40 protein-coding genes and 1 riboswitch are annotated in these 42,749 nt (G+C 67.8%); of the genes, 12 read left to right on the top strand and 28 right to left on the bottom strand.

Annotated elements, in window-relative coordinates; genetic code table 11:
- Nucleotides 1–98 precede the first annotated feature (98 nt).
- Together ACY3GB_RS06875 and ACY3GB_RS06870 are read right to left on the bottom strand one after the other, a co-directional pair.
- Nucleotides 99–2,576, bottom strand: a complete 2,478-nt coding sequence (locus ACY3GB_RS06875) for a two-component system response regulator (RefSeq protein WP_463088096.1) — start codon at nt 2,574–2,576, stop codon at nt 99–101.
- Nucleotides 2,573–4,027: a sensor histidine kinase gene (locus tag ACY3GB_RS06870; protein WP_463088095.1), complete on the bottom strand. Its 1,455-nt coding sequence runs from the start codon at nt 4,025–4,027 to the stop codon at nt 2,573–2,575. Before ACY3GB_RS06870 ends, ACY3GB_RS06875 begins: the two co-directional genes overlap by 4 nt.
- Nucleotides 4,028–4,250: 223 nt before the next feature.
- On the opposite strand from ACY3GB_RS06870, the gene ACY3GB_RS06865 reads away from it, so the two are divergent.
- Both ACY3GB_RS06865 and ACY3GB_RS06860 read left to right on the top strand, forming a co-directional pair.
- On the top strand, nt 4,251–5,351 hold the full coding sequence (locus ACY3GB_RS06865; protein WP_463088094.1) for an agmatine deiminase family protein: 1,101 nt from the start codon (nt 4,251–4,253) through the stop codon (nt 5,349–5,351).
- Nucleotides 5,352–5,377: 26 nt separating this feature from the next.
- Nucleotides 5,378–6,337 (top strand): LysR family transcriptional regulator, encoded by a 960-nt coding sequence (locus ACY3GB_RS06860; protein ID WP_463088093.1) that lies wholly within the window; start codon nt 5,378–5,380, stop codon nt 6,335–6,337.
- Here the strand turns inward: ACY3GB_RS06860 and ACY3GB_RS06855 are convergent.
- From ACY3GB_RS06855 to ACY3GB_RS06840, 4 genes are all read right to left on the bottom strand, one after another.
- A complete protein-coding gene (locus ACY3GB_RS06855) occupies nt 6,288–7,043 on the bottom strand; it encodes a PAS domain-containing protein (protein WP_463088092.1) in 756 nt (251 codons plus the stop codon). The genes ACY3GB_RS06860 and ACY3GB_RS06855 overlap by 50 nt on opposite strands.
- A 169-nt stretch (nt 7,044–7,212) precedes the next feature.
- Nucleotides 7,213–9,450 (bottom strand): M9 family metallopeptidase, encoded by a 2,238-nt coding sequence (locus ACY3GB_RS06850; RefSeq protein WP_463088091.1) that lies wholly within the window; start codon nt 9,448–9,450, stop codon nt 7,213–7,215.
- Nucleotides 9,451–9,798: 348 nt separating this feature from the next.
- Nucleotides 9,799–11,520, bottom strand: coding sequence for a GGDEF domain-containing protein (locus ACY3GB_RS06845; protein WP_463088090.1), 1,722 nt, complete (start codon nt 11,518–11,520; stop codon nt 9,799–9,801).
- Nucleotides 11,521–11,628: 108 nt separating this feature from the next.
- Nucleotides 11,629–12,276 (bottom strand): helix-turn-helix transcriptional regulator, encoded by a 648-nt coding sequence (locus tag ACY3GB_RS06840; protein ID WP_463088089.1) that lies wholly within the window; start codon nt 12,274–12,276, stop codon nt 11,629–11,631.
- A 274-nt stretch (nt 12,277–12,550) separates the two neighbouring features.
- Between ACY3GB_RS06840 and ACY3GB_RS06835 the strand changes: the two genes are divergently transcribed.
- Together ACY3GB_RS06835 and ACY3GB_RS06830 are read left to right on the top strand one after the other, a co-directional pair.
- Nucleotides 12,551–13,516 (top strand): threonine/serine dehydratase, encoded by a 966-nt coding sequence (locus ACY3GB_RS06835; RefSeq protein ID WP_463088088.1) that lies wholly within the window; start codon nt 12,551–12,553, stop codon nt 13,514–13,516.
- Nucleotides 13,503–14,438, top strand: a complete 936-nt coding sequence (locus ACY3GB_RS06830; protein ID WP_463088087.1) for an ornithine cyclodeaminase family protein — start codon at nt 13,503–13,505, stop codon at nt 14,436–14,438. Before ACY3GB_RS06835 ends, ACY3GB_RS06830 begins: the two co-directional genes overlap by 14 nt.
- A 61-nt stretch (nt 14,439–14,499) precedes the next feature.
- On the opposite strand, the gene ACY3GB_RS06825 is transcribed toward ACY3GB_RS06830, so the two are convergent.
- Entirely contained in the window at nt 14,500–15,525 is a 1,026-nt protein-coding gene (locus ACY3GB_RS06825; protein ID WP_463088086.1) for a magnesium transporter, read from the bottom strand.
- A gap of 77 nt (nt 15,526–15,602) precedes the next feature.
- Nucleotides 15,603–15,767: riboswitch (M-box (ykoK) riboswitch) on the bottom strand.
- A 321-nt stretch (nt 15,768–16,088) separates the two neighbouring features.
- Between ACY3GB_RS06825 and ACY3GB_RS06820 the strand changes: the two genes are divergently transcribed.
- Nucleotides 16,089–16,868 (top strand): HAD-IIA family hydrolase, encoded by a 780-nt coding sequence (locus tag ACY3GB_RS06820; RefSeq protein ID WP_021476393.1) that lies wholly within the window; start codon nt 16,089–16,091, stop codon nt 16,866–16,868.
- Nucleotides 16,869–16,917: 49 nt separating this feature from the next.
- On the opposite strand, the gene ACY3GB_RS06815 is transcribed toward ACY3GB_RS06820, so the two are convergent.
- From ACY3GB_RS06815 to ACY3GB_RS06790, 6 genes are all read right to left on the bottom strand, one after another.
- Nucleotides 16,918–18,324: an MFS transporter gene (locus ACY3GB_RS06815; RefSeq protein ID WP_463088085.1), complete on the bottom strand. Its 1,407-nt coding sequence runs from the start codon at nt 18,322–18,324 to the stop codon at nt 16,918–16,920.
- Between the two features lie 72 nt (nt 18,325–18,396).
- On the bottom strand, nt 18,397–19,011 hold the full coding sequence (locus ACY3GB_RS06810; RefSeq protein WP_463088084.1) for a hypothetical protein: 615 nt from the start codon (nt 19,009–19,011) through the stop codon (nt 18,397–18,399).
- Between the two features lie 128 nt (nt 19,012–19,139).
- Nucleotides 19,140–19,607 carry an aminoacyl-tRNA deacylase gene (locus tag ACY3GB_RS06805; RefSeq protein ID WP_463088083.1) on the bottom strand — a complete coding sequence of 156 codons (468 nt, stop codon included), beginning with the start codon at nt 19,605–19,607 and terminating at the stop codon, nt 19,140–19,142.
- Between the two features lie 2 nt (nt 19,608–19,609).
- A complete protein-coding gene (locus ACY3GB_RS06800) occupies nt 19,610–20,233 on the bottom strand; it encodes a LysE family translocator (protein WP_463088082.1) in 624 nt (207 codons plus the stop codon).
- 82 nt (nt 20,234–20,315) lie between these two features.
- The gene (locus ACY3GB_RS06795) at nt 20,316–21,248 is read right to left on the bottom strand and encodes a LysR family transcriptional regulator (RefSeq protein WP_463088081.1); all 933 of its coding nucleotides are present in this window, start codon (nt 21,246–21,248) and stop codon (nt 20,316–20,318) included.
- A gap of 157 nt (nt 21,249–21,405) precedes the next feature.
- A complete protein-coding gene (locus tag ACY3GB_RS06790; RefSeq protein ID WP_463088080.1) occupies nt 21,406–22,650 on the bottom strand; it encodes an NADH:flavin oxidoreductase/NADH oxidase family protein in 1,245 nt (414 codons plus the stop codon).
- A 308-nt stretch (nt 22,651–22,958) separates the two neighbouring features.
- On the opposite strand from ACY3GB_RS06790, the gene ACY3GB_RS06785 reads away from it, so the two are divergent.
- Both ACY3GB_RS06785 and ACY3GB_RS06780 read left to right on the top strand, forming a co-directional pair.
- The gene (locus tag ACY3GB_RS06785; protein WP_463088079.1) at nt 22,959–23,720 is read left to right on the top strand and encodes a type 1 glutamine amidotransferase domain-containing protein; all 762 of its coding nucleotides are present in this window, start codon (nt 22,959–22,961) and stop codon (nt 23,718–23,720) included.
- A gap of 51 nt (nt 23,721–23,771) precedes the next feature.
- A complete protein-coding gene (locus ACY3GB_RS06780; RefSeq protein WP_463088078.1) occupies nt 23,772–24,185 on the top strand; it encodes a MerR family transcriptional regulator in 414 nt (137 codons plus the stop codon).
- A gap of 111 nt (nt 24,186–24,296) precedes the next feature.
- Here the strand turns inward: ACY3GB_RS06780 and ACY3GB_RS06775 are convergent, their stop codons facing one another.
- The 14 genes from ACY3GB_RS06775 to ACY3GB_RS06710 form a co-directional block, all read right to left on the bottom strand.
- Nucleotides 24,297–24,791 (bottom strand): BON domain-containing protein, encoded by a 495-nt coding sequence (locus tag ACY3GB_RS06775; RefSeq protein ID WP_463088077.1) that lies wholly within the window; start codon nt 24,789–24,791, stop codon nt 24,297–24,299.
- Nucleotides 24,792–24,988: 197 nt separating this feature from the next.
- Nucleotides 24,989–26,605 carry a chaperonin GroEL gene (gene groL, locus ACY3GB_RS06770; RefSeq protein ID WP_065202937.1) on the bottom strand — a complete coding sequence of 539 codons (1,617 nt, stop codon included), beginning with the start codon at nt 26,603–26,605 and terminating at the stop codon, nt 24,989–24,991.
- 29 nt (nt 26,606–26,634) lie between these two features.
- Complete coding sequence (locus tag ACY3GB_RS06765) at nt 26,635–26,952, bottom strand: co-chaperone GroES (protein ID WP_463088076.1); 318 nt, start codon at nt 26,950–26,952, stop codon at nt 26,635–26,637.
- Between the two features lie 168 nt (nt 26,953–27,120).
- Entirely contained in the window at nt 27,121–27,747 is a 627-nt protein-coding gene (locus ACY3GB_RS06760) for a diguanylate cyclase (RefSeq protein WP_463088075.1), read from the bottom strand.
- A 97-nt stretch (nt 27,748–27,844) separates the two neighbouring features.
- Complete coding sequence (locus ACY3GB_RS06755) at nt 27,845–28,072, bottom strand: TIGR02450 family Trp-rich protein (RefSeq protein WP_463088074.1); 228 nt, start codon at nt 28,070–28,072, stop codon at nt 27,845–27,847.
- A complete protein-coding gene (locus tag ACY3GB_RS06750) occupies nt 28,059–28,580 on the bottom strand; it encodes a lipocalin family protein (RefSeq protein WP_463088073.1) in 522 nt (173 codons plus the stop codon). Before ACY3GB_RS06750 ends, ACY3GB_RS06755 begins: the two co-directional genes overlap by 14 nt.
- A gap of 8 nt (nt 28,581–28,588) precedes the next feature.
- A complete protein-coding gene (locus ACY3GB_RS06745) occupies nt 28,589–30,118 on the bottom strand; it encodes a cryptochrome/photolyase family protein (RefSeq protein ID WP_463088072.1) in 1,530 nt (509 codons plus the stop codon).
- Nucleotides 30,115–30,204, bottom strand: coding sequence for a DUF2256 domain-containing protein (locus tag ACY3GB_RS06740; protein ID WP_463090920.1), 90 nt, complete (start codon nt 30,202–30,204; stop codon nt 30,115–30,117). The genes ACY3GB_RS06745 and ACY3GB_RS06740 overlap by 4 nt, the downstream gene beginning before the upstream one ends.
- 71 nt (nt 30,205–30,275) lie before the next feature.
- Entirely contained in the window at nt 30,276–30,710 is a 435-nt protein-coding gene (locus ACY3GB_RS06735; RefSeq protein ID WP_463088071.1) for a nuclear transport factor 2 family protein, read from the bottom strand.
- On the bottom strand, nt 30,707–31,486 hold the full coding sequence (locus ACY3GB_RS06730) for an SDR family NAD(P)-dependent oxidoreductase (RefSeq protein ID WP_463088070.1): 780 nt from the start codon (nt 31,484–31,486) through the stop codon (nt 30,707–30,709). Before ACY3GB_RS06730 ends, ACY3GB_RS06735 begins: the two co-directional genes overlap by 4 nt.
- Entirely contained in the window at nt 31,483–32,016 is a 534-nt protein-coding gene (locus ACY3GB_RS06725; RefSeq protein WP_221667416.1) for a DUF3833 domain-containing protein, read from the bottom strand. Before ACY3GB_RS06725 ends, ACY3GB_RS06730 begins: the two co-directional genes overlap by 4 nt.
- Nucleotides 32,016–33,221, bottom strand: a complete 1,206-nt coding sequence (locus ACY3GB_RS06720) for a class I SAM-dependent methyltransferase (RefSeq protein WP_463088069.1) — start codon at nt 33,219–33,221, stop codon at nt 32,016–32,018. The genes ACY3GB_RS06725 and ACY3GB_RS06720 overlap by 1 nt, the downstream gene beginning before the upstream one ends.
- A complete protein-coding gene (locus tag ACY3GB_RS06715; RefSeq protein WP_463088068.1) occupies nt 33,218–33,994 on the bottom strand; it encodes a DUF1365 domain-containing protein in 777 nt (258 codons plus the stop codon). The genes ACY3GB_RS06720 and ACY3GB_RS06715 overlap by 4 nt, the downstream gene beginning before the upstream one ends.
- Nucleotides 33,991–35,274, bottom strand: a complete 1,284-nt coding sequence (locus ACY3GB_RS06710) for an NAD(P)/FAD-dependent oxidoreductase (protein WP_463088067.1) — start codon at nt 35,272–35,274, stop codon at nt 33,991–33,993. Before ACY3GB_RS06710 ends, ACY3GB_RS06715 begins: the two co-directional genes overlap by 4 nt.
- A 118-nt stretch (nt 35,275–35,392) precedes the next feature.
- On the opposite strand from ACY3GB_RS06710, the gene ACY3GB_RS06705 reads away from it, so the two are divergent.
- Nucleotides 35,393–36,028: a TetR/AcrR family transcriptional regulator gene (locus ACY3GB_RS06705; protein WP_463088066.1), complete on the top strand. Its 636-nt coding sequence runs from the start codon at nt 35,393–35,395 to the stop codon at nt 36,026–36,028.
- A 9-nt stretch (nt 36,029–36,037) separates the two neighbouring features.
- Here the strand turns inward: ACY3GB_RS06705 and ACY3GB_RS06700 are convergent, their stop codons facing one another.
- Nucleotides 36,038–36,940: a LysR family transcriptional regulator gene (locus ACY3GB_RS06700; RefSeq protein WP_463088065.1), complete on the bottom strand. Its 903-nt coding sequence runs from the start codon at nt 36,938–36,940 to the stop codon at nt 36,038–36,040.
- Between the two features lie 95 nt (nt 36,941–37,035).
- Between ACY3GB_RS06700 and ACY3GB_RS06695 the strand changes: the two genes are divergently transcribed.
- From ACY3GB_RS06695 to ACY3GB_RS06680, 4 genes are read left to right on the top strand one after another with little or no spacing between them, the layout of a single operon-like run.
- Nucleotides 37,036–38,535 carry an NADH-quinone oxidoreductase subunit L gene (locus ACY3GB_RS06695; RefSeq protein WP_463088064.1) on the top strand — a complete coding sequence of 500 codons (1,500 nt, stop codon included), beginning with the start codon at nt 37,036–37,038 and terminating at the stop codon, nt 38,533–38,535.
- A complete protein-coding gene (locus tag ACY3GB_RS06690; RefSeq protein ID WP_463088063.1) occupies nt 38,528–40,903 on the top strand; it encodes a YbcC family protein in 2,376 nt (791 codons plus the stop codon). Before ACY3GB_RS06695 ends, ACY3GB_RS06690 begins: the two co-directional genes overlap by 8 nt.
- Complete coding sequence (locus ACY3GB_RS06685; protein ID WP_463088062.1) at nt 40,896–41,708, top strand: DUF6671 family protein; 813 nt, start codon at nt 40,896–40,898, stop codon at nt 41,706–41,708. The genes ACY3GB_RS06690 and ACY3GB_RS06685 overlap by 8 nt, the downstream gene beginning before the upstream one ends.
- Nucleotides 41,709–41,721: 13 nt before the next feature.
- Nucleotides 41,722–42,687, top strand: coding sequence for an L-threonylcarbamoyladenylate synthase (locus ACY3GB_RS06680; protein WP_463088061.1), 966 nt, complete (start codon nt 41,722–41,724; stop codon nt 42,685–42,687).
- The last annotated feature ends 62 nt before the right edge of the window (nt 42,688–42,749 follow it).

The raw sequence follows: 42,749 nt of genomic DNA, 5'->3' as shown, positions 1-42,749 counted from the left end.
GCAGCCGACAGGACTTCACAGAGCATTCAAGCCCAGCCGCTGTCGGGGGCGCAGCGAGGCGGGGTCGTCGCGGCGGAGATGGCCTCCCTGCCGGGCGGTCAAGCGGACAGCGCGCGCGGGGAGGGCGGGAAGTCGCCGGGAAGGCTGCCGCCGTGGCATCGCAGCAGCTCGACGAAGAGATCGGCCGGCAGCGGGCGCGAGTACAGAAAGCCCTGGGCATGTTCGCAGCGGCAGGTTTGCAGCATGGCGGCCTGGGCCGGCGTTTCCACGCCTTCCGCGATGACATTGAGGCCAAGCTTGTGGGCCATGACGATGATGGCTTCGCACAGCGCGTGGTCGCGCGGCTCGTCGGTGATCCGGCGCACGAAGGCCTGGTCTATCTTCAGGCAGTCCAGCCGGTAGCGTTGCAGGTAAGACAGCGCGGAGTAGCCGCTGCCGAAGTCGTCCAGCGCGATCCGGATGCCGGCCGCTCGGTAGATATCCAGCGCTTCCTCCACTTTGCGGTCGGCGTCGAGCAGCAGGGCTTCGGTGACTTCCAGCATCAGCGCCTGGCCCGGCACCCCGGCGCGCGCAAGCTTGTCCAGCCAGCGGGCCGGGTTCTGCAGATCGCGGAAATGCAGCGCCGACACATTGATCGCGATGCGCAGGTCGTCGCGCACCGTGTCGCGCCACTCGCGTATGACGGACAGGGCCTGGTCGTACACCCACTCGCAGATTTTGCCGCTGAGGCCGCACTCCTCGGCGATGGGGATGAACACGGCCGGATTGATGACGCCATGCTCGGGATGGTGCCAGCGCAGCAGCGCCTCGGCCTCGCGTATCCGGCCGCTGGCAAGGTCGATGATGGGCTGGAATTCGAGCCGGAACTGGCCTTGCTCCAGCGCCAGATGCAGGCCGTTGGATATCTGCAGCCGGACTTCCGCGGCCTTCTGCATCGCCGGCGCGTAGAAGCAGTAGCGGTTGCGGCCGGCATGCTTGGCGCCGTACATCGCCTGGTCGGCGTTGCGCAGCAGTTCGTCCACGCTCATGCCGTCGGCCGGGGCCATCGAGATGCCTATGCTGCCGGTCACGTAGCAGACCATCTGTTCCAGCCGCACCGGCTCGGCCAGCCGCTGCAGCAGTTTCTGCGCCATCAGGTCCACGTCGCCGGGCGATTCGATATCCCCCAGCACGATGCAGAATTCGTCTCCTCCCAGCCGCGCCACCGTGTCGCTGGCGCGCACGCTGCCCTGCAGCCGGGCGGCGACGGTGGAAAGCAGCTGGTCGCCGTGGCCATGGCCGAGCGAATCGTTGATGGTTTTGAAGTGATCGAGATCTATCAGCAGCACCGCCATCATTTTCTGGTGGCGCATGGTCTGGGCCAGGCCGTACTCCATCCGGTCCTGCAGCATGCGGCGGTTGCATAGATTGGTCAGCGGATCATGTTTGGCCAGGTAGGCCAGTTGTTCCTGAGCGGCCAGCACCGAGCTGATGTCGGAGAACACCAGCACGTAGTTGGCGACGCCGCCGTCCGGCCCCGGCACGACGCTGATGCTTTCCCAGATGTTGAGGATCTCGCCGTTCTTGTGCAGATAGTTGACGTTGCCCTGCCACAGCTTGCGCTCGCAGGGGGAGGCCGGCGGGCCGGCGCAGGCGAAGCTGGGCGGCGTCTGGTAGAGCGGGGCGATGTCCGGCCAGAGCATCGCCTCTTCCGCGCTGTAGCCGGTTTGCTGGCTGAAGGCCGGATTGACCGACACCACCTTGCGGCGCGCGTCCAATATCGCGATGCCCTCAGACGTGGAGTCGAACACGGTGGCGGCCTGGCGCAGCCTTTCCTCGGTTCGTCGCTGCCCGCTGATGTCCTGCAGCACGCCTATGATGCGCCGGCCGGCCTCGCCGTCGTCGAAGCAGCGCGCGCGGGCGTGCAGCCAGCGCTCGTCCTGATCGGGCCCGGTGCGGGCGCGGAACCGGATGTCCAGCGCGCAGCCCTGGTCGCGGGTGCGGGATACCGCCTCGCTCACCGCGGCGGCGTCGCGGTCGTCCACCTGCTCGATGAAGTGGCGGATCGACTCATTGGCCGTCAGCCCCTGCGCCGGCTGCGCGTTGCCGGCGAGGCTGAAGGTCTGCATCTGATCGGCCTCCACCCGCCATTCCCAGACATCGAGTCCGGCGGCCTGCATCGCCTTGCCCATCCGACCCAGCTGTTCATCGGCCCGGCGCTGTAGTCCGACGCGGACCATGGCCATCTGCAGGGTGGCGTGCAATTCGCGCGGGGACACCGGCTTGACCAGATAACCGTAGGGCATCGCGCTTTCCGCGCGCTGCAGCGTCGCGTTTTCTGCGTAGGCGCTGAGGAAGACGATGGGAATCTGCTGCCGCCGGTAGATTTCGCTGGCGGCGTCCACGCCGTCCATCTCGCCTTCCAGATGGATGTCCATCAGCACCAGATCGGGCTGCTCCCGTCCTGCGCGCGCTATCGCCAGGCTGCCGCTGGCCACCACGCCGCATACTTGGTAACCGAGCGCCTGCAATTGCTGTTGCAGATCCATCGCGATGATGCGCTCGTCCTCGACGATCAGGATGCGGATGTCTTTCAAGGGTTCTCTCCCGAGCCGAATGCCGGAAAGCTGACTTCCACGCGCACGCCGGGCTGGTTGTCCAGGATGTTCAGCCGGGCGCCCATCTGCTCGGCCAGCATCGGCATCAGTTGCAAGCCCAGAGACGCGGGCCGCGTCGCCGGGGCGGCGGCGGGCAGGCCCACGCCGCGGTCGGCCACGATCAGGAGGGCGTGCCGCTCGTCCTGGCGCGCCAGCCGCATCCAGATGGTGCCCCGGCCATCCGGATAGGCGTGCTTGAGCGCGTTGGTCAGCAGCTCGTTGATCAGCAGGCCGCAGGGCGTCGCCCGCTGCAGCTCGATGCAGACGAGCCCCGCCGGCGCGTCCAGCTCCACGCTCAGGCCGCCGGCCAACTGGCCGTAGCTGCTCAGCAGCAGCTGGTTGAAGCGTTGCAGGTATTCGCCCAGGTCCACCCGGGAGAAGTCGTGGCGCTCGTACAGCAGCTGGTGTATCAGCGCCATCGAGCGGACCCGGGCCTGGCTGTCCTGCAGAACGCTCCGGGCGCTGTCCTCGCGCACAAACTGGCTCTGCATGCTCAGCAGGCTGATGATCACCTGCAGATTGTTTTTCACCCGATGGTGAACTTCGTTCAGCAGCGTGGTTTTTTCCCGCAGCGCGGCCTCCAGCTGTCGCTGGGCCTGCTTGCGGGCGGTGATGTCGACGATGCCCGCCAGCACCATGGGACCGGTTTCGGTTTCTATCGGATTGAGGCCGATTTCGATCGGAAATTCGCCGCCGTCCTTGCGCAGGCCGTAGAGGTCGCGTCCCACGCCCATCGGCCTGGCTTCGGGCCGGCGCAGGAACCCCTGGCGCAGCTGGCCGTGGCGGCCGCGGAAGCGCTCCGGCATCAGTTGCTCTATCCGCATGCCCGAAAGCTCGTCGCCGGGATAGCCGAACATCGCCTCCGCCAGGCGGTTGAACAGGATGATGGAGCCGGCGCCGTTGATCATGATCATCGCATTCGGCGATTCCTGGACCAGCTGGCGGAAACGATCCTCCATGCGCTTGCGGTGGCTGAGGTCGCGGGTGATCTTGGCGTAGCCGCGCAAGGCGCCGTCATCGGCGCGCAGCGGAATCAACAGGATGTCAGCGAGGAAGCGGCTGCCGTCCCGGCGGACATGCCACAGCTCACCGGCATAGCGGCCGTCCCGCAGCGCCTGCGCCAACTGGCGCATCGTCTGCAAGCTGGAGTCGTCGGAAGGTGGCAGGAGGCAGCTGGAGTGGCGGCCCAGCGTTTCGGCGGCCGGGTGGCCGTGCATGCGTTCCGCTCCGGCGTTCCAGCTGCGGATCAGGCCGTCCGCGTCCAGCAGGATGATCGCGTGGTCTTCCACATGGCGGATCAGCAGGTCGAAACAGACATCGCTCTCCCGGATGCCGGGCAGGGGGAGCAGGTCTGGGGCGGGCGGCTTGGCTTCCCTGGCGCAGTTGAGCATGGAACGGTCCGTGGGGCTTGCGGTTCACTGGATGGAAAACCCAGTTCCGTTATAGGGTTAACGCTCTTTTTATGCCATTAGGCTAGTGTTTTTACGCATGGATTGAGACTGTGTTTAGTATCTATACATGATGGAAATTGATTGATTTATGGAAAATTAATCAATTTTTTAAATGTATTTGTTCCCGCACAATGCCAGCCATGAACTCAAGCAAGGAAGATCAATGATGAGCAGACGACGGTTTCTGGGCGGGAGCTTGCTGGCGGCGGGCGGATGGCTGGCGGGCCGTGCGATGGCCGCAGGCGGCGCGCCGAAGTCCGATGAGGGGTATCGGATGCCGGACGAAGGAGCGCGCCATGCCGCCACCTGGATGGCGTTCGGCCCCAGCCTGGCGGTGTGGGGCGGGCGGCTGCTGCCGGCGGCGCGCCGGGATCTGGCGCGGGTGGCGGCGACGATCGCCGCCTTCGAGCCGGTGCGCATGCTGGCGCGCGACGAGGAGCTCGACTTGGCCGCCAGGCTGTGCGGCCCCGGCGTGGAGCTGGTGGCGCAGCCGCTGGACGATCTGTGGATACGCGACAGCGGGCCGGTGTTCGTCAAGAGCGGCGCGGACAGGCTGGCGGCGGTGGATTTCAATTTCAACGGCTGGGGCGGCAAGCAGGCGCATGGCCGCGATGCCCGGGTGGCGGGCTTCGTCGCCGCCCAGGCCGGTTCGACGCCCCTGCGCGCGCGCTTGGTGCTGGAAGGCGGCGGCATCGAGGTGGACGGCGAAGGCACGGCCATCATCACCGAAAGCTGCGTGTTGAATCCCAACCGCAATCCCGGCTGGAGCAAGGCGCAATGCGAGATCGAGCTGCGCCGTGTGCTGGGCGTGGCGAAGGTGATCTGGCTGCCGGGCATCGCCGGACGCGACATCACCGACGGCCATACCGATTTCTACGCGCGCTTCGCCCGGCCCGGCGTGGTGGTGGCCGGCCTGGAGACCGACCCGGCTTCCTACGACTACCAGGTGACCCGCCGCCACCTGGCCATTCTGCGCCAGGCGCGCGACGCGCGCGGCCGCAAGCTGGAGGTGGTGGCGATTCCCGGGCCGTCCCGCGTTCGTCCTGAACATGAGAGCGACGACATGGCGGCCGGCTACATCAATTTCTATGTTTGCAACGGCGCGGTGATCTCGCCCGAGTTCGGCGATTCCAGGGCCGACCGCAACGCCTTGAGCGCGCTGCGCGAACTGTTCCCGGAGCGGGAGGTGGTGCAGCTGAACATAGACGCCATCGCGGCCGGCGGCGGCGGCATCCACTGCGCGACTCAGCAGCAGCCCGCCTGAGCGCGGTTCGAGCCAAGGGAGAAAGCATGCCGGAACATGATGGATTGAGGGCGGAGGGGGCTTCAGAGCAAGACGGCGCGTCGCGATTGCCGTCGCTGCGGCTGTTGGCAGGATTCGAGGCGGCGGCGCGGATCGGCAGTTTTTCCCGCGCGGCCGAGTCGCTGCACTTGTCGCAATCGGCGATCAGCCACCAGATCCAGCAATTGGAGGCGTTCGTCGGCCAGCCGCTGTTCCACCGGGTGGGGCGCGGCGTGGAGCTCACCTTCGCCGGCGAGATGCTGCAGCAGAGCGTGAGGCGCGCGCTGGAAACTTTGCGCCGCGGCCTGGACCGGATCGCCGTCTACACCGATCCCGGTGTGGTGGCGCTGGTGGGGCCGGCCTTTTTGCTGCAGGGCTGGCTGCAGCCCAGGCTGTCCGCATTGCGCGCCGCGCACCCGGACATCGTGCCCTTGCTGTCCATCGACGAAGAGCCGGGCCAGGCCGACGAGATAGATCTGGACCTGCTGATCTCGCCGCGGCCGCTGTCGCTGGATGGCTGGGAGGACGCGCGCTGGCTGCGCGACGAGTGGCTGTTCGTCTGCGCGCCGGCGCTGGCTGAAGAACTGGCTGGCTTGCCGTTCGAGCGCCACCATGAGCAGGCAAGGCTGCTGTGTCTGGAGAGGGCGCGGCTGCCGGACGCCGCCGACGCGGAAATGCAGCGGCTGCTGCGCCGCTTCGGCGTGGCGGCCATCTACGACGATGTCCAGCTGGCGCGCGACGCCGCGCTGCGCGGCCACGGCATCGCCTGCCTGTCGTCGCTGGCGGTGGATGAGGATCTGCGCGCCGGCCGGCTGCATGCGCTGGCCGGCTACCCGCGGCTGCCCGGCGCGCAATGGTGGCTGTCGCGGCCGGCGAACGCGTTGCGGACCGACGCGATGGAGCGGATGCACGCGTGGCTCAGCTCTGCCGCGCGGGAGGGGCCTGCCAGCGCAATTGGCGCGGACTGAGCCCCAGCAGCTGGCGGCACAGCCGGGTGAGGGCGCTCTGGTCGGAGAAGCCGCAGCCGGCGGCGATGTCAGCCAGCGAGCGGCGGCTGTGGCGTATCGCGTGGCAGGCCGCCTCCATCCGGGTGCGGCGGATGAAGTCGCCGGCGCACAGCTGGAACACCCGCTTCATCCGCCGGTCGAGCTGGCCGATGCTGAGGCCCGACAGTTCGCACAGCTCTTCCAGGTGCAGCGGGCGGTGGTAATGGGCCTGGATGTGGTCGACGCAGGCGGCGAAGCGCTCGTCCAGCAGCTTTTCGCGGGTGAGGTCGGCCAGGTCTTTGGAGATGCAGACCAGGCCCAGCAGTCGGCCGTCGGGATGGAGCAGCGGCTGTTTGTTGGTCAGGCACCAGCCGGGGGTGCCGTCCGGATAGACGGTCAGGTCCAGCCGGTTGCGCAGCGGCTGCTGGCTGGAAAACAGGATGCGGTCCTGTTCCCGGTAGCGGTTTGCCATCGCGCTGGGAAACAGCTCATGCGCGGTGCGGCCTTCGGCTTGGTCCCGGTTGCGCAGCGCGCAGCGCGGGACGCAGCCCTCGCTGAGGGTCAGATAGCGGCTGTCCAGGTCCTTCACGGCGAACACCATATCGGGCAGGTGGTCGAACAGCGCCGCCATCGCGCGCGCGGCGCTCAGGTCGCTGACGAGATGCGGCTGCTGCAGGGGCATGTTCATGACGGGGCGATCCTTGCGCGATTGCCGCGGCCTGGCGGCGCGATGGCGATGCCATCCGGTCTGCCGATTATTTATTTGGCATTTATTTAAAACAGCATCGCTCATCTGTATGCGTTTTGCAAGAATGCCGCGGCGGACGCCGAATGCCGCCGCGGCGGTGCCCGCCCCCTTACTCGTAGCTGGCGCTGACCACGACGTTGGCGAAAGGCTGCTTCGCCTGCAGCGTCAGGTAGTACCAGTGGCCGGCTTGCGGCGCGGCGATGGCCACCGATTCCTCGTTGCCGGCGCCGGCCGACGCGTAGTCGTAGCTGGCCGGCGTCGGATAGCGGTCTTTCGCCACGTAGAGGTCGACGTCGCCGCTGCCGCCGCTGGTCCACAGCCGGAGGTTGCGCGCGCCGGCCGGCACCCAGATGGTGGCGTAGGCGGCGCCGGACGAGGACAGGCCGGAAATCGAGCAGTTCTTGCCCAGCCGTTCCGGATAGCCTTCGTTGCAGGCCGGCAGGCCGGTGGACGGCGGCAGCGGCGGCTGGCCGGCGGTGGTGGCGCTCTGCGCCCAGGCGGCGAACTCGCTGTCGTAGCGGTTGCCGATCTGCCGCATCATGCCCATGTAGCCGCCCGCGTAGTCGCCCTTGCGGAACAGCGGCAGCATCGCGTCCACGTCGGCGCGGTGGCGCTCGAACATGAAGCGGGTGGCCATATAGCCCCAACGATAGGCGCGGGTGACGTAGTCCGGCATGTCGTAGGTGTTGCCGAAGATCTGGCTCAGCTTGTAGTTGCCGGTCTTGGCGACGTCGATGGCGGTCTGGTTGTCGTTGCGCAGCGACAGGTACTCGGCCAGGCCCTCTATCCACCACACCGTCGGCTGCTGGGTGGCGGCGGAGAAGTCGCCGTACATGTCGAAGCGGCCGTCCAGGTAATGGATGTATTCATGCTCCAGGTTCCACACCTTGAACACCGGGCGCAGCCACGAGGCCTCGTGGGCGATGAAGCGCGCCTGGTTGCCCGGATCGGCCGGGTTGCCTTCCAGATACATGCCGCCGTTGTCGGTGGAGATGCCGTAGATCACGCCGGCGTACTTGGAGTAATTGTTGTAGTCGTCGAACACCACCACCTCCAGCGAGGTGTTGTTGTCGTTGGCCACCGGCTGGTTATGCGTCTGCAGCATCTGGTGGAAGTACGACTCCTCCTTCTGCAGCAGCGCGCAGGAGGACTGCATCTGGTCGGTGGTCATTTCCTGGGCCCGGATATGGATGGTGGGGCTGCAGGTATAGCGGTTGACCAGGATGGCGTCGGCCAGTTTGGTCTCGAAGCCGCAGGTGCCGTATTCGGCGCAGCTGGCGTTGTCGTAATACTTCACGGCTTCCGCCGCCGCCAGCCATAGCTCGTTGTCGGCGCCGGTCATGCTGCTTCCCGCCAGGATGGCCTTGACCTGCGGCTTGATCGCCGGCTTCAGCGCCGGGTACTGCATGAAGCGCAGGCCTTCGCGGGTGGCGTCGCCCAGCTGGAACGCGGTTTCGGTGCCGAGCAGGCTGGCCTTGTCGGCCTGGACGAACTGGGTCAGCGCGGCCGAGTAGCTGCCGTCGCTCTGCAGCAGCGGCGCGGCGTTGGCGCGGCCGTGGGCGTAGAAGAACACGGTCAGCGCCCCGGTGAAGCCCTGGCTGGCCGTGGTTTCGCGCAAGGCCTGCGCGGCGTTGGGATTGGCCGCGGTGTTGGTGTAGCGCTGGACGACGGAACGGATGGACGGCAGGTAATAGGCCTCGTCCGCCATATTGGTGATCAGCGTCATCACTTCGTTGGCGGTGGTGGGCGCCTGGCTGTTGGCGGCGAACAGCGCCGTGCCGTCGACCAGTTGCTTGATGCCGGGGCGCAGCACAGCCTGCAGATTGGCGTCCAGCGCCGGCAGCGTGCCGGTGCTGGCCAGGTAGTAGCCGGCGCGCAGGTAGAGCGCGAGGTTGACCAGCGTCATCGACGACGCGTTGTAGGCCGCGGCCTCCTGGGCGAAGCGGCCGGCCACCGCGTTGAGGTTGGCCGCGCTGTAAAGGGTGGCGGCCAGGCTCTTGTCCAGCGCGAACAGGCCGTAGGCGCAGGTGTAGTCGGGCAGGGTGGACAGGTAGTTGGCGAGATCGGCGCCGCTGTGGCCGGCCATCGCGTTCATGTCCTGGCATTGCGGCGTGGCCGCGTGGCGGGCCAGCTTTTTCAGCGGCCGGCCGATCACGGTGCGGTTGTCCTGCAAATGGTAGCGGGACTGGAAGTCGGTCGGCGGGAGCTGCCGCCACAGTCTGGGCGGCGCCGGCTGCCTGGGCTTGGCCTGGTGCGGCATCTTGTTGGTTTTGGGCGCGGCGTGGGCCGGCGCCGACAACGCCGCGGCCAGGGCCAGGCACAGCGCGGCGAGGGGAAGGCTTCGCATATTCTGTCTCCGGAAAGTCAGGGCGTTTCCCTGACCCGAAGATCATGCCAAGTGTCCATGCGCATTTCTTGGCGAGTCTTTTCGCCGCCGCGCGCAGATTTGCCAAATGCGCTCAGGCGGACGGCGAGCTTGGCGACAGCCGTTTCCCCGCCATGCCGGCGAAGGCGCTCACCGTCCCCGGCAAAAGCTTGCGGCTGGGCCGCGCCCGCCAGCGCCTGGCGACGGGGCGGCAAGCAAAGAGGGTAGCGAGGGCGGGGCGAACTGGGCGCGCCTCGAATTCGGACAGCGCTGCGGGCGTCTTGGCGGCCCGAGCTTTTGCCGGTTTAGGCTGGCCGCCTTGAGGCGGCGCTAGTTCTCGGCCAGCATCACCCGGTTCCGCCCCTGCCGCTTCGCCGCGTACAGCGCGCGGTCGGCGGCCTGCAGCAGCAGCTCCAGCGTGGGCGCGGCTTCGCTCTGCGTGGCGACGCCGAAGCTGGCGGTGACCGCCAGCTTCTGTCCGGACGGCAGCACGCACGGCGATTCCGCGATGGCGGCGCGCAGCCGCTCGGCCAGCGCTTCGCCGGATGAGGCGTTGCCGTGGCAGGCCAGCACCACGAACTCTTCGCCGCCGTAACGGCCGGCCAGGTCGCCTTCCCGGCAGATGCGCTCGATGATGGCGGCGACATGGACCAGCACCGCGTCGCCGCTGTCGTGGCCGTGCAGATCATTGACCTGCTTGAAGTGATCGATGTCGAACAGGATCAGCGTCGCCGATTCTCCCGCCCGGCGGGCGCGCGCGATTTCGGCGTCGGCGGTTTGGGTGAACGCGCGCCGGTTGGCGATGCCGGTCAGAAAATCGATCCGCGACACTTCGGTCAGCTCGTCTATCAGCCGCTGCCGTTCCAGTTCCAGCACGCGTTTTTCCTGGTTGTTGCGCCGCAGGATGGCGATGGCGCGCAGCACGTCGCCGATTTCGTCTTTCCGCAGGGAGGCGGGGGGCTCGGCGTCCAGCCTGCCGTGGGCGATGTCGGACAGCAGTTTGGACGCGGCCAGCAGCGGTTTGGCGATCCGCCAGCGGATGTAGGCGAACAGCGCCAGTTGCGCGATCAGCGCGATCACCCCCAGGGCGGTGGCGCCGAGCAGATGCCGGAAGGCGGCCTGCCGCTGGGCGGCGGCCTCGTCGGCCGCGGTGGACAGCATGGTATCGCGCAGTTCGACGATGCTGTGCAGGCTGGGCATGTAGGCGGCGGTGAAGGCGGCCTGGGTGGCCGCATACGGCCGGCCCAGGCGGCTGGCCAGCAGAATGTCGTCCACCCGGGCAAATCCGTTGCGGAAATAGCGGCTTTCCATGTGCGACAAGGCCTGCCGCTGGACCGGTTGCGTCGACGGCACGCTCAGGCGCAGGCGGATGGTGCCGCGCAGTTGCTCGATGCGGCCGCGCAGAATGAACACCTCCCGGGACTCGGTTTCCGTCAGCGGCCGTTTTTCGGTCAGCGCGGGCACCAGGGTCGACCCCAGTCGGCCGGCGTATTCGCGCAGCTCGGTCGCCAGACGGGCGCCGCTGAGGGGATTGGACAGTTGGGGGTAGACGCTGGACGCCTGGAAGGATAGGGCGTTCACCGCCTCAAACACGGCGGGCACCACGTCGAACATCCGCTGGATCGGCGCCATGATTTCCGACGCGGTGGGCGCCGGCGCGGCGATGATCCGGTCCATGGCGTGCCGCGCCTCGCTCAGCCGCTGGCGGGCGACGCGGATGGCGGCCAAGGCTTGCCGGTGATAGGCGGAGCGGGAGGGTGACAGCGCGGTGACCAGGTCCTGCAGCGCGCGGTCGCTGGCCAGCCTGGCGGCGCGCAGCCTTTCCCGGCCGCCGTCATCGACGGTCGCGGCGATCAGCGCATTGGCGGGGCCGCGCTCGGCGGAGATCTTTTCCACCGCCACCATCGCGAGATGGGCGATCTGTATCGAGCTCAGTCCCTCGTCGGCCGCATGGTACGCCGCCCATTCGCCGTTGATGATCCAGGCCAGCGGCAGACAGGCGAGGATGAACAGAACGAAGGTGACGATGGTGAATATCTTGGACAGGCGCATCGGTCGTTCAGTGCAAGGAATGCTGCGATCAGCGCAGACGCTGTGCAAGATTGAGTATATGCGCGGCGGCGGCGCGGCAGGGAAATTTGCCGCGCCCGAGGCCGCGGCTTATCCGTCCGCGCCTTCGCGCAGCTCCTTGATCCGCTTGTAGATGGTAGCGCGGCCCATGCCCAGCACATTGGCCACGTAGTTGACCGCGCTCTTGCCGCCGAACGCGCCTTCCGCGTGCAGCGCGTCCACCAGCTCCCGTTTTTGCGTCCGTCCCAGCGTGTTGAGGCTGGCGCCGCGCTCGCGCAGCCAGTCGCGCAGGAAGAGGTTGATCCGCTCCTGCCAGTCGTCGCGGAACAATTCGGCCGGCTGCGGGCGAACGCCTGCGCCCTTGAGCAGGATGTCCAGCGCGCCGCGCATCTCGTCGAACACGGCGATATTGAAATTGAGGCACATCATGCCGGCGGGCCTGGCCTGGTCGTCGAACAGCACCGCGCTGACGCTGCGCATCCGGCGGCCGTCCCAGTTCAGCTTCTCATACGGGCCGACCACCCGCTCGCGCGCCGTTCCCGGTATCTCTTCCAGCGCGGAGTCGTCGCCCGGCTCGCGGCGCGACAGATTGTTGGCGATGTGGAGCACGGTCTGGTCGTGCAGGTCGTGGATCACCACTTCGACATAGGGGTGGAACAAGGCGGCAACGCCATCGGCGATATGGGCGTAGCGGTTGAGCAGCAGGTCTTTCACCGGGGAGGGCGTGGTTCGGCGCATGACGGCGGATGGATTGGAGAGATGATGGTTGCGATTATAGACAGTTTGTCTCGATATGGGGCGGTGTCCCTGCATGCCGCGCCCGGCATCCCGGACGCCATGCCTTTTTATGAGTTGGTCTTCGTGTCGGCTTGGGCAGGAAGGAAGCGATTTTTCAGAAATATTTTTGTACTAATTGTCTATTTTGTAATTTTTGTCTATATTTTCGAGATCCACATCAAGCCCGCTGCGGCCGCTCATGCCCGCCGCCAGGCAACTCATAGGACGCGACACCATGAAAGATCTGTACCCGCGCATAGCGGACGCCCATCAAGCCTTGCGGCCGCAGGTCGCCGTCACCCCGCTGAGCCGCAGCCCGGCGCTGTCGGCGCTGACCGGCTGCGAGGTGTATCTGAAATGCGAGCATCTGCAGCATACCGGCTCCTTCAAGTTCCGCGGCGCCAGCAACAAGATGCGGCTGCTGGACGCGGCGTCCCGCCGTCTGGGCGTGGCCACGGTGTCCAGCGGCAATCACGGCCTGGGCGTGGCGCTGGCCGGCAAGCTGGCGGGCGTGCCGGTGACGGTGTACGCGTCGGCGGCGGCCTCCGCGATGAAGCTGGACGCGATCCGCGCCCACGGCGCGAAGGTGGTCGCCATCGACGCGCCGATGCTGGAAGTGGAGCTGGAGGCGGCGCGGCGCGCCGCGCGGGAGGGACTGCCCTTCGTCCCGCCATACAACGACATCGACGTCATCGCCGGCCAGGGCACGATAGGCATGGAGCTGGCCGAGCAGCGTCCGGGCCTGGCGGCGGTGTTCGCGTCGGTGGGCGGCGGCGGCATGATTGCCGGCATCGGCGCCGCGCTGGAGGCGGTCAGCCCGCAGACTGAAATCGTCGGTTGCTGGCCGCGCCGCTCGCAGGCGCTGTACCGGAGCATGCTGGCGGGGGAGGTTGTCGAATGGGAGGAGCTGGACACCATTTCCGACGGCACCGCCGGCGGCGTGGAGCCGGGCGCCATCACGCTGCCCATCGCGCGGCGGGTGATAGATCGGACCGCGCTGGTGGACGAAGCCGAGATCAAGGCGGCGATGCGCAAGGTGGCCGAGACTGAGCGCTGGGTCGTCGAGGGCGCGGCCGGCGTCGCCGCGGCGGGGTTGATCCAGCTGGCCGAGCATTACCAGGGCCAGCCAGTGGCGGTGGTGCTGTGCGGGCGCAACATCAAGCTGGAGACGTTCCTGGAGGCCTGCCATGCTGCTGCTTGACCGCGAGGCCATCGCCGCGCGCTTCGACGCGGACCGGGCGCTGGCCGCGGTGGAGGCGGGTTTCATCGCCTATTCGCGCGGCCAGGTCCAGACGGCGCCGGCGCAGAATTTCCGCTTCGCCGACGCCAACGGCGACTGCTGCGTCAAATCCGCGCACATCGCCGGCGAGGAGGCGCTGGTGGTCAAGGTGTCCACCGGCTTCTACGACAATCCGTCTCGCGGGCTGCCCAGCAACGACGGCCTGATGCTGGCCTTGTCGGCTCGGGATGGCCGGGTGCTGGCCCTGCTGCAGGACCAGGGCTGGCTGACCACGATGCGCACCGCGCTGGCCGGGCGGCTGGCGGCCAAGCTGCTGGCGCCGTCGCGGGTTGCCGGCATCGGCATGCTGGGCGCGGGCGAGCAGGCGCGCGCGCAGCTGGAGCAGTTGCGGGCGGCGACCGACTGCCGCGAGGTGAGCGTGTGGAGCCGGCAGCCAGCCCAGGCCGCGGCGTTTTGCGATTTCGCCGCCACGCTGGGTTTTCGCGCGCGGCCGGCGGCCGATCCGCGCGAGGTAGCGGCGGAGGCGAATCTGATCGTCGCCGCCACGCCGTCGCGCGAGCCTTTGCTGTTGCGCGGCTGGATACGTCCGGGCACCCACATCACCGCGCTGGGCGCGGACGGCCCCGGCAAGCAGGAGCTTGACCCGGCCATCGCGGCCGAGGCCGCTGCGGTGCTCGCCGATTCGCGGGCGCAGTGCGCGGCCTTTGGCGAGCTGTCGCATGCGGTGCAGGCCGGCTTGCTGGACCCGGCCCGCATCGTCGAGTTGGGCGACGCGCTGGCGCGGGGCGAACGGCTGCGGCGCAGCGACGACGACATCACGCTGGCGGATCTGACCGGCGTCGCCGCGCAGGACGCGGCCATCGCCGCCAGCGTGCTGGGCTGACGCCGGCGGCGGGACCATGAGAAACGGCCCCGGAAACCGGGGCCGCGCGGAAGGGCGGGGATCAGGCCAGGTCGGTGATGATCAGCTTGGCGATGTTGAAGTAGATCACCAGGCCGGTGCCGTCGATGAAGGTGGCGATGAAGGGCGCCGACACCACGGCCGGGTCGATGCGCATCTTCTTCAGCACCATCGGGATGATGGACGACACGATGGCGCTCCACACCGTGATGGCCACCAGCGTCAGGCACACCACCAGCGCCACCTCGTTGCCCACGCCCAGCATCCAGGCGCGGAGCAGGCCCACCACGCCGATGGCCAGCGCGATCATAACCGAGGTGGTCACCTCCTTGCGCAGCACCGCGCCCAGGTTGCGCAGCCCCACCTCGCCGACCGCCATCGCCCGCACCAGGGTGGAGGTGATCTGGGTGCCGCTGTTGCCGCCGGTGCCGATCAGGAGCGGAATGAAGAAGGCCAGCGCGATCACCGCCTCCAGCTGCTCTTCGAACACTTTCAGGATGGTGCTGGTGTAGGCCTCGGCGGCGAACAGCAGCAGCAGCCAGGGCAGGCGTTTCTTCCACAGCGCCCAGGGGCTGCTTTCCAGGTAGGGCGTGTCCAGCGGCAGGCTGGCGCCCTGGCGCTGGGCGTCGTCGGTCTCCTCGTCGCGGATCAGCACCGCGATCTCGCGCTCGTACAGCGCGCCGGCCAGCTTGCCGCCGCTGACCACCGGCACGGTGTCCGGCGACTTTTCCTGCAGCTCCGGCGCCACGTCGCGGCGCAGCTGGCCGGGTTCGACCGAGTAATCGATGGACTGCATCAGCGCGGATACCGGGCGGGCGTCGTCCTTCTCGGTCAGCAGGGTTTTCAGCGACAGCCGGCCGTGCAGAAAGCCGCTGTCGTCGGTGACGAAGATCTGGGCCGGCACGTCGTCGTCGCGCAACTGGCCCAGCATGTGGGCGCGGGCGTCGCCGGCCTTCATGTCGCGCCTGAGCGTGATCAGGGACACGCTCATATAGGAAGCGACGGTTTCCTTGAGTTTGATTTCCGCCGCGTTGCCGGCGGCGAGGGTGTGGCTTGCTACGTAAGTCATGGTGAGAAACTCCCCGTTTAGCTGTTTAAACCGCAAACAGTTCTCAATGGGGGCGACAACCAGGAGGAGAGTGCAGAAAGCGATCTCCGCGTCTAGGTTTTGGCACTATGCAACGTATCCGGGGGAAGTCACTTTGGGCTAAACCTTAATCCGATAAAGCCTGTCCTAACCTTGGGCGTCTCTCGACGTCGTCAGATCAGTGACCTGTGTTTGCATAGGAGCCTCGCCGAACGAGACACTGCATCTTTATTTGAAGCGATGAACAAACGCCGGCACGCATGGCGGACCCCGGTTCCGATCTGGTCGGAAACCGAGCCGCTGGTGCGTGCCGGACAGACGGTCTGAATGTGAAAAGTTTTGTTTGTTCCATGGTTTTTTCGTTTTCAACGAATAAATATCGTTCGCATGGTTGTTTTCGCGCAATATCCTTTCGGTATGCCGATCATGGGGCGCCGGCGCAATCTGGCCGTCTTGCCGCCGTGCTATGCTGTTCCGGTCGCGGCGGCATGCCGCGGCCCGCGATCGTGCCCGCGCAACCGGCACTCGTGTTCTGGATACACCGTATGAGCAAAAGCATCATTTCCGACATGGATGGCGTGATCTACCGCGGCAAGCAGCTGATTCCCGGCGCGCGCGAATTCATCCAGCTTCTGATCGACACCAAAACGCCGTTCCTGTTTCTGACCAACAACGCCGAGCAGACGCCGCTGGACCTGCGGCTGAAACTGGAAAGCCTGGGCATAGGCGGGCTGACCGAGGACAACTTCATCACCAGCGCGATGGCGACGGCGATGTTCCTGAAGAGCCAGACCCGCAAGGCGATGCCCACCGCCTACGTGGTGGGCGGAGCCGGCCTGATCAACGAGCTGTACAACGTCGGCTTCTCGATCTCCGAATCCCACCCGGACTACGTGGTGGTGGCCAAGTCGCAGACGTTCAGCTTCGAGCAGATCAAGAAGGCGGTGCGCTTCATCGACCAGGGCGCCAAATTCATCGGCACCAATCCGGACATGATCGACCCGATCGAGGGCGGCGGCTACGAGCCGGCGGCCGGCACGCTGTTGGCGGCGATAGAGGCCGCCACCGGCAAGAAGCCCTACATCGTCGGCAAGCCCAATTCGCTGATGATGATGCTGGCCACCCGCAAGCTGGGCGTGCATCCGGAAGAGGCGGTGATGATAGGCGACCGCATGGACACCGACATCGTCGGCGGCCTGGAAGCCGGCATGTGCACCGCGCTGGTGTTGTCCGGCGTGTCCAGCCGCGAATCGATGGAGCAATTCCCTTACCAGCCGGATTACGTGTTCGGCAGCGTCGCCGACATCGACCCGCAGGCGCTGTGAGGCGGAGCGGGCGCGTTCTGCGCCCGTTTTTTCGGCGAACGGCCGGGTCTTAATGCTGATGCCGGACCGGCAGGTCCGTGCCGCCTGCCTGTCCGGCCGCGCCGCGCGGGAACGCCCGCGGGCTGACCCAGGTGCCGATCAGCGCCAGCAACGCCGACATCGCCAGGATGGGCAGCGCGTCCGGCGGCGCGGCCGGACGGGACAGCGCGTGGATCAACAAACCGGCGAGCGCCAGCGCGATGCTGGAGGACAGCGCGTCGCTCAGCTGCAGCGCGGAAGCGTTGCTGCCTTGCTCGTCCGGCCGGGACAATTTCATCGTCAGCACCGACAGCATCGGGAAGCTCAGGCCGATGCCCAGGCCGGTCACCGCCCAGCCGGCCACCACCCATCCCGCGGGCAGCGCCAGGGCCGCCGCGGCCAGCGCGGAGGACAGGCCGGCCGCCATCGCCGCGAAGCCTAGGGTCAGCCCGCGGCGGCGGGCGGCCTCGTCGTGCAGCCGCGCCTGGGTGGCGCTGCCCAGGCTCCACATCAGCGCGCTGGCGGTGAGCGCCAAGCCGGCCGAACCCAGGCTCCAGTGGTAGCGGGTGGTCAAAATCAAGGGAATGAAGGCTTCGCTGGCGAAGAAGGCGGCGGCGATCAAGCCGCGCATCGCCACCACCGAGGGCAGGCCTTCGGCGGCGCGCAGGCTGCCGGAAGGCAACAGGCGGCGCGCCGCGAAAAAGGCGAGGGCGAAACCGGCCGCCAGCGCCGGCAGCATGTGCTGCGTTTGCGGCAGATGGCTGCTGCCGTGCAGCGCCAGCGCGCCGCAGGCGGCCAGCAGGCTCCAGCCCAGGCGTCGCCAGCGCATCGGTTTGGCGGCGCCGGCCGGCGCCTCCTGCCGGCTCAGGGCGGGCAGCAGCAACGCGCCGGCGGCCGGCGCCAGCGCCGCCACCGCCAGGAACACCGCGCGCCAGCCGAAGATGTGGACCAGGCCGGCGGCGATGCCGGGGCCGATCAGCGCGGGCACCACCCAGGAGCCGGCGAACATCGCGAACAGCTTGGGATGCAGCGTGGGCGGGACCGCGCGCGACATGCCCACGTAGATGGCCACGCCCAGCAGGCCGGAGCCCAGGCCCTGCATCAGCCGTCCCAGCACCAGCATGGACATGTCGGAGGCCGCGCCCGCCGCCAGCAGGCCGGCGATGAAGGCGGCCAGGCCCAGCCAGGCGGAGCGGGCCGCGCCGTAGCGGTCGCAGATCTCGCCGCCCAGCGTCATGCCCGCCACCGAGGTGGCCAGCGTGCCGCCGAAGGCGATGGCGTAGAAATCCAGGCCGCCCAGCGCCGCGGCGACGGCGGGCATGGCCGCGGCGACGGCGATGGATTCGAAGGCCAGCAGCGAGATCAGCGCGATGCCGCCGATGCAGGCCGCGGTTCTGCCATGGCTGAAGAGACTTTCATTCTTGACGGATTGCTGCATGGGGAGACTCTTGTTGCGGTAAGAACTGTCATGATGAAAGTTGAAGTTAACTTCAAGTCAAGGGCGATGGTTTCAGGGGGCTCGCGCGCCGGGGCAGGCGTCGGGCACATCGTTCAGGCCCTGGCTGTCGCGGCGGAAGCGGGCGGCGGGCTTGCCCTTGCCGTAATCGATGTCGATCACGTACAGGCTGTCGAAATCGTCCTTGCCCCAGGCCGGCACCTGGCCGGCGCCGTCCTTGCCGCCGTAGCGGCGCATGATGTCGGCGGCCAGCGCCTGCAGCTGTTTGTGTTCCCAAGCGATGTAGACCGTCTTGCCATGCCGCAGCGGATTGACCAGCTGTTGCTGCAGGCCGTCTATCGCCAGCATGTCGAACGCGGTGTTCACCGGTAGGCCCTGGGCGATGGCGGTGGGTTCTATCGTCGCCAGCGGGCGGATGTAGTTGAAGGTGCCGGCCGGGTCGCGTTTCTGGCTGGCGGTGGACGGCGCGTAGATCTCATCCGCCTTGCCGAACTTGGCCGGCAGGGTCTTGATCAGCGCCAGCGAGCGGTTCAGCCCCTTGCAGCTGAGCTGGCCGTAGCCGCCGTCCGGTTTTTCGCCATGGCGCAGCATGACCAGGGTTTGGGTATCGGCGAAGGCGGGCGCGGCGGCGAGCAGTGAAAACAACAGACCGGGCAATCGGGCTTTCATTGATGGGCTCCGTTGGAAAAGAGCCGTCAATTTCGCGCCCGGGCCACGCCGAACGCAAGCGGAATTTCCTGAGCGCCCGCCGCCATGGCGCTTGCCGCCGGGAAAATCGGGCGGCGTTGATTGCCGTGTCATTCGTACCAGATCGACACCCGGTTCAGCTCGGCCAGCGCGCGGGGGGAGATCTTCAGCGTCCTGAGCGGATCGCCGGCGCCGCCGTAGACGAAGTCGTGGGCCAGCAGCAGGCGGTCCATCACGCAGGGCAGGTCCAGGCCCAGCAGCGGCACCGCGCCGGCGTCGCAGCCGGTGATCTCGCGGACGCGGCGGCGGTCGGCCAGCCGGGCCTGGCCGCGGCCCAGCGTTTGCGCCAGCCTGTTCCAGTCCACGCCGTCCCGTGCGCCGGACAGGATGCAGGCGAAGACGTCGCCGTCCGCCTCCACGATCAGCGTGGGGGCGGTCTGCGCCATCGCGATGCCGAAGTGGGCGGCGCCTTCCCGGGCCGAGCGCAGCGCTTTGTCGTGCGCCAGCACTTCGCCGCCGTGGCGCGACGCCAGTGCCAGGAACGCTTCCGGATTCCATGCCGTCTTTTTCTCCGGCATCGTCACACCACCAGGATGCGCAGGCCCAGCAGCAGCATCAGCGCGCCGCCGCAGCCGTCTATCCACCGGCTCTTGCGGTGCAGGCAGCTCAGGATGGACGGGTGGGAAATCAGCAGCGTCAGCAGCGCGTACCAGCCGAAGTCCAGCCCCATCGCGGTGGCGATCAGCAGCGCCTGGCCGCTGGCGGGCATGTCGGCGGTGACGAACTGGCTGAGCAGGGCGACGAACATCACCGCCAAGTGAGGGTTGGATAGCGACACGGCCAGGCCGGTGCGCGCGGCGCGCCAGGCCGAGGTCGGCGCGGCGGCGGCGGTTTCGCCGCGGGCGGCCCGCGCCGGGCGGGACGCCGCCCGCAGGCTCTGCACGCCCAGCCAGACCAGGTAGGCGGCGCCGAGGCTGGATATGATCTTGAACAGCAGCGGATGCGCCGCCATCACCATCGCCAGCCCCTGGGCGGCCGCCAGCGCGTACAGGCCCACGCCCAGCGCGTGCCCCATCGCGGCGGCCAGGCCGCCGCCGCGCCCGCCGCGGGCGGTCTGCTGCAATACCATCGCCAGGCTGGGGCCGGGCGACATCGCGCCCAGCATGCATACGCCGGCGAATTGCAGCCAGTGGGTCCAGGTCATAGCTTTCTCCTTGTTTGATGACAATTTGGACAAAGTTTATGGCGCGGACGCGGCCGGCAGAACCGCTATCGGCTGATAGCCGCTATGCGTCTCCCGCATAGTTGCTGACGCCGTGGATCGAGTGGTGCAGCACGTCGAACACGTGGCCGCGGAACCAGCGGTGCGCCGGGTCCTTGTCCGCCCGGCCATGCCACAGCAGCCAGTAGCGGTAGGTGTAGTCGATGAAGGGCATGGGCTTGGCGCGCACCGGAAACTGGCGCTGGAAGCGGACGGCAAGGTGCTCCGGCAGCGTCAGCAGCAACTGGCCGCGGGAGACGATGCTGAGCGCGGACACGAAGTAGGGCGTGGCGATGCGGACGCGGCGGGCCAGGCCGTCGCGGGCCAGCTGGACATCGACGAAGCCGTCCTTGTCGCTGGCGGAGCTGACGCGCGCGTGCGGCCAGGCCAGGTAGTCGTCCAGCTCCAGCGCGGGCTTGTTCCGCAACGGGTGGTTGTCGGCCATCACGCACATCGGTTGGTCCTGGCCCAGCGACTTGCCGTAGATGTTGTCCGGGATTTCGTCGGCGATGGTGGAGATCAGGTCCACGGCGCCGTCCGACAGCATGTCGAAACGTCCGGCCTGCCAGGGAATGAACTTCAGGCGCATGTCCGGCGCCTGCGGCAGCACCCGGTCCAGGATGTCCGGCAGCATGTACTCGGCCAGGTAGTCGGAGCCGGCGAAGGAAAACTCCCGTTCGCAGATGGACGGATCGAACTGCGGCGGCTGGTATAGCTGCTCCACTTGCTCCAGCACCGCCTTCAGTCCCAGGCGCAGCTCCTCCGCCCGCTCGGTCAGCACGAAGCGCTGCCCCTCGCGCAGCAGCAGCGGGTCCTGGAACTGCGCGCGCAGCTGCACCAGGTGGCGGCTCATCGCCGATTGGGTCAGGCCCAGCCTGGCGGCGGAGCGGGTGAGGTTGCGCGTTTCCAGCAGCGCCTCCAGCGAGCGCAGCAGGTTCAGGTTCAGGGGAAGAGACATGGGCATCCGTCATTCTTGGGCAAGGCCGCCGGCCGCAGTGCATGGCCGCGCCTGGCGCGGCGCGCCGGGTTGCTAGATCCGTCGATTGTGGAGCGGGCGCGGCGTTTAGGGAATAGCCGGGCGAACGTCGCAAGCGTTCAGCCCGGCTGGTTTGGCGCTAGCGCGATGCGGATGCGGCGTGCGCCTTGATCCAGCGGCGGTAGCGTCCGGTCCGGATCTTGGCGTCCCACTGCTGGCGCAGCAGCGCCAGGGCCGGGGCGACATCGGGCCGGGGGCGCTTGCCCAAGCTGAGGCGGCGCAACTGGTATTTCACCATCGCCATATAGCCGACCGAGGCCAGCACCTTGTTCTTCCACTGGATGGCGCGCAGTCGCGGCGCGGCCGACGCGTCGCAGCGCCAGGCATTCGGCAGCTGTGGGTCTATCGCCAGCGCGGTGGCCATGCCGGCGACGGCGACGCCGCTGTTCAACACCTGTTCGACCACCGGGTAGCGGCGGATGCCGCCGGTCACCATGATGGGCATCTGCGCGACCGAGGCGATGTCCTGGGCGAATTTCAGGAAATAGGCTTCGCGCGCCAGGGTGCGGCCGTCGCGGGTCTGGCCGTGCATGGCCGGCGCTTCGTAGCTGCCGCCGGACAGCTCGATCAGGTCCACGCCCAGCGGGTTCAGCATGGCCACCACCTGCTTGGCGTCGTCGGCGCTGAAGCCGCCGCGCTGGAAATCGGCCGAGTTGATTTTCACCGACACGGAGAAGCCGGCGCCCACTGCCTGGCGCGCTTCGCGGACGATGTCCAGCAACAGGCGGGCGCGGTTTTCCAGGCTGCCGCCCCAGCGGTCGGTACGCTGGTTGGCGATGGGGGACAGGAACTGGCTGATCAGGTAGCCATGCGCGGCGTGGATCTGCACGCCGGAAAAGCCGAACCGCTCCGCCAGCCGCGCGGTGTTGGCGAAGCGGGCTTTCACGTCGGCGATATCGGCTTCGGACATCGCGCGCGGCGCGGCGAACTGTTTGGAAAAATTGCCCAGGTCCATCGCCACCGCCGATGGCGCGATGGTCTCCTGTCCCAGTGCGGCGGGCATCTGGCGGCCCGGGTGGTTGATTTGCATCCAGACTTGCGCGCCTTGCGCGCGGGCGGCGGCGGACCACTGCTCAAAACGCTCGCCGAATCGCGCCGACTCCAGCACCACGCCGCCTGGGCCGGTCATCGCGCGCCGGTCCACCATGACGTTGCCGGTGATGATCAGCCCCGCGCCGCCTTCCGCCCAGGCGCGGTACAGGCGGATCAGTTCTTCGGACGGCGCGTGGTCGCGGTCGGCCATGCTTTCCTCCATGGCGGCTTTGGCCAGGCGGTTCGGCAGCAGGCTGCCATTGGGCAGGGCGAGGGAAGCGAAGGGATTCATCGTGGTCTCCGGGATAGCGATGAGCGCACGATAGGATTAAAGCCAACTTGAAGGTCAAGCCTGTCGGCGAAGAATTTTTCCTGACGCGCGGGAAAACTGTTTTCGGGATCAGATGCTTGCGCGCGTGAGGCGCTGGGCTGGGGGCAAGAGCTGGTTGACATTAAAGCTGGCTTTAAGCTTAGCATGGAGTCCGGCTCCCGCTTTCATGCCTTTGGTATTGGGCTGGCAGGAAAAACGGCACGATGCACTATTATCCAGAAGGCACTGCCCATGTCCATTTTCAAGAACCCTCTTTGGTAGCCATGTCCATGCCAATCATGCAATCCGCCACAGCAGACGCCGCGCCCTCGGCCCAGGAACCCTCCGCCGGCGCCGGCAAGATCCTGATGGTCATGACCAATCATGACCGCTATCCGAGCCGAGCCGAGCGCACCGGATTGTGGCTCGCCGAGCTGACGCATGTTTACGATGCGCTGACAGAAGCCGGCTACGCCATCGATTTCGCCAGCCCGAACGGCGGCGCCGTGCCGCTGGACCCTCGCAGCCTGGGTTGGCCCCATGCCGATGCCGCCGCCAAGGCCCGCCTGAACGACCCGTCCTTCATGGCGCGGCTGCAATCGACCCAGGCGGTGGCCGACCTGGACCCGACGGTTTACCGCGCCATCTTCTACACCGGCGGCCATGGCACGATATGGGACTTCCGCGGCAATGCCGATCTGAAGCGCGTCGCCGAAAGCATTTACCGCAGCGGCGGCATCGTCTCGGCGGTGTGCCATGGCGCGGCGGGCCTGCTCGATCTGCAGGCGGAGGATGGCAAGCCGCTGCTGGAAGGCCGCCGCGTGACCGGCTTCTCCAATTTCGAAGAGTCGCTGTCTGGGGTGAAGGACCAGGTGCCCTACCAGTTGCAGAGCGAGATGGAGGCCAGGGGCGCGCGCTATGAGAAGTCGCTCCTCCCCTTCGGCAGCTTCGCGCTGACGGACGGCCGCCTGATCACCGGCCAGAATCCACGCTCCAGCAAGGCGCTGGCCCAGGCTTTGCTGGCGGCGCTGCGTAGTGCGCAAGCGCGGTAGGCCGGCAGTGTAATCCGACGAGATTCAGGCAAGGGCCGGAGCAGGAGCAATATGAAAATCGGAGAACTGGCCAAACGGAGCGGCATGGCGGCCTCGGCCATCCGCTTCTATGAGTCCAAAGGCTTGTTGCAGTCGGCCAGCCGCCAGGCGAACGGCTATCGCGATTACCCGCCGGAGACGGCCGCGGTGCTGTCCATCATCCGCGACGCGCAGCAGTCCGGCTTCTCGCTGGACGAGATCAGGCAGATTCTGCCGGCGGGCGTTTCATCCTGGCGGCACGACGAGCTGTTGGCCACGCTCAGGCGCAAGGTGGCGGACATCGAGTCGCTGCAGGCGCGGCTGGCGCAGAACAAATCGCACATCCAGTCCCTGATCCAGCTGATCGAATCCAAGCCCGGGGACATGGACTGCGCCGACAATGCCGCCAGAGTGATGGCGGTCATGGGCATTGGCGGCGACAAATAAGGCCTTTTTAGGCTGGACGCGTCAACAGAAGCCTGTCCTGCTCCGCGCCGGAATAACCAGGCCATGGATGCCGCGGGGTCACCCGCTGAGCGAAGCTTTCTCCCTTCGCCGCTATCGTTCGGGCATGACGGCATAGTTCGGTTTGCCGGTGCCGACGATGATGTTGGCGATGACCAGCTGCACGTCCGGCGTCCGTTTGATGAAGGCTTCGATGCCAGAGGCGTCATTCCGGCTGCGGACGCAGCCTTCCACGTAAACGAAGCGGCGTTGCACGGTCAGCCACAGACTGGCGTTGGCGAAGCGACGGCTCTTGGCGAATCGGCGCCGCAGATCGGCGGCGATATCCGCGTCGTACATGTAGGCGTTGGGCTTGGCGCATTGTTTGGCCAGCCAGCAGCTGGTGCCGCGCTCGATGCGGGAATGCGCCTGCTGCTTCATTTCCGCCTCGGTGGCGAAGGGTCCCAACGGCGCCGGACAGGCGGCGATGCGGCCGCGCACCTGGATGAAGGGGTCGTTGAACCAGTTCTTGAGCGGCGGAGCGGCAAGCGCCGCGGCGCATGCCAGCATCAGGCAGCCGCCCAGGCTGCGGAGGACGAGAGCGCGCATGTATGGAGTGGCAGAGCCTGTGAAAAGGTTTGCCTTGCCCGGCAAGGCGGCTGGTTCTTCTCAGCATTGTTGAGAAGGATCGGGTCCGTCAAGGCGAGAGTCAGCATGGCTCGTGCCGCCATGGCGCAGAGGTTTCCGCCGCGAAAAAAAGCCCGCGCCTGAGCGCGGGCCAATGACGAAAGGGGGCAATCGGCGGATCAGTAATCCAGCTCCGCCGGAGCCTTGGCCTTGCTGTCCTGCGCCGCTTCGGCCACGGTGGCGTCGGTGGTCAGGATCAGGCTGGCGATGGACGCGGCGTTTTGCAGCGCGGTGCGCGTCACCTTGGTCGGGTCGATCACGCCCATTTCCACCAGGTCGCCGAACTGGCCGCTGGCGGCGTTATAGCCGTGGCTGCCCTTGCCTTCCAGCACCTTGTTGACGATGACCGACGGCTCGTCGCCGGCGTTGGCGGCGATGGCGCGCAGCGGCGCTTCCAGCGCGCGCAGCACGATCTGGATGCCGGCGTCCTGGTCGGCGTTGTCGCCCTTCAGCTCGCCGATGTGGGCGCGGGCGCGCAGCAGGGCCACCCCGCCGCCGGCCACGATGCCTTCTTCCACCGCGGCGCGGGTGGCGTGCAGCGCGTCGTCCACGCGGTCTTTCTTCTCTTTCATTTCCACTTCGGTGGCCGCGCCGATGCGGATCACCGCCACGCCGCCGGACAGCTTGGCCACCCGTTCCTGCAGCTTCTCGCGGTCATAGTCGCTGGTGGCGGCGTCGATCTGCGCCCGGATGGTTTGCACGCGGGCGTCGATCTTGGCCTTGTCGCCGGCGCCGTCGATGACGGTGGTGTTTTCCTTGCCGATTTCCACGCGCTTGGCGCTGCCCAGCTCGGCCAGGCCGGCTTTTTCCAGCGTCAGGCCGGTTTCCTCGGAAATGACGGTGCCGCCAGTCAGGATGGCGATGTCTTCCAGCATGGCCTTGCGGCGGTCGCCGAAGCCCGGCGCCTTGACCGCGGCCACCTTCAGGATGCCGCGCATGCTGTTCACCACCAGGGTGGCCAGCGCTTCGCCTTCCACGTCTTCGGCGACGATCAGCAACGGCTTGCCGGCCTTGGCCACTTGCTCCAGCACCGGCAAGAGGTCGCGGATATTGCTGATCTTCTTGTCGTAGAGCAGCACCAGCGGGTCTTCCAGCACGGCGGTCTGTTTTTCCGGATCGGTGATGAAGTAGGGCGACAGGTAGCCGCGGTCGAACTGCATCCCTTCGACAACAGCCAATTCGTTGTCCAAGGATTTGCCGTCCTCGACGGTGATCACGCCTTCCTTGCCCACCTTGTCCATGGCGTCGGCGATGATCTTGCCGATGGCCTCGTCGGAATTGGCCGACAGCGCCGCCACCTGGGCGGTTTCCTTGCTGTTGGTCACCGGCTTGGACAGGGTTTGCAGCTCTTTCACCACGGCATGGACGGCCTTGTCGATGCCGCGCTTCAGGTCCATCGGGTTCATGCCGGAGGCGACGTACTTCATGCCTTCCTGCACGATGGCCTGCGCCAGCACGGTGGCGGTGGTGGTGCCGTCGCCCGCCACGTCGGCGGTCTTGGACGCCACTTCCTTCACCATCTGCGCGCCCATGTTTTCGAACGGGTCTTTCAGTTCGATTTCCTTGGCGACCGACACGCCGTCCTTGGTGATGTGCGGCGCGCCGAAGCTGCGCGCCAGCAGCACGTTGCGGCCTTTCGGGCCCAGAGTGACTTTCACCGCGTTGGCCAGCACGTTGACGCCGTTGACGATGCGCTCACGGGCGTTGTCGTGGAAGCGGACTTCTTTCGCAGCCATGGTTTAACTCCTGTGATGAATGGGGGAAATCAAGCAGCCTTGCGACTGGGCTCGGATGCGCCTTCGATCACGCCGAAGACGTCCTCTTCGCGCAGCACCAGGTACTCCTGGTCGTCCAGTTTGACGGTCTGGCCGCCGTATTTGCCGAACAGCACCAGGTCGCCGACCTGTACTTGCATCGGCAGCAAGGTGCCGTCTGCCAAGCGTTTGCCGGGGCCGACCGCGAGGACCTCGCCTTGCTCGGGCTTTTCCGCGGCGCTATCGGGAATGACGATGCCGGAAGCAGTCTGGCGGACCTTTTCGACCCGCTTGACGATAATCCGGTCGTGCAGAGGACGGATTTGCATATCGATCTCCTGTGCGATTCAGATCATTGGAAACGGTAGGTAAGACCGGCTTGCCGCTGGCGCGACGATGCCCGCGCTTGCCGGTCAAACTCAGCCTGGGAGGCTGACGAATGACGAAGTAAGGGCGGGCCAAAAACTTTTCAAGAGGTTTTTTTCAGAAAAATGCGGCTAAAAAATGACGCGCTCGATGCGGCCGAAACGGTATTCGGTCCGGGCCGCCTTGCCGCCGCGGCAGACGCGCGGCGCGAGCGGGCAAGGGGGCTGGCGCAGTCCGGTCTCGCCCAGCGTGTCGTCTTCGGCCAGCTCGCGCCATAGTCCGCCATGCACCGGCCGGAACTGCCAGCAAACATAGCCGCGGCGGGCGGCCAGCCGCATCAGCTCCGGGCCGTCGGGCGCCTCGGCTACGACGCTTTCCTGGCCATCGATAGGCGGCAAGTCCCCGAAAGCCTGGCGGCAGACCAGCTCCTCGCCGGCGGCGGCGCCCATGGTGTTGCAGCCGCGCCGCTCGTCGCGCAGCAGGCTCCAGGCGCCCAGTTGCCAGGCCGCGTCCAGAATCTCCTCCTCCACCCGCGACAGCGCGCTCCATCTGCGCGTCAGCTGCAAGGCCGACGCCGGCACTTGCCGCAGCGAGGCTTGGCCAGCCGGCGCGCGGTCGGCGGCGGCTTTGCGGAAGCCATGCCAATGCAGCATCAGCAGCAGCGGGGTATCGGGGAAGGGAACGGCGCTTAGGCTGACCGCGAACAGCGGCAGACGCATATGGCGGATCTGGGCGGACAAGGTATCGAACAATTCCATGGCGACACTCCATGATGATGGATGCGAAGACATGCTTAAACGATAAAAACAATGCCGGCGCGAGGCAAGGGCATGCCTCGCCGCCATGGCCAGGCTTTCATTTCCACCCCTGCAGCCATTGGTCCGCGTTGCGCAGCGCCTGCCATGCCATGGTTTGCCGGCGCCGGGTATGGACCGCCTCCAGCGTCACCGTCTCCACCGCGGCGTCGGGCGCCGGACGGCCCAGCGCCACCACCAGAAAGTGTTTTTCCTTGTCGCGCGGCGCGGCGGCGGTCCATTTGCTGAGCAGCAATTTTTCCGGATTGAGCCGTCTAGTTGTCGCCACGATCCTGCCTCACCCAGATCAGCTTGTCCGCAGGCACGCCCAGTCCGGCCGCCACCGCCAGCAGCGCGGGCTTGGCGGCGGGCGCGGCTTGTTTATCGCGCGACAGCAGCCACAGATAATCCTTGTCCGGCCCCACCACCACCGCCCAGCGGTAGCCGGGGTCCAGCGCCGCCACGTGGTAGCCGCCGTAGAACGGTCCGAAGAACGACACTTTCAGCGAGGCGATGTCGGCAGGGCCGTTGAACCAGGCCTTGCCCACGGCTTGGCGCCAGCTGGCGGCGGCGGCGTCATAGCCGCGGTTGACCACGCGGATGCTGCCGTCGGCGTTGCGGCTGTAGTCGGCGCTCACCGCCTGCAGGCCGCGTTCGAAGCGGTGATCGAGGCGGGCGATTTCATACCAGCGGCCCTGGTAGCGTTCCAGCTGGAAACCCCGCACCGGCGCGATGCCGGGCGGGGGAGCGGTATTGCAGCCTGCCAATGGCAACAGCGCGAGCGGTTTTTTCAGCATGGTGGATCTCACAGTGCGTCTAGATCGGCTTGCAGCGCGGCGGCGCGCGCGGCGATGGCGGCGCGTTCGGTTTCCGGCAGCTTGTCCAGCTGGCGATAGACCAAGCTGAGTCGCGGATTGGCGGCCAGCCGCGCGCGGTGGCGCTGGAAAAAGTCCCAGTACAAGGCATTGAACGGGCAGGCGTCGGCGTCGACGCGCAGCTTGGGCCGGTAGCGGCAGCCGGCGCAGTAATCGCCCATGCGGCCGATATAGGCGGCGCTGCCGGCGTAAGGCTTGCTGCCCAGCAGCCCGCCGTCGGCGAACTGGCTCATGCCCAGCGTGTTGGGCAGCTCCACCCATTCGAAGGCGTCGATGTAGTCGCCCAGATACCATTCGTGCAGCGCTTGCGGCGACAGGCCGGCGATCAGGCCGAAATTGCCTATCACCATCAGCCGCTGGATGTGGTGGGCGTAGGCGTCTTCCAGCGATTGGCCGATGGCGTGGGAGAGGCAGCGCATGCCGGTGTCGCCGTCCCAGAACCAGCGCGGCAGCGGCAACTGGTGCGCCAGCGCGTTGCTGTCGAGGTAGCCGGGCATTTTGGCCCAATAGACGCCGCGCACGTATTCGCGCCAGCCCAGTATCTGCCGCGCGAAGCCTTCCGCCGCGGCCAGCGGCGCGCGGCCCAAGCGCCAGGCGGACACGGCGGCGTCCACTACCTCGCGCGGGTTCAGCATTTTCACATTGAGCGCGAAGGACAGCAGCGAATGGAACAGCCGCCGCGCGCGCGGGCTCATCGCGTCCTGGTAGGCGCCGAAATGGGGCAGCCCGTGTTCGACGAAGGCGCGCAGCTGCGCCAGCGCCTCGGCGCGGTTGAGCGGCCAGCGCAGCGCGTCCGCCTGCGGCTGGCCGAAGCTGCCCACCCCGGCGCCGACAATGGTTTGCCACAGCCGGCTGTGGTCATGCTCGGGACGCGCATCGTCTGGTTCGGGCGGGTCGCCGGGCCAGCGCTGACGGTTGTCGGCGTCGAAATTCCAGCGCCCGCCGGCGGGCTCGCCGTTCTCGTCCATCAAAATGCCGTGCTTGCGCCGCAGGTGACGATATAGGGTCTCCTGCCGCCATTGCCGCCGCGCGCCGAAAAACGCCGCCGCCTCGCCGCGCGCGGTGTAAAAGTGCTCGCTGTCCGCCATGCGGCAGGGCATGGGCAGGCCGGCCGCCCACTCCGCCAGCTGGCGGTGCAGCCGCCACTCGTCCGGGGCCTGGTATTCCACCGCCGCCGCGCGGTAATGGACGATCAGGGCGTCCAGATTGCCGGTCAGCGACTGGCGGTTGCTGGCATCGTCGATGGCCACGTATCGCACGCGGTGGCCTCGCGCTTTCAACTGGGCGGCGAAGTCGCGCATCGCCGCGAAGATGGCCAGGATTTTTTGCGCGTGGTGGCGCACGTAATCGGTTTCCTGGCGGATTTCCATCATCACATGCACCACGTTGGCGTCGGGCTCGGCGAACCAGCTGTGGCAGGGATTGAGCTGGTCGCCCAGGATCAGCCGCAAGGCGGTCATGCGGCTTTGCCTTTCTGGCGGCGGCAGCGCTCCGAGCAATACTGAACGGCGTCCCAGCTGGCGCGCCACTTCCTGCGCCAGCTCATGGTTCGGCCGCAGCCGGCGCAGGGCTTGGACGGCAGCGCCGCCTTGTTGCCCTTGAAGGTCCGCGCCGCCATCACACCACCTTGAGCTTCTTGCGCAGCCAGGCCACCGGCAGGCCCAGCACCGGTATCTTCTCGAACAGTTCTTCCGCCGCGTCCCAGTAGTCGCGGTGCAAGGTAATCTTGCCGTCGGCGTCGAACTGCAGATGGCTGCCGCCATGGATATTGACCCTGCGTCCGGCGTAGCCAAAGTCGAAATCCCAGGTGATGAAAGCCTGGCCGCCGTCGCGCAGCGCGTGGATGACGGTGAAGCGCGGTTGTTCCAGCGTCCTGAATATGTGGCGGAACACTGCCTGGATGTCGGCGATGCCGCGCGCGTCGTTGAACGGGTCCTTGAAGCGGGCCTCTTCGGCGTAGAAGCGGCCGATGTCCGGCAAGGTGTCCGGCGTCAACGTCTGGTACCAGTCAAGCAGGGCCTGCCAGTCGGTTTGGGAAGGGATGCGTTTCATGGTCGAGCCAGCCTCGCGAGCAAGGGCAGCCGCAGCCGGTAGGGCAGCAGCCGCAACAGTTTGAGCCATACGGTGAAGCGCAGCGGGAAGTGGATTTCAAACGCGCCGCGCTCTAGCCCGCGCATGATGTGCCGCGCCGCCTGGCGCGGCGTCAGCAGCGCCGGCATGGCGAAGTGGTTCTTGGCGGTGAGCGGGGTGGCGACGAAGCCGGGATTGATCAGGTAAACCGCCACCCCGCGCGGCCTGAGCTCGGTGTAGAGGATTTCCGCCAGATTGATCAGCGCCGCCTTGCCGGGGCCGTAGACCACGGCGCCGGGCAGGCCGGCGTAACCGGCCACGCTGGCGACCAGCGCCACGCCGCCGCGCCCTTGCCGCGCCAGCGCCGGCAACACCACTTCCAGCCCGTGGTAGACGCCCAGCAGATTGGTGTCGAGCAGGCGGCGGGTTTCCTCCGCGTACAGGTCCAGGCAGGTTTGCGGCCGGTAATCCGCCGCGCAGAACACCACGAAGTCGGGCAGCGCGCCCGCGGCCTCCAGATGCGACCAGGCGGCCTGCCAGGCTGCGGGGTCGGTCACGTCCAGCGTCTCCACCCGCGCGCCGGGGCAGCCGGCCGCCAGCATGCGCATCGGCTCGGCGCGGCGCGCCGACAGGATGACCTCGGCGCCGGCCAACAGCAGTTCGTCGGCCAGCGCGGCGCCGATGCCGCTGGACGCGCCTATCACCCATACCCGGCGCGCGCGCCAGTCCGGTATCGCCGGATTGAGGCGCAGCGTCATGGCTTGGGCTCCGGCTTGCGGAAAAACAGCGTGACTTCGCCCAGGCGGAAGCCGAACTTGCTCATCGTCGCCCGGTTGAGCAGGCTGCGCTCGTCCTGCAGGAACATCCAGTCGTCGAACTGCACCTGGTATTCCTTGCCGTCCACCGGCAGCTTCAGCGTGTAGCGCCAGCGCAGCGCGTTGCCGGCCGTCTCGCCGACGGCTTCGCCCGCCACATCGTCGGCCAGGCCGCGCCAGCGGCCGCCGCCCAGGGGCTTGAGCCGCCATACCCGCTGCTGACGGCTGTCGTCGCTGTAATGAAAGCGCTCGGTCAGCACCAGCTCGTCGCCCCGGCGTTCGCCGTCCATCTCCACGGTAAAACGCTTCAGCAGTCGGCCCTGCCTATCCTGGAACATGCCCCAGGCCTCGGTTTTGCCGAGGAAAAACCGGCCGGGGTCCAGCTCGGGACGGTTGGCGGCGTAATCGGCCACCGACGGTCCGGCGCAACCCGTCAGCAAGGCCAGCAAGGAGGCGAGGGCGGCGCGCGGCATCACGCATTCCTTTCCAGCAGAAATTGCGAAACGCCGATGCGGCCTTCGTCGAAACCGGCTTCGCAGTAGCACAGATACAGCCGCCATAGCCGGATGAAGGCCTCGTCGAAGCCTTGGGCGCGGATGGCGGCGAGGTTGGCCTCGAAAGCATCGCGCCAGCGGCGCAGGGTTTCCGCGTAGTCGGGGCCGAAATCCAGCCGGCCGCGGCATGCCAGGCCGCTTTGCCGCGCCGCGCGCAAGAAGCGTTCGCGGCTGGGCAGCATGCCGCCGGGAAAGATGAAGGTCTGGATGAAGTCGGCGTTGGCGCGGTATGCCTCGAAGCGCGACTCTTCTATGGTGATGCTTTGCGCCAGCGCCTGGCCGCCCGGCTTCAGGCAGCTGAGCAGGGTGTCGAAATAGCCGCGCCAGTAGCGCTCGCCCACCGCTTCGAACATTTCGATCGACACGATGGCGTCGTACTGGCCGGAGAGGTCGCGGTAGTCGCGGTGCTCCAGCCTGGCCAGCGGCTCGTTGGCCAGGCGGCGGCGCGCGAAGTCCAGCTGCGCGTCGGAGATGGTGATGCCGTGCACCGCCACGCCCAAGCGGGCGGCATGTTCGGCGAAGCCGCCCCAGCCGCAGCCGATTTCCAGCACCCGCATGCCGGGGCGCAGTTGCAATTGATCGCAGATGCGCTGGTATTTTCGCACCTGGGCATCGGCCAGGGACAAGCGGTAGTCGCCGTCGAACCAGGCGCTGGAGTAGGTCCAGCCGGGGTCCAGCCACAGCTGGTAAAAATCGTTGCCGATATCGTAATGGGCATGGATGTTGCGCCGGCTGCCACGGCGGCTGTTGACGCGCAAGAGGTGGCGCAGCCTGTGCCACGCGCGCGCGGCCCAGCGGCCCAATTCGCCCAGCTGCATCGCGTCTTCGTTGCGCAGCGCCAGCCGCAACAGCGCGGTCAGGTCGGGGCTGTCCAGCCAGCCGTCGCGGTAAGCCTCGGCAAAGCCTATGTCGTTGCCGGACAGCATGCGGCGGCAGGCGCGCCAATCGGCTAGCGTCAGCTCGGCGTCGGCCTGCGGCTTGAGCGGGCCGTACCACAGCTCTTCGCCATCCGGCGTGACGATTTTGAGGCTGCCGTGGCGCAGTTTCGACAACAAGGCCAGCAGCGCCCGCCCGGCGGCGGGAATGTCAGGGCGGGACAGGGCGATGGGTTGGCTTGCGCTCATGGTTTCAGCTCCTGGCCGCGGCTGAGCGCGGCGGCGGGGGGATGAGGTTTGCGGAAAAAGGGCACGCGTTTGAGCCACAGCCGCAGCGCCTGCCAGTGGATGCGGGCGATGACGCCCAGAGTCAGCAGCGGCTGGCGCAGCAGGGCGCGCGCGGCGGCCGCCGCCGTCAGCGGCGACAGGCGGCCAGAGATGGCGGTGTGCAGCAGCGGGCCGGCGTCGTTGTGGTAGTCGATGCGGACCAGCGCATGGTCTCCGCTTTGATGGAAGCGGAACCGGTAGTGGCCCTCGACGCGGCAAAACGGCGAGACATGCAGCAGTTTGCGGCATGAGAGCGGGCTGGCGGCGGAGATGGGGCCGCCGCCGGCCTGGCTCAACAGATAGCCATGCCTTTCGCCAAAGGTATTGTTCACCTCGGCCAGCACCGCGATCAGCTGGCCGGAGGCGTCGTGGCAATGCCAGAAACTGACCGGGTTGAACACATAGCCGAACACGCGCGGAAAGGTTTGCAGCCAGACCTCGCCGTCGGCGGGCAGGCCGGCCTCGGCCAGCCGCGCGCGTATCCACGGCAAGAGCGGCGAGCCGTCGCGCGGGCCGTAGTCGCGCGTGCGCAGCGACAGCGGCCGCCAGCGGTCCACGCCGAACCAGAAGCCGCGCAGGCTTTCTAGCTTGGCAAGATTCAAGCGCAGGCAGAAAACCGGATACACGAAGCGATTGGGCGCCGGCCGCAAGCGGCGGTGCATCACCTGTCCGGTCAACAGATAGGCGCCGCTCATTTTTCCATCCTCGCCCAGGCCGGGGCCAGGCCAAAATCCCGCGCCACCCGCAGCGCGGAGTTCAGCCCATCCTCGTGAAAGCCATAGCCGGTCCAGGCGCCGGCGAACCAGCAGCCGTGGCGGCCCTGCATGCCGGACAAAGCCTTTTGCGCGGCGATGGCGGCGGCGTCGAGCAGTGGATGCTCGTAATGGTAGCGGCCCAGCACCTTGGCCGGATCGGGGGGGCGCGGCGGGTTCAAGGTGACCGCCACCGGCGTGGCGACCGGCAGGGGCTGCAGTTGGTTGAGCAGATAGCTGACGCCTACCGCGCGGCTGTCGTCATCGTCGTCCGACAGGAAATTCCAGGCCGACCAGGCCGCTTCCCGGCGCGGCAGCAAAGAGGCGTCGGTATGCAGCACCGCCTCATTGGCCTGATAACGGACGGCCGACAGCATCTTGCGCTCCAAATCATCGGCATCGGCCAGCATGGCCAGCGTTTGCGGCGCATGGGTAGCGAAAACGACGCTGTCGAAGGTTTCTTCGCTGCAGGCGGTCAGCAGGCGCGCGCGGCCATCCACCCGGGTGACGCGCAGCACCGGCGTAGACAGCCGGACATCGGCCAGCCCGGCGGCGATTTTCTCGACATACTGCCGCGCGCCGCCCGGCACCGTGCGCCATTGCGGCCGGTCGCGCAGCTGCAGCAGGCCATGGTTCAGGCAGAAGCGCAGGAAAGTCTCGGCCGGGAAGGACAGGATGTCGCGGCAGGGGCTGGACCAGATCGCCGCCGCCATCGGCAGCAGATAATGGCGGCGAAAGCGCGCGCCGTATCCGTCCGCGTCCAGCAAGCGGCCCAGGCTTTGCGGGGCCTCGATCGCGCGGCGCAGATTGCGCTCCGCCTCGCGGTTGAAGCGCAGGATGTCGGACAGCATGCCCCAGAAGCCGGGCGACAGCAGATTGCGGCGCTGCACGAACACGCTGTCCAGATCGCGGCCCGCCCACTCCAGCCGGCCCTGGCCCAGGGAGACGCTGAACGACATGTCGCTGGGATGGCTGGGGATGCCCAGTTCCTGGAACAAGGCGATGAGGTTGGGATAGGTGCGGTCGTTGAATACCAGGAAGCCGGTATCGACGGCGAAGTCGCGGCCGTCGACCGTGACGTCGACGGTGTGGGTATGGCCGCCCAGGTAGTCGGCGGCTTCGAACAGCGTCACCCCGTGCCGTCGGCAGAGAAAGTAAGCCGTGGCAAGGCCGGCGATGCCGCCGCCTATCACGGCGATGCGTTGTGGCGATGTGGCGTTCACCCTGTCGTCCTGTCGCGAGGTCGGAAATCCGCCGGCTTGGCAGTGCGCCGGCGCTGCTTTATATTCAGGATAAAACCGATTTGAAAAAAATGCTACTGATCAGTAAAAGGTGTTACCGATGGGTATATTAGGCAGGCTCAGCTTCAAGGACCAGGCCTTCAAGCTGCGCGAGCAAGCCGTGCTGGACGCCACGACGCGGATGCTGGCGAGCAAGGGTTTCGACCTGATGACCATGGACGATGTGGCCGGCGAAGCGGGGATTTCCAAGCCCAGCCTGTACAAGCATTTCAAATCCAAGGATGAGCTGGCGACCGAAGTGATGATCCGCTTGCTGGACGACGCCCAGGATTTTCTAGCGCGGCAGGCGCCGGAGTTGAGCCCGCTTGCCCGCCTGCGCGATCTCTTGGCCTGGGCGCTGCGGGTGCGCCTCGCGGGCGGGCTGCCGTTCCTGCCCTCGGCCAGTCCGCAGGTGCGCGCCATGCTGACGCGCAGCCTGCGTTACGTCAGCCGGGCGATCAAGCTGCACAAAATGCTGCAGGGCATCGTCGAACAGGCCAAGCGGCAGGGGGAGTTGCAGGCGGATATGCCGACGGACGTGATCCTGTACAGTTATTACTCGCGAACCTGCGATCCGGCGGTGGAGTATTTGCGGGTGTATGGGAAATACCCTGACGAAGACATCGTCAGGCATATGCTTCAGGTCTGTTTCGACGGCATGTCGGCCGGCCATCGCCGGGCTGACGGGGAATCGTGAAGCCGCGGATCAGGAGGCGGCCAGGCTCAGCGCCTGATCGTCTGCCGCCATGCGCAGCAGATCTTGCAGCAGCGGCGGCAGATACTGGCGCTGCACGGTGATGGCGTAGAAGGTCTCTTCGACGCGCGGCACCACGCAGTATTGTTGCAGCAAGCCCTTGCCTAGCTCGTCGCGCACGACGATGGCCGGCAGCAGCGCCACGCAGCCGGCGTCGCGCGCCAGCAGGCGCAGCATGGCCATATCGTCCACTTCGGCGCGGATGGCCGGCTGCAGCGCCAGTTCCTCGCACAGCAGGTCGAAACGCAGGCGAATCTCGCTCTTGCGGCTGGGCACCAGCAGCGGCAGCGCCGGCAGGTCGCGTTCGAACTGGAAGGTTTGCCCCTTCGGCAGCGGAGGCCCCACCAGCACCACCGGCTGCCGCGCCAGCGTGCGGCAACGCCAGGATTGCTTGTCGTCGCCCAGGGCAGGGCGATTGGACAGCACCACGTCCAGTTCGTGCGCCTGGAGCCGCTGCAGCAGCTCCTCCAGGCTGCCGGATTCCAGCACCAGCCGCACATCGGCTTCTTTCAGCACCGGCTGCAAAAACCACTCCTGGAAATTGCGCGACAGCGTGGCCACGCTGCCTATGCGCAAGGTGCCGCGTCCCTGGCCGGAGGCGGCGGCGGCCAACAGCTCGTTGCCCAGCGCGAAAATCTCCTCGGCATAGCGCATCACCACCGCGCCCAGCTCGGTCAGCTGCAGCTTGCGGCCTTCGCGCAGGAACAACGGCTGGCCCAGTTGCTGCTCCAGCTGGCGGATTTGCGCCGACAGCGCCGATTGCGAGACATGCAGCCTTTCGGCCGCGCGGGTCAGGTGGCCCTCGCTGGCGACAGCCCAGAAATAATGCAGATGGTGGTAGTTGAGCCGGCTCATTGTTCTTAAATACAGAATGAAAACTAATATTTAATCTATTTTACTGAACATACTCGCTCAGGCAAAGTTCGGGCAGGAAAACAACGGAGCCTTCCATGCCCCAAACCCTGCTTGCCGCGTTGCCATGCGCCATCGCGCTGGCCTGGTTGCTGCCCGCCCTGTGGCCGGGCCGCGCGCTGCCGCGCCACTGGCAGGCAGCCGAAATCGCCGCCGTCGCCGGCGGCCTGCTGCTGCTTCCCCTGATCTTCCTGCCCACGCCTGCGCCGTGGTTCGCCGCCGCGTGGCTGATGCAGGCGCTGATCCAGCTGCTGGGCTGGATGGTGCTGCGCTACTCGCGCCGCTACATACAAGGCGAGCCGGGCCAGGCGCGCTTCTTGCGCGCCATCGGCTGCCTGCTGGCGGCGGTGACGCTGGTGGTGCAAGCCAGCCACCTGTTGCTGATGGCGCTGGCCTGGATCGCCTGCAGCCTGGCCTTGCAGGCGCTGCTTACCTTTTACCCCGGCCGGCCGGCGGCGCGACTGGCCGCCCGCCGAGAATGGCGCGCCAGCCGGCTGGCCGAGCTCTTGTTGCTGGGCGCGCTGCTGCTGTGGGCGCTGGCAGGCGGCAGCCTCAGCCTGCTGCCCGGCTCGCCGCAGGCGTTGGCCGATGGCGGGCAGGGCTACGCCGCGGCGGCCGGCCTGTTGCTGGCGGCGGCGGTGGCGATCAAGACCGCCCAGCTGCCCTTCCATGGTTGGCTGACCCAGGTGATGGAAGCGCCGACGCCGATTTCCGCGCTGCTGCACGCCGGGGTGGTCAATCTGGGCGGCATGGTGCTGATCAAGGCGGCGCCGCTGCTGCAAGCCGCGCCGCCGGCCGGCATCCTGCTGATGCTGTGGGGCGGCGCCAGCGCGCTGTTGTGCTGCGTGGTGATGCTGACGCGCATCAGCATCAAGCTGCGCCTGGCCTGGTCCACCTGCGCGCAGATGGGCTTCATGCTGCTGGAAATCGGCATGGGCTGGTATGCGCTGGCCTTGCTGCATCTGCTGGCCCACTCGTTTTACAAGGCCCATGCCTTCCTGCTGGCCGGCGAAACGGCGCGCGACAGAGCGGCGCGGCGCATGCTGGGCGGGGAAGAGGCGGATGGCGTTCTCCCTCATCTGGCGCGCGGTCTGACCGCGGCCGCGCTGCTGGCGGCTTCGCAATGGCTGTGGCAGCGCTGGACTCCCGCAGCCGCCTTGCCGCCGTTGTTCTGGCTGGCGATGGGCCTGGGCATGGGCGCGCTGCTGCGCGGCGGGTCCGGCTGGCTGGCCGCGCTGGCCTTGAGCCAGTCCTATCTGCTGCTGCACGCGCTGGCGGCGCGGATTCTGCCGCTGCATGGCCCGACGCCGCCGGAGTGGGCGCAAGCCTTGCTGGCCGCGCTGTTCCTTCTGGTCTTTTTGCTGCAGGGTTGGCTGCTGCGCCATCCGCAAGGCGCGCTGGCGCGCCGGATCTACCCGCATGCCTTCGCCGGCTTCCACCTTGACGAATGGTGGTGCATGCTGAGCCGACGCCGCCCGCGGCCGGCCGCGCCCCTGGCCCTGAGATGGCCTCGATTGCAGGAGAGCCGCCGTGACTGATCGCAAAGCCGCATGGCGGCAAGCCGTAGACCAGGCCCTGGCTGCCATCGCGCCGGCCTGGCCGCTGGACAGCCTGGTGGCCAGCTCGCCCTATTGGGGCCTGCGCGAGCAGCGCTTCGCTCATGCCGCCGACACGCTGCGCCAGGTGGCGGATAGCCCGCTGCACTTGCCGCGCGGCGAATATCAGGACGCCTGGCGGCGCGGCGAAATCAGCGCCGCGGCGCTGGAGGCCGCGCTGTCGGAGGCGGGCTGGAGCGGCGGCGCGCAAGCCTGGCTGGACGCCGAGCCGCGCGATGCCGATCCCGCCCCGCCGCCGCGGCTGCTGGCCGCCTGCCATCGCGAAGCGGTGGGCCCGCTCGGCGCGCAGAGCTGGACCGATGTCGTCATCCAGCAGATCAGCCAGTATTGCGCGGCCTGGTTCGACCGCGACCAGGCCAACTGGCACCTCGGCCATGAGCGCGGCTTTTACGCCGCCTGGCTGGAGCAGATGCGCCATCCTTACGGCCTGAGCGCCTTGCCGGAGCGGCGCGAACAGCTGCGCCTGCGCGCCGAGAGGCTGCCCGGCGACGCGGAGGCCATGCTGGCGGCCGGACTGGCGCAGCTGCAAGCGGAGCCGCAGTGGCTGACAGCCTGGCTGCAGGCGCTGCTGATGCGCAATAACGGCTGGGCGGCCTGGTGCGCCTATCTTGGCTGGCAGGCCGGGCTGAAAGGCGAAGCCGACAGCCATCTGCGCCAGCTGCTGGCGATCCAGATGGCTTGGGAATGCCTGCTGGATGACGGCGCGCGCGGGCCTGACAGCGCCTGGGCAGCCTGGCGCCGCGATTGGGCGCCGGGCCGGCATGGCCGCGCCGACGCGCGCGCGCTGATCTGGCAGCGCGCGCATGAACTGTCCCTGCATGCGCCACTGGCCCAGGCGCTGTGCCGCGAATCCGCCGCCGAAGACGCCATCCGTCCGGCGATGCAAGCCGTGTTCTGCATAGATGTGCGTTCCGAGCCGCTGCGCCGCGCGCTGGAGGAAACCGTTCCCGGCAGCCGCACCTATGGTTTCGCCGGCTTTTTCGGCCTGCCGCTGGCCTACCGCGTGCCGGGCGGCGATGTCGCGCAGCCGCGCCTGCCGGCGCTGCTGGCACCGGGCTGGGAAGCGAGTGCGGCGCCCGCGTCCGAGCCATCTGCCGCGCGGCGCGGCTGGCGGGCCTTCCTGCGCTCGCCGCTGTCTGGCTTCGCCCTGGTGGAAAGCGCCGGCCTCGCCAAGCTGGCGGCGCTGGCCCGGCGCAGCAAGGCGCGCGGCCATCAAGCCGCGCTGCCGCAGCTCGACCCCTGGCTGACGCCGGATAGCGCCAAGCCTGTGCCCCAGGACGGCCTGAGCCTGGAGAAGCGCGCGGAAATCGTGTCCGGCCTGCTGCCGGCCATGGGTCTGGCCGGCGCGCTCGCTCCCTGGACGCTGCTGGTGGGCCATGCCAGCCACGCCAGCAACAATCCGCAGGCGGCGGCGCTGCAATGCGGCGCCTGCGGCGGGCATGGCGGCCATCAGCATGTGCGGCTCTTGGCCCACTGGCTCAATGATCCGGCGCTGCGCGAGCGGCTGGCGGCGCTGGGCCGGCCCATTCCCGCCGACACGGTATTCCTGCCCGCGCTGCACCTGACGCACAGCGACGAAATCCTGTTGCTGGACGCGGACACACTGGGCGCGGACGCGCGCGCCCGTCTGCCGGGTCTGCAGGCGCAATTGCGGGCCGCGTCGGCGCTGGCGCGGAAGCGCCGCGCGCCGCTGGTCGGCCTCGCGCCGGCAGCGGACGACGCCATCTTGCTGAAAAAAATGCGGCAGAAGGGCGATGATTGGGCGGAGACGCGGCCCGAATGGGGGCTGGCCGGCAATGCGCTGTTCATCGCCGCGCCGCGCGCCAAGACACGCAAGCTGGACCTGGGCGGCCGCGCCTTCCTGCATGAATACGACTGGCGCGCCGATCCCGACGGCAAAGGGCTGCAGGCCATCCTCGCCGCGCCCATGGTGGTGGCGCACTGGATCAATATGCAGTACTTCGCCTCCACGGCGGACCCGCGCCGCTTCGGCAGCGGCAACAAGCTGCTGCACAATGTGGTGGGCGGCCGCATCGGCGTGTTCGAAGGCAATAGCGGCGATTTGCGCATCGGCCTGGCCTGGCAGTCGGTGCACGATGGCCAACGGCTGCGCCACGCCCCGCTGCGGCTGGCCGCCTGCATAGACGCGCCGCCGGACACGCTGGCGCAAGCGCTGGCGGCGCAGCCCATCCCGCGCCAGCTGGCGGAAAACGGCTGGCTGCACCTGTATTGCGTGCACGGCGACAGGCCGCTGCGCTGGCATGCCGATGGCGGGTGGCGACATGACTGAGCGCCGCGCCGCCTTGCTGACCCGCCACGGCAAGCACGCCGCCATCGCGCCCGCGCTGGCCGGCATAGGCTGGGACCTGGCGTTGGTGGACAGCTTCGATACCAACAGCTTGGGCGCATTCACCGGCGAGACGCCGCGCGCCGGCAGCCAGCGCGACGCCGCGTTGGCCAAGGCCAGGCTGGCTTGCGAGCTCAGCGGCCTGCGTTATGGCATTGGCAGCGAAGGCAGCTTCGGCGGCGACCCCTGGCTGGGCAGCTGCGGCTGGGCCACGGAGCTGCTGCTGTGCTGGGACGCCCAGCGCCAATACGCGGTGGAGGCCTGGACGCGCGGGCCGGAAACCAATTTCCGCCACTGGACGCTGAGCGATCTGGCGGCCTTGCCGGGCATCCTGCGTCTGTCAGGCTTTCCGGCGCACGGCCTGATCGTCGGCCGGCCCGGCGAGGACGCCTTTCACAAGGAGCTTGCCGGCGAAGCCGCGCTGCGCGCGCATCTAGCGCGGCATCTGGCAGACGGTCCGCTGCATCTGGAGTGCGATATGCGCGCCCACCGCAACCCCACGCGGATGGCGATGATAGCGCGCGCCGCCGCCGCGCTGGCGGAGCGGCTGGCCAGCGCCTGCCCGGATTGCGGCGCGCCCGGTTTCGGCGAGATCGCGCCGCTCTCCGGCGCGCCGTGCGAAGACTGCGGCGCGCCGACGCGCCAGCCCAGCGTGCGCCGCTGGCAATGCCCGTGCTGCCAGGCCTCGCGCGAACAAACCTTGCAGGCGGCCGCCTCGCCGCAATACTGCGATTACTGCAATCCCTGAACCTTGGAAAACCATGAAGTCGCTTAGCCCCACCCCCGAAGGACTGGATCAGGCCGCCGCGCTGCTGCGCGCGGGCGAGCTGGTCGCCGTGCCCACCGAAACCGTTTACGGACTGGCGGCCGACGCCACCCAGCCCGACGCAGTGGCCGCCATTTTCCGCGCCAAGAACCGGCCGGCCGATCACCCGCTGATCGTGCACTTGCCGGGCCTGGAACAACTGAACGAGTGGGCGTCGCGGGTTCCGGACTGCGCCTGGCCGGTGATAGAACGCTTCTGGCCCGGCCCGCTGACCCTGGTGCTGCCGGCAAGCGAAAAGGTGCCGGCCATCGTCAACGCCGGGCAAGACACGGTGGCGCTGCGCTGGTCCAGCCATCCGCTGCTGCAAGCGCTGCTGGACCGGCTGCAGAGGCCGGTGGCGGCGCCGTCGGCCAACCCGTTTTGCCGCATCAGCCCCACCACCGCGGACCACGTGCGGGCCCATATGGAAGGCCGCATCGCTGCCGTGGTGGATGGCGGGCCGTGCGCGGTAGGCATAGAGTCCACCATTCTCGATCTCAGCGGCGCGCGGCCGGCCATCCTGCGGCCCGGCGCCGTCACCGCCGCCATGCTGGCGCCTTATCTCGACCTGGCGGAAACCGCCGCCCCCGACGCGCCGCGCGTGCCGGGCAATCTGGCTTCGCATTACGCGCCGCGCCAGCCCTGCTATCGGCTGGAGGCCGCCGAAGCGGCGGCGAGAGCCGATGACGCCGGCTGGCGGCAGGCCGCGGTGCTGGCCATCGACGCGCCCGCCGCGCCCTGCGGCTGGCTCAAACGCATGCCGAGCACGCCCGAGGGCTATGCCCAGGCGCTGTACGCCGCGCTGCACGAGGCGGACGCCAGCGGTTGCCCATCGGTCTGGATCGTGCTGCCGCCCGATGAGCCGGCCTGGCGCGCCGTGCGCGACCGGCTGCGCCGCGCCGCGCGGCCGTTGGATGGTTAGCACGGCCGCGCAGGGCAGGCTCGCCAGCGGCGCGAGATGGTCTGATCGATGAAAAAAGACTC

Source organism: Chromobacterium sp. Ag138 (assembly GCF_055181315.1).
Note: the sequence above shows the minus strand (reverse complement) of the source record. Positions and strands in the feature narration are given on the sequence as shown.

Excerpts from the sequence above, each read along its gene's own strand:
- ACY3GB_RS06810 (WP_463088084.1), bottom strand. The coding sequence starts at position 19,011 with ATGAAAGCCCGATTGCCCGGTCTGTTGTTTTCACTGCTCGCCGCCGCG.
- ACY3GB_RS06870 (WP_463088095.1), bottom strand. The coding sequence starts at position 4,027 with ATGCTCAACTGCGCCAGGGAAGCCAAGCCGCCCGCCCCAGACCTGCTC.
- ACY3GB_RS06745 (WP_463088072.1), bottom strand. The coding sequence starts at position 30,118 with ATGACCGCCTTGCGGCTGATCCTGGGCGACCAGCTCAATCCCTGCCAC.
- ACY3GB_RS06740 (WP_463090920.1), bottom strand. The coding sequence starts at position 30,204 with ATGAGCTGGCGCAGGAAGTGGCGCGCCAGCTGGGACGCCGTTCAGTAT.
- ACY3GB_RS06735 (WP_463088071.1), bottom strand. The coding sequence starts at position 30,710 with ATGAAACGCATCCCTTCCCAAACCGACTGGCAGGCCCTGCTTGACTGG.
- ACY3GB_RS06865 (WP_463088094.1), top strand. The coding sequence starts at position 4,251 with ATGATGAGCAGACGACGGTTTCTGGGCGGGAGCTTGCTGGCGGCGGGC.
- ACY3GB_RS06815 (WP_463088085.1), bottom strand. The coding sequence starts at position 18,324 with ATGCAGCAATCCGTCAAGAATGAAAGTCTCTTCAGCCATGGCAGAACC.
- ACY3GB_RS06720 (WP_463088069.1), bottom strand. The coding sequence starts at position 33,221 with ATGAGCGCAAGCCAACCCATCGCCCTGTCCCGCCCTGACATTCCCGCC.
- ACY3GB_RS06825 (WP_463088086.1), bottom strand. The coding sequence starts at position 15,525 with ATGACTTACGTAGCAAGCCACACCCTCGCCGCCGGCAACGCGGCGGAA.
- ACY3GB_RS06820 (WP_021476393.1), top strand. The coding sequence starts at position 16,089 with ATGAGCAAAAGCATCATTTCCGACATGGATGGCGTGATCTACCGCGGC.
- ACY3GB_RS06845 (WP_463088090.1), bottom strand. The coding sequence starts at position 11,520 with ATGCGCCTGTCCAAGATATTCACCATCGTCACCTTCGTTCTGTTCATC.
- ACY3GB_RS06725 (WP_221667416.1), bottom strand. The coding sequence starts at position 32,016 with ATGCCGCGCGCCGCCCTCGCCTCCTTGCTGGCCTTGCTGACGGGTTGC.
- ACY3GB_RS06800 (WP_463088082.1), bottom strand. The coding sequence starts at position 20,233 with ATGACCTGGACCCACTGGCTGCAATTCGCCGGCGTATGCATGCTGGGC.
- ACY3GB_RS06730 (WP_463088070.1), bottom strand. The coding sequence starts at position 31,486 with ATGACGCTGCGCCTCAATCCGGCGATACCGGACTGGCGCGCGCGCCGG.
- ACY3GB_RS06715 (WP_463088068.1), bottom strand. The coding sequence starts at position 33,994 with ATGAGCGGCGCCTATCTGTTGACCGGACAGGTGATGCACCGCCGCTTG.
- ACY3GB_RS06840 (WP_463088089.1), bottom strand. The coding sequence starts at position 12,276 with ATGCGCCGAACCACGCCCTCCCCGGTGAAAGACCTGCTGCTCAACCGC.
- ACY3GB_RS06685 (WP_463088062.1), top strand. The coding sequence starts at position 40,896 with ATGACTGAGCGCCGCGCCGCCTTGCTGACCCGCCACGGCAAGCACGCC.
- ACY3GB_RS06760 (WP_463088075.1), bottom strand. The coding sequence starts at position 27,747 with ATGGAATTGTTCGATACCTTGTCCGCCCAGATCCGCCATATGCGTCTG.
- ACY3GB_RS06700 (WP_463088065.1), bottom strand. The coding sequence starts at position 36,940 with ATGAGCCGGCTCAACTACCACCATCTGCATTATTTCTGGGCTGTCGCC.
- ACY3GB_RS06805 (WP_463088083.1), bottom strand. The coding sequence starts at position 19,607 with ATGCCGGAGAAAAAGACGGCATGGAATCCGGAAGCGTTCCTGGCACTG.
- ACY3GB_RS06830 (WP_463088087.1), top strand. The coding sequence starts at position 13,503 with ATGCTGCTGCTTGACCGCGAGGCCATCGCCGCGCGCTTCGACGCGGAC.
- ACY3GB_RS06695 (WP_463088064.1), top strand. The coding sequence starts at position 37,036 with ATGCCCCAAACCCTGCTTGCCGCGTTGCCATGCGCCATCGCGCTGGCC.
- ACY3GB_RS06750 (WP_463088073.1), bottom strand. The coding sequence starts at position 28,580 with ATGCTGAAAAAACCGCTCGCGCTGTTGCCATTGGCAGGCTGCAATACC.
- ACY3GB_RS06780 (WP_463088078.1), top strand. The coding sequence starts at position 23,772 with ATGAAAATCGGAGAACTGGCCAAACGGAGCGGCATGGCGGCCTCGGCC.
- ACY3GB_RS06790 (WP_463088080.1), bottom strand. The coding sequence starts at position 22,650 with ATGAATCCCTTCGCTTCCCTCGCCCTGCCCAATGGCAGCCTGCTGCCG.
- groL (WP_065202937.1), bottom strand. The coding sequence starts at position 26,605 with ATGGCTGCGAAAGAAGTCCGCTTCCACGACAACGCCCGTGAGCGCATC.
- ACY3GB_RS06795 (WP_463088081.1), bottom strand. The coding sequence starts at position 21,248 with ATGTCTCTTCCCCTGAACCTGAACCTGCTGCGCTCGCTGGAGGCGCTG.
- ACY3GB_RS06705 (WP_463088066.1), top strand. The coding sequence starts at position 35,393 with ATGGGTATATTAGGCAGGCTCAGCTTCAAGGACCAGGCCTTCAAGCTG.
- ACY3GB_RS06850 (WP_463088091.1), bottom strand. The coding sequence starts at position 9,450 with ATGCGAAGCCTTCCCCTCGCCGCGCTGTGCCTGGCCCTGGCCGCGGCG.
- ACY3GB_RS06765 (WP_463088076.1), bottom strand. The coding sequence starts at position 26,952 with ATGCAAATCCGTCCTCTGCACGACCGGATTATCGTCAAGCGGGTCGAA.
- ACY3GB_RS06860 (WP_463088093.1), top strand. The coding sequence starts at position 5,378 with ATGCCGGAACATGATGGATTGAGGGCGGAGGGGGCTTCAGAGCAAGAC.
- ACY3GB_RS06775 (WP_463088077.1), bottom strand. The coding sequence starts at position 24,791 with ATGCGCGCTCTCGTCCTCCGCAGCCTGGGCGGCTGCCTGATGCTGGCA.
- ACY3GB_RS06855 (WP_463088092.1), bottom strand. The coding sequence starts at position 7,043 with ATGAACATGCCCCTGCAGCAGCCGCATCTCGTCAGCGACCTGAGCGCC.
- ACY3GB_RS06835 (WP_463088088.1), top strand. The coding sequence starts at position 12,551 with ATGAAAGATCTGTACCCGCGCATAGCGGACGCCCATCAAGCCTTGCGG.
- ACY3GB_RS06785 (WP_463088079.1), top strand. The coding sequence starts at position 22,959 with ATGCCAATCATGCAATCCGCCACAGCAGACGCCGCGCCCTCGGCCCAG.
- ACY3GB_RS06680 (WP_463088061.1), top strand. The coding sequence starts at position 41,722 with ATGAAGTCGCTTAGCCCCACCCCCGAAGGACTGGATCAGGCCGCCGCG.